We start from the raw sequence: 56,886 nt of genomic DNA, 5'->3' as shown, positions 1-56,886 counted from the left end.
CACCAAAGCCTTGAACCGCCCCATCAAAACGTCTGCACCCAGCCTTGTAAGCCGCGTCTACCTTTTCATGCCATTTTGTTGGGGTAGTATGCAAATGCGCACCAAACTCTATTTGAGGGTATTGAGGTATGAGATTGGAAAAAAGATAATCGATATTTTCCGGAGTGGAAGACCCTACAGTATCTGACAAAGACAATATGGACACGCCCATTTGGGCTAACGTTTGCGTCCACTCCCCCACAATATCCACATCCCAAGGGTCTCCGTACGGGTTTCCAAAACCCATGGAAATATACACCACCACTTCTTTTTCGCTAGCGTTGGCATTGTCCAATATTTCCTTTAGTATATCGATGGATTGGGAAATGGTCTTATGGGTATTTCTCATTTGAAAGTTTTCCGAAATGGAAAATGGATATCCTAAATAATCTATCTCCGGATGTTGGCAAGCGTCTACAGCTCCTCTCACATTGGCCACTATGGACAAAAGTTTACTTTTAGATTTCGAAAGATCCAATTGAGAAAGTACATCTGCGGTATCCGCCATTTGCGGAATAGCTTTTGGAGAGACAAAACTTCCAAAATCAATGGTATCGAATCCGCAGTTCAATAAAGATTGAATATACTTTACCTTTTCCTTTGTAGGAATAAAGGTCTTGATGCCTTGCATGGCATCCCTTGGACATTCAATAATCTTTACTTTCTCTTGCATACCTATCCAAAATTACCACTATTTATCTGATAATAATAAGTACACTGCAATACCCACAAACACAATTATTTGCAACCATTTTAGGTACCGACCTATACCGGGATTTTCCTTGATTCGAGAGGAAATAACGTCGGATAACAAAGCTATACTTCCGAAAATAAGGGAAGAAACCAACACAAATAAAGCTCCTAAAATATAGAACTGTACTACGGTACTAAGCGAATCACTAAATAAAAATCCAGGAAAAAAAGCCAAGAAGAAGATAGTAACCTTTGGATTGAGCACATTCATAATGAACCCTTGTTTAAATAAAGCTCCTAAGCTTTTTCGACTTACACCTTCTTTGGAGATGACCAAACTGGCATCGTTTCTGTATACTTTATAAGCCAAAAAGAACAGATAAATGGCCCCTAGCAACTTAATACCAAAAAAAAGTACATCGCTTTGCTTGATGATAGCAGATACCCCAAAAGCCAGTAGGGTCGTATGAATTATACAACCTGACATTAGCCCCGCCATGGTTGCCAATCCATACTTTCTGCCATTGACCAAACTTTGCATAAGCACATAAATGTTATCCGGGCCGGGTGAGATAGCAAGGGCTGCGGTGGCAGCCATAAAAGCATAGAGCGTTTCGTAATTCATGGGTTAAACTTAACCATTAAATCGAAATTCCAAATTGAGGTCTTTTTCATATCTTACCCCAAAATTACATACCATGAAATCAATTCAACTAACTTTCTTATTTGTTTTAATCAGCTCCGGCCTTTTTGCAACGGAGTATTCAAAAACCAACAATCCAAATTTTCATATGGAAAAAGACAGCCTTTTACGCCATGTAGTTATGTTCAAATTTAAAGAGGGAACTTCGCAGGCAGATATCGATAAAGTTCAAGAAGCATTTAGCGCATTACCGAGTAAAATACCTCAAATTGCCTCTTACGAATGGGGAACCAACAACAGTCCAGAAGGGCACGATAAGGGATTTACCCACTGTTTCTTTCTTACTTTTAAAAGCGAGGCAGACCGCGCTATTTATTTACCACACCCGGACCATAAAGCATTTGGCGGTATTTTAGGTCCATATTTAGAAGACGTTATGGTCCTTGATTATTGGACTAAGGAATAAATATACCTTACAAAAAATATTCTCTGGCCCGCTTCTATTCACTTAGTTTCGGGCCAGAATTGCTTTATTGATACTCTTTATTAGACCGGGACCTTCATAAATAAAGCCGGTATAGAGTTGAACCAAGTCTGCCCCAGCCTCCAACTTTTCTAGAGCATCTTGGGCACTATGAATACCTCCTACCCCAATTATGGGAAATGCTTTATTGCTTTTTTCTGCCAAAAAGCGAATCACTTCCGTACTTCTGGAAGTTAAGGGTTTACCGCTCAATCCCCCTGTTTCTTTTACTAAGTTTTCATCGGATTTTAGATGATCGCGGCTAATCGTGGTGTTCGTAGCGATGACCCCGTCTATATGGGTGTCTTTGACAATTTGAATGATATCCAACAATTGATCATCGGTTAAATCGGGTGCTATTTTCAGCAGAATGGGTTTTTCCTTTATGGAAAGTTTTTTGGCTTTAGAACTATTTTCTTCTTTCAACCTGTTCAACAATGCCGTTAGAGGCTCTTTATCTTGCAGTTCCCTTAATCCTGGAGTATTAGGTGAACTTACATTTACCACAAAATAATCTACATAATCAAAAAGCGCATTAAAACAAATAAGGTAATCATTTACAGCCTCATTATTGGGGGTAATTTTATTTTTACCTATGTTTCCCCCAATCAATACATTACGATTCTTTTTTAAGCGTTCAACGGCATCTTCTACCCCAGAGTTATTAAAACCCATTCGGTTGATAATGGCCCGGTCTTCTTTTAACCTGAACAGTCTTTTTTTAGGATTTCCAGGTTGCCCCTTGGGTGTTAGGGTTCCTATTTCGATAAATCCAAACCCAAAATTGGACAGTTCCTTAAACAGTTTGGCATCCTTATCAAAACCTGCCGCCAAACCCACTGGATTTTTAAATTTTAGTCCGAAGACTTCCTTTTCCAATCGAGGGTCTTGAAAATCATAAAGAGATTTGAATAGAGAAGAAAATCCTAATTTACTTAAGTTGCGCACCATTGAAAAAGTGAAGTGGTGTGCCTTTTCTGCGTCCATTTTAAATAACAAAGGACGAATAAAAGATGTATACATGAAACGTGTTGTGGTTTGCGCAAAAATACAAACTAATTCACGTTCTTATTCGATTTTTGGCCGAAGATTAAAACTCAATCCAACAGATGAGAATTATATCATCATTCCGGACTTTCTACTTCTGCATCATATTCCATTGGAATGGCCTTTATAGGACGTCTAAAAGCAGCGTTGCACAACTCAAGATATCGCTCGTACTGTTTGGCATTGAACGTTTCCAAGAATTTTTGTTCCACATCAAGGGAAACCGAAATTAATTGCCCTTGTAATTGCTTATACTTATCTCCCATAACAATCAAATCCTCTTCTTTGCTTTGCGGATGCTCCTTAAACAACAAATCAATTTGATCTTGGATAATCTTTGTCTGCACTTCCAGCTCACCTTTCAAGCTCTCCATTGTTGTCAATTGGCTATCGCTCAATTGAAAGGTTTCTTCGATCATTTTAGTATCCTTACCTCCAATACCTAAAAAACAATCTTGTGCAGCACCCACTAAAGAAATTGAAAAACATATCAATAGCACGTAAAAAGATTTATTGAACATTCTAAAAATTTAAAAAAGTTAAAATATTGCAGCTTTCTAAAAACAACAAAACCATAAATGCAACACCGGTACTGAGACCGATCAAACCTTCCCAGTAAAAAGTTCGTTGCCCCCAGAGGGTGCGTCTTTTAGGACCGAACTCCTTCTTATAACGACCGATTGTGAGTTTGCGTACACTAATTAGGCTTGCCAAAAAAATACACGTCACTAGGGCTATCTTCCAATAGTTTTCCATCGCTTACGGTATTAGTAGTTAAAAATAGGGTTTTAGAACTTTATATAAAATAAAAACCCCGCTCATGTGAGCGGGGTTTAAAGAATTACTTAGTATCTGTTATTTAAGCGCCAAATTCACCCTAGCGAATAAAAAGCGGCCACCGATACCAAATTGTTGGGCCCTACGCGACCAATCAAAACGGCCACCGCTTCGGTTACCAAAGCTCTCCTCGGCCCTGTCCGGATAAATATCAAAAAGGTTGTTGGCCCCAATGGTAAGCGTAAGGGCATCTGATGCTTTATAACCAATGGAAAGGTCCGTTACTAATTTGGTACCAAAAACCTGCTGGTTGGCCACTACCGTTGTAGCTTCGGTTACCTCTCCAAAATATACGTTTCTTAAGAACATAATCCAGCGGTCTGAGGTAAGGCTATTGGAAAGGTTCACTTTAGTTCTTGGTACGGCCTCCTCTAAGTATACCCTACTATCTTCAGGAAAATAGGTATCAACCTGCCCAGCATTCCGTAGTACTTCGGACGCATTGATATCCCCTATTTGGTTGGTTCTCGAAAAAGTACCTGCCAAATCGGACTTTAACCTGAAGTTGTCGCCAATATTGGTTTTATGGGTAATCACCACGTCCAAGCCCCTAGACTCGGTATTAATAGCGTTCGCAAAGAAGGAAGCAGCAGTAGCGTTGGCCTGCCTAAGCAAATTATCCAACTCAGTTCCTGTTCCCGGGCCTTGAAATTGACCTGTGTACACCACCCGATCATTGATTTCCACATAATAACCGTCCACAGTAAAGGTAAGATTGGCATCCGGTATGTTAGCCGTAAAACCCAAACTTACGCTACTGGAGGTTTCCTCTTTAAGTTCTGGAATACCCAATAGTTTTGCCGCTCTGCTATTATTCGCAAAAGTTCCCACTTCTTGGGGGTTTCCATTTTGGTCAAAAATCGTTGACGTAGAATTAAAATTGATCTGGTGCAAGGACGGAGCTCTAAAGCCGGTATTGGCGGCTCCCCTAATATTCAGGTTATCGGATATTTTATAGCGTGTTGCCAATTTAAAATTGATGGTAGACCCAAAATCGCTATAGTTTTCAAAACGTGTAGCGAAGCTCGCCAACCATTTTTCGGAAAAATCGGCCTCCACATCAAAATACCCGGCGATACTACTTCTACCCCTTGATAGCTCATTGGAAGGACTAAAACCGGGAAATACCTGTGATCCTCCCGGGCGTGCATTTCCAAAAAAGTCTTGTGAAGGTTGTTGTGAAGCCAATGTTATACGCTGACCATCCGCAGTATATTGGGAATAGGAGGCTTCTTCACCAGCAACAATATCATAGTTTTCAACCCTATACTCTGCACCAAACGCCACGTTCAATCCGGACATGACATCTTCAAAAAACCGATTTACATCTAAATTAGAGGTGTTCTGAGCAAAGGAGAATCCACCTGCATCAAAGAATGTAGGCGAAGCATTTTGCAAAGAGGCGTTGAATGTATTACCAATAGTATAAAGAAAGGAGTTCTTACCATAGGTATTACTTAAATCTACATTCCACTCGTTTATTTTACCCTTGATACCTACGGACAAAGATCTATCCTTAATGGTAGAATTGATTTCTGGTAGAAACCCATTGATGTAAGCCGGAGTATACGTTCTACTTTGGTTCGGCAATCGATAAAAACCGGCAGAATTTCCAGTTCTAGAACTAATTCCCGCAAAGGAATATACTTCAGTTCCGTTATCGTCCAAAGGCAACGCAAAATTGGCAAAAAGACGACCACCTCTTAAGGCCGATTGCCCTACCCTCATATTATAATCGCTACGCTGCTGATTTCTTGCCGCCAGTTCCGAAGTGGTGGCATCCTGAGATAAAATGGGCTGCAATTCTTCTTTGGTAGTTGCTCCGTTCAAAGCTATTCCCGCTTGGTTGGCGTATTGGATCACATCCGTTACATCATCATCCAATAACGCAGATAAATCATAACCATCATTATTTGCAAAACGTTCCACGACATTGTATTGATTGAACACCTCACCTTCCCATTCTTTCATTCTGCTATAATCCTCACGCACATCAAAATCACCTGAAAGATTAATATATCCTCCATTTTCACCAAGAGGAAGACCGTAACTAGCGGCAACGTTGGTAGATTCTCCGTCTACGCCACCTGTTTGGTCATTGGCATTTTTAGAGAAATTGGCCCCCGTGGTAACCGTGGCATTTAATTCATTCACAGATTTATTTAGAACAATATTGATGACTCCAGCAATGGCATCAGAACCATATTGGGCCGCAGCACCGTCTCTTAAGACCTCGATTCTCTGAATGGCGGAAGCGGGTATGGCATTTAAATCCGTTCCTACGCTACCCCTACCAAAAGTACCGTTCACATTGATCAAAGAAGAAGTATGCCTTCTTTTACCGTTAATCAGAACCAAAACCTGATCCGGACCTAAGCCCCGTAAGGAGGCAGGGTCAATATGGTCTGTACCATCAGAAATCGTTTGGGTGTTTGAAGTGAACGATGGGGCCACATAATTTAAAATCTGATTTAAATTCACCTGAGGAGCCACATTGTTCAGTTCCGCCATGTCTATGACATCAACGGGAACCGTGCTTTCTGTAGCTGTCCTATTGGGGTTACGCGAACCTACTATCACTACCTCGGACAATGCTACCCCTGAGGATAATTGTATTCTCATCGCACCGCTGGTAGCTGTTACCTCTTTCGTTTCAAAACCTATGTAAGAAACCACTAAATTGTCTCCAGGCTCAGCATTAATAGAAAAATTACCATCAAAATCGGTTGTTGAACCAGTTGTAGTACCTTTGACAACAACGGAGGCTCCAGGAAGGGGAACCGAATCATCATCAATCACTGTACCCGTTATTTGGGCATTGGCCAAACCAATAACCCCAAAAACGAGAATCAAAACGTTAAAAAATTGCTGTTTCATATAGTTGTTTTTAAGTTATGTTAACAGCAAGTTAGGTAAAAAGAGCATAAAAATGTAAGAAACCACCTCTTTTGAGTTACAAATTTTAACTTTTTAATAGATTTTTAGATAAAAAATTACACTTAATACAATAATTAACAATGCAGCATATTATCAATCGATTTTTAAACTATGTGAAAATTGATACTCAAAGCGATCCTACCTCGCAAACCACTCCCAGTACTGAAAAGCAATGGTATTTAGCCGATTTACTCGTTGATGAATTGAAGGAGATTGGAATGCAAGATGTCTCTATAGACGACAATGCCTATATCATGGCCACTTTACCAAGTAATATAGAAAATGACGTGCCAACAGTAGGATTCATTTCTCATTTTGATACTTCGCCAGATTTTTCAGGTAAGGATGTAAATCCGCAAATCATAGAAAACTATGATGGAAAGGACATTGTTTTAAACGCTAGGGAAAACATAATTCTCTCTCCTGATTATTTCGAGGATTTACAACAGTACAAAGGCCAAACGTTAATCACTACCGATGGAACCACGCTATTAGGTGCGGATGACAAGGCCGGCATTGCCGAAATTGTTACGGCTATGGAATACCTTATCAACCATCCGGAAATAAAACATGGTGATATAAGAATTGGTTTTACACCAGACGAGGAAATTGGCCGAGGCGCTCACCTATTTGATGTGGACAAATTTAATGCAGACTGGGCCTATACCATGGACGGTTCTCAGGTTGGGGAACTAGAATATGAAAATTTTAATGCTGCCAGTGCCAAAATAACGATAAAGGGTAAAAGTGTACACCCCGGTTATGCCAAAAATAAAATGGTAAACGCCATAAGTATTGCCAATGAGTTCTTGAGTATTCTGCCTCCTGAAGAAACTCCGCAAAATACAAGTGACAGAGAGGGATTCTTTCATGTTCATCATATAAAAGGCGAAATTGAACATGCAGAATTTGAGATGATCATTAGGGACCATGATAAGGACCTCTTTGAAAAAAGAAAACAATTAATAAAGGATATAAGTGCTCAACTGAACAGCGATTACGGCGATTGTATACAAACCGAAATCAAGGACCAGTATTTTAATATGCGGGAAAAAATTGAGCCAGTTTCATTTATTGTTGACATTGCCAAAGCAGCTATGGAATCTGTTGGCGTACAACCTATCATTAAGCCCATAAGAGGTGGCACAGATGGATCGCAATTGAGCTATAAAGGTTTGCCCTGCCCAAATATTTTTGCTGGAGGACATAATTTTCATGGAAAGTATGAATACGTTCCTGTACAAAGTATGTTGAAAGCTGTACAGGTAATTGTTAAAATTTGTGAGATTGTGGGTACTGCCAAGCCCAAAAATGCCTAACTTATAAGGAAAACAATTAAAGATGGACCGGCAAGAAAAGGTGTTCAAATACTACGAAGAGGAACATCAATTTAGGACTGGGATTGGAGTGCTTCGTGATTTGGCCCTAAAAACTGGTTTGGAAGAGACCTATAAATGGAATTTCCCTACCTACACCATAAACGGTAAAAACGTTTTGGCCATTTGCAAGTTCAAACAGCACTTTGGCATATGGTTTTTTAACGGAGTATTTTTAAGCGATCATACCAAGGTTTTAGAAAATGCTCAAGAAGGAAAAACCCAGGCTATGCGCCATTGGAAGTTTAAATCCGAAGAGGATTTAGACCCAAAAATGATTACTTCCTATATGTTGGAAGCCATTGAAAACCAGAGAAAGGGTATTGAACTAAAACCCTCCAAAAGAAGTGTTTCAGAGAACGTTGAAATTCCTGAGCTTCTAAATAAAGCTTTGACGGAAACCGATGGCGCCCAAAAAGCTTTCGAGGGCCTGTCAAATTATAAAAAAAAGGAATACGTTGAAAATATTGTTATGGCAAAACGGGACAGTACCAAGCTGTCCCGTTTGACCAAAATTTTACCGCTAATTTTACAAGGCAAGGGTCTGCATGACGCCTACCGATAATACCGCAAAAAAAGTTATAGCATAGGCAATTTCCAACCGTTTTGGTAGTTCGCTTTTAAATATTGATTGGCCTCAGTTTGTTTAAAGCCCGCTTTGGCATCATCCCAATAAATTCTATTCCCAGATTTATAGGCCACGTTACCCATATGCGAGACCAAAGCAACGTCATATCCTACTTTTATGGGAGCGTTTAGCAGTGATGTATCCCTACTCTTCACAGCATCAATGAAATTGGCCGTATGGAGGTCCAACCCACTTTTATCGCCTTTATCCTTTTTAATGGCATCCATTTTGGGAATACCTTTTTTACCCCATCCTTGAAACTCTTCTTCAGGAATGACCTCCCAACCATTTCTATCCACTACCAAGGTTCCATTGTTCCCTATAAAGGCAATACCATGGTTTCTGCCATAATTTCCTCCATCTATTCCAGTGGCGTGCTCCCATAGAATGGAAAATCCATCATATTCAAATACGGTCTGTAGGGTATCTGGAGTTTCGGAAGCGTCGTTTGGATATGCAAATTTACCACCTAATGCCATAACGGATTTGGGTCTACCGGCCTTCATGCCATACAATGCATAATCAATTAAATGCACGCCCCAATCGGTCATGAGTCCGCCCGCATAATCCCAAAACCATCTAAAATTAAAATGGAATCGGTTCATATTGAACGGCATTTGAGGCGCAGGGCCCAACCACATTTTATAATCTACCCCTTCTGGAACGCTGGTGTTTTCCAAAACGGGAACAGGTTTCATCCAACCTTGATAGGCCCATGTCTTGGCCAAACGAATTTCTCCCAATTTTCCGGAGTGAACAAAATCTATAGCATCTACAAAATGAGGCTGACTACGTTGCCACTGACCTACTTGAACGATGCGGTCACTAGCCCCAACATAGTTCAACATAATATCTGCCTCTTCTACGGAATTGGCTATTGGTTTTTCGCAATACACATCCTTACCGGCCTTTAAAGAATCAATTAATTGGAGACAATGCCAATGATCGGGAGTTCCTATAATTACGATATCAACATCCTTATCTTCTAACAGTAGCCTGTAATCCTTATACCATTTTGGTTTTTTAACCCCAGCCTTTTCCAAATCTGCCGTTCTTTTCTTTAAAACGGACTCATCTACATCACAGAGAGCGGCAACATTGATCTCATTAAGCTTTAGCATAGATGACAGGTTGCTAAAACCCATACCGTTGCAACCTATGAGCCCTACGTTGATTTGGTCGTTTGGGCTTACCCTTTTTCTCATGCTTGCCAAAAGTTCCATAGGAAACAGAAACGCAGCGCCCGTTCCCATAAATGCCAAGGACCCTTTCCTTAAAAATTGTCTTCTAGTACCGTTCATTCTCTTAAATAGTTTAAGTTGATGTTTGAAGATACTAATTTACCGGTAAAACAGGGTCATAAAAAAACGCCCTCAATTTCTTGAGGGCGTTTTATCTTTTATAATCAAAGGGTTACTTTTTTTCTGTCGCATTTAACTTTTTGCTCATTTCCATAGAAATGGCAGAACGGTCAAATTTTAACTTCCCGGCCATGGTCTCAAGAATACAGGAAAAATCCTTGTCGTTCAATTCCATAATTTTTCCGTGAAGTCCACTTTTAGTAACTACTCTGTCTCCGCGCTTTAATTCTGCGGTAAATTTCTTTTCATCCTTCTGACGTTTAAGTTGTGGACGGATCATAAAAAAATATGCCACCACAAAAATCAAAATCATTGGAAGAAATTGGCCTAAATCGCCCATAGTCTATGCTTTAAATTGGTTATTTTGAGGTTGGTCCTACAGGAGCGGCTCCCTTAGGATTTACAAAAGCCTTTATACGTAACAATTCTGAACCCTTTTCCGTATTTGCGTTCACGGTAATGGTCTTAGTTACCTGATTTTGTCCAGAACCATTAAATTTAACTACCAATTCCCCAGTATCTCCAGGAGCAATAGGGTCTTTTGGCGGATCAGGAACTGTACACCCGCAAGAACTTGTTGCATTGGTAATAATCAATGGTGCATTACCGGTGTTGGTAAACTTGAATACGGTCTCCTGTGGAGTTCCCTGCTCTATGGTTCCGAAATCATGCTCCTCCTTTTCAAAGGACATAACAGGAAGTTGCTTGCCAGCCTCATCTCTTTGAGCAGCTTCGGCTACATTATCAGACTTTACTTTACTGGATGCATTTTCCTTACATGAAACGAATGCAAAAATGGAAAATACACTTAACGCTAAAAGTGCTTTTTTCATGGTTATGATTTTATTTTCGTGCAAAATTAGTGAATTAATTTATATACCACGGGTGGGACAGATGTTAAGAATCCCTAATAAAACAAATACGTGTGTTGTAATGATTACATCAATCCCCTGCCAATTTTATTAAGTTTTCCTGTGGATTTATATTCTTTTACCAGTTTATCCAAAATACCATTGATAAAAATACTACTCTTGGGTGTACTGTATTCCTTTGCAATTTCCAATGCTTCGTTAATGGTTACCTTTTCAGGTATGGAAGGAAAGTTCAATAACTCACAAATGGCCATTTTTAAAAGAATGGCATCAATATCGGCAATACGATCCTTGTCCCAATTGGGTGTTTTGCCTTCAATTTCCTTATTCCATTCGGCCTCCTTCAACAAAGTTTTGGTCAAAAGCTTTTTGGCGAATTTCATATCGTCCTCGTCCTTTAAAAGACGTGGCAGAAAAAAACTTTCCGGATGGCTCTCTTTCGCCTTTTTGAGAAGTTTAAGTACAAAGGTGTTGACAATAGGAAAATCATCTACCCAGGTAAGTTTGTCATCCTCAAAATAATCGTAAATCTTTTCGTTGGGAGCAATGGTGTCCTTAAAAAGAAGCACCAAAAAATCCTTATCCTCAGCAAAACTTTGAGAACCGGATTGCATGTAGGCAGCGTAAGCCTCACTTTCGATCATTTCCTTATAGATGATTCTAACGTATTCCTCATTGAGATACCAGTTGTTAAGCTTGCGCTTTTTCAGTTCCTCTTTTAAGGCTTCGTTCCTGACTATCTTAAGCAAAAGACCGTTCTTTACAAATTTTTCCTGATCTGGATATTGGTCTTCATTGGACGCCAAATACTTTTTAGAAGAAAGTTTCAATTGCTCGCTAGCACGCTGATGTAGTTCAATGAGCAGACTCAATTCCAATAAATATAAGGTGTACATGCTATCGATACTATAGCGAAGGAATTTTTCCTGCTTTTCCAGGGAATCATCTTTGGACTGGGTAAGGGCATAAATGCATTGCATAACCTTAACCCTAATGTGTCTACGTGTTAGCATGTTCAAGAACTTTTAACTGTGGTGTTGGTAGTGGTTTTCACGGGCACAAAAGTAATAATAAATGCAGTGTGGATACCTAAATAAAAGTTCAAAAAATTGAAAAGATTCTAATTCTTACACGTTCTAAAACTCAAAATAAAACACTTCTCAAGGATTACTGTTGTCAGTATTAAACTATTCTCAGTTATTTTCAAAAATTGTTATGTAGAATACCTTATATATTTTATAACATTTGCTTTTAACACAAAAAGCTATCTTTGACGAGTTCTACAATACGCTAAACAACTAGCTTACCCAATTAGATGAAGGAACTAAAACACCTCAACAAATATTTTAAAAAATACTGGAAAAAACTTCTTCTAGGTCTTTTCATAACCATCGTGGCCAGAATTCTTCAGTTGGTCATGCCTTCTTATGTGAAGGAATCCATAGAAGTTATTGAAGATTTTACCGCCTCTGAAATTACGGAAACCGTAGCGCGCGGGTTTCTATTTGAGTACATCCTAATAATTGTAGGGGCCGCTCTACTATCAGGGGTTTTCACCTTTTTAATGAGACAGACCATTATCAATGTATCCAGATATATTGAGTTCGATTTAAAAAATGAGGTTTTTGACCATTACCAGCTTTTGAGTCTTAACTTTTATAAAAAGAACCGTACTGGAGATTTAATGAACAGGATTAGTGAAGACGTTAGTCAGGTAAGAATGTATGCGGGGCCGGCATTAATGTACGGTATAAACACTGCCACCTTATTTATCTGCATCATACCCATTATGTTTATGACGGCACCAAAATTGGCCGCCTATACGCTCATTCCATTACCCATTTTATCTGTTCTGATCTATAAAATAAGTAAAGTAATACATCAAAGGAGTACGGTAGTACAAGAATACCTTTCCACCCTTTCAACCTTTACCCAAGAAGTATTTTCCGGTATTTCTGTTATAAAGGCGTATGCCCTAGAACCACAGATAAACAAAGACCTTTCCGTTTTGGCGGTAGAAGGAAAGGACAAAAGCATGGACCTGGCCAGAGTAAATGCTTGGTTTTTTCCATTAATGGTACTGCTTATTGGTGTAAGTAACATTTTGGTGATTTACATTGGCGGAAGACAAATACTTAACGGGGAAATTGATTCCGTGGGAGTTATTGCCGAGTTTATTATTTATGTGAATATGCTTACTTGGCCGGTAGCGATTATTGGTTGGCTTACTTCCATCATCCAAAGGGCCGAAGCCTCTCAAAAAAGAATCAACGAGTTTTTACAGGAACGACCCGAAATTAGGAACGATATTCTCGAAGAAACCAAAATTGAGGGTAAAATTGAATTTAGAAATGTGAGCTTCACCTATGAGGATACGGAAATTACAGCTCTAAAGAATATTTCTTTTACTATAAACGATGGTGAAACCGTAGCAATTTTAGGAAAAACAGGCTCTGGGAAATCTACCATTTTGGACCTGATTGCCAGATTATACGATGTTTCCGGCGGGGAAATTTTAATAGATAATGTACCCATCAAAAAACTGAATGTAGAAAGCCTTAGAACATCTGTTGGGGCTGTACCACAGGATGCCTTTTTGTTCTCAGATTCCATAGAGAACAATATTAAATTTGGCAAGTACAATGCTTCGGAAGCTGAAGTAGTACAAGCAGCCAAGAATGCCGCCGTTCATGATAATATTGAAGGGTTTTCAAAAGGATATAAAACTGTTCTCGGAGAGCGAGGAATCACGCTTAGCGGTGGTCAAAAACAACGTGTTTCCATTGCCCGCGCCCTTTTAAAAGATCCAGAAATTTATTTGTTCGATGACTGCCTTTCTGCCGTAGACACGGAAACCGAGGAAGAAATTCTCAACAATCTCAAAAAGGCATCCAAGAACAAAACTACCCTAATTGTGAGCCATAGGGTATCTTCTGCCAAAAATGCGGACAAGGTATTAGTTTTAGAGGACGGCAGGCTTTTACAAGAAGGCTCACATGAAGAGTTAAATTCCCAAAACGGATACTACAAAGAACTGTACGCCACACAACTCTCTGAGAAAGAAAATTAGAAAATTTTGGCGTATTCACATTTTTTTCACATTTTTGGTTGATTAACTATTAACTAGACACCATTTCGAGATGAGCGAAAAAGATGCAATGGATCAAGAGGAGATTTATTCTAAAGTTTTAAGAGCGGGTAGAAGAACCTATTTCTTTGATGTAAGAAGTACTAAGGCCGGAGATTATTATCTAACAATCACGGAGAGCAAAAAATTCACTCATGATGATGGATCTTTCCACTACAAAAAACATAAAATTTACCTTTACAAGGAAGACTTCTCCGCGTTTAGGGAAAATGTAGAGGAAATGATGGATTACATTATCTCAGAAAAAGGTTCTGAAGTTATTTCTGAACGCCATCAAAAGGACTTCAAAAAGGAAGAAGAAGAACCTAGTATGAACGGTCACGTAAAAACTTCTGATAGCTTTACGGATGTAAGCTTTGATGACATTTAAATTACTAACTCTAAACATATAAAGGCGGCCCTTATTAAGGGTCGTTTTTTATTTTATACTAATTTCACATAATCCGGATTCCTTAGGTTCAATGCTTTTTAGGTACATTTATAAGCAAATGAGACCTTTATGAAATCCCTTATCTCTCTTTTACTAGTTTTATCCTGCTATTCCATCCAATCACAACAAAATGTTGACCTTTCCTATTATTTGCCCGATAGCATTACCTACAATCCAAAAATTCCCACGCCAAAACAAATAATTGGCCATGAAGTTGGGCAATGGCATGTTACCCATGATAAGTTAGAACAGTATATGCGCGCTTTGGCGAAGTCCAGTGAGCGCATACTTTTAGAAGAACGCGGTAAAACATTTGAAGGACGGCCGTTGTTACTATTGACCGTTACTTCTCCCACAAATCATGGACAACTGGAGGGTATACGACAGGAACATTTAAAATTATCGGATAGCAACCGAAATTCCATATCTGTCGATGGAATGCCCGTGGTGGTCTATCAAGGGTTTTCCATACATGGTAACGAACCAAGCGGATCCAATGCTGCATTGGCCTATGCCTATTATTTGGCTGCCGCCGAAGGGCCAGAAATTGAGGATATCCTGCAAAACAGCGTCATTCTTTTAGACCCCTGTTTTAACCCTGATGGCCTACAACGATTTGCCCACTGGGCCAATTCCAATAAAAACCTACAACCCAACCCAGATTCCAATGACAGAGAGTTTCATGAAGCTTGGCCGGGTGGCCGAACGAACCATTACTGGTTTGATATGAACCGCGATTGGCTTCCCGTTCAATTACCGGAAAGCAGGGCCCGTATTGAAACCTACCACCGTTGGATGCCCAATATTTTAACGGATCATCATGAAATGGGCACCAATTCTACCTTTTTCTTTCAACCCGGAGAACCTACAAGGGTTCACCCTTTAACACCTAAGGAAAATCAATCCCTAACGGCTGAAATTGGAAATTTTCACGCAAGGGCTTTGGAAAAAATAGGTTCCCTCTACTATTCTGAAGAAAATTATGATGACTATTATTACGGAAAGGGATCGACCTTTCCGGACATCAATGGAGGAATCGGAATCCTTTTTGAACAAGGAAGCTCCCGCGGACATTTACAGGAATCTGAAAATGGACTTCTCACCTTTCCTTTCACCATCAGAAATCAAATGACCACCGCGATATCTACGATTGAAGCCGCTACGGAACTTCGTCCTAAAATTTTAAAGTACCAACAGCAGTTTTTTAAAGAAGTAGGTCTTGAATCGGTCATTGGGCGTTCTAGGGCCATCGTGTTTGGTGATAGCAAGGATGCAGCTAAAACCCGACACTTGGCAGAAATTCTTCATCGGCATAAAATAAAATTCCATCATCTTAGAAACGATTTTAGGTACAATGGAATGGATTTTAAAAAGGGCGCGAGTTTTATGGTTCCATACAGCCAAAAGAACCACAGGCTCATAAAAGCCATGTTTGAAAAACGAACTTCATTTACAGACAGTATTTTCTATGACATTTCTGCATGGACCTTCCCTCTGGCCTTTAATATGGATTATGCTGACATACGTTCGCTTCAAAATATGGGCGAAGAGATAACGGAGCTTCATGAACCTAAAGGTAAGATGAAGGGCAATGGAGATTACGCCTATCTTTTTGAATGGAACGAATATTACACTCCCAAAGCTCTAAATCAAATCCTTAAAAAAGGGATTAGAGCCAAGGTGGCCAAGAAAAAATTTAGTCTGGAAAATAAGAATTATGGTTACGGAACTATTATGGTCCCAATACAAAACCAAAACCTTCCCGCGGAAAGTGTAAGGCAAATTTTGTCCCAAACAGCACAAGATTGTGGGATTGAAATAACCGCTGTGTCAACCGGACTCACCCAAGGAATTGATCTTGGCAGCAATGATTTTGAACCAGTTAAAAAGCAGCGTGTAGGCATCCTAACCGGTAATGGGGTACGCTCCTATGATGCCGGAGAAATTTGGCATTTATTCGATACGCGGTACCAGATGAAATTAAGCAAACTAGATGTAGCATATTTGAGCCGTATAGATTTGAATAGATATACGGATATTATCGTTCCAAGCATAGCTAGTAATACCTTAGGAAACAGCAACATCAAAAAGCTAAAGGATTGGGTACAGGATGGCGGTACTTTAATTACCTATCGCTCTGCCGTTGAGTTCTTTGCATCAAAAAAATTTATAGACCTGCAGTTTAAAAAAGACACCCTAATTGCCAAAAATGTTTCCTTTGAACAAAAACAAAATTTCACAGGAGCACAAGTAACTGGTGGCGCCATATTTGAAGCTCAATTGGACCTTTCACATCCTATTGCCTTCGGTTATAAAAATAAAACCTTACCACTCTTTAGAAATACCAATATTTATATTGTACCGGACAAGAATAGCTACAACAATCCTATAAAATATACAGAAGACCCATTACTTAGTGGTTATATTTCTGAGGAGAATTTGGAGCTGATTAAAAACAGTGTACCCTTTCAGGTACAACATTTGGGTAGAGGTCGTGTAATTGCATTTACGGATAATACCAATTTTAGGGCTTTCTGGTACGGTACCAATAAATTGCTGATGAACGCCATATTTTTTGGCAACCTAATGTAATCTTAAGACCCCCCTTTCACATAAGCCCAATTAAAAAGTACATGTAAGGACACCAAAATAATCGCTACACCAAACCCAAAAACCGCAGTAAATAGGGATAAAAATAGTACATAACAGAAGGGATAGACTACCAAAGCGTATGCAAACCTCAGAGTTGATAGAAATTCAGGCTCCCAAACTTTGGGTTTCACCCAAAATCTCCACGGTACTAATGCGGCTATATTAAAAAGATGAAAAACCAATCGAAAAGTAACAGGTGCGGCAATCTTTCCAGATTCTTTATTTATCTTGGTTTCTGATGATCTAATGAATTTATTGCTCTCTGTGGGGTTCAAAAAGTTGACGTTGTTGCTTTCCATTTTGTCTATAATGTTCTCGTAATTAAGCTCATCCTCAACATGGGTAGTCAACTGCTTCAACTGCTCTTTTACTCGCTTCTTGGCATTTTGCACAGATGTAAAAACATCATTTGGGTCATACAATTGCGAACTCACAATGGGTTTTCCATAATACACAGCTACTTTATCCGGAAAACCAGTGCTTTTTAGGTAATTTAGACCAACAGGTATTATCAAAATTTCATTTGAAGGGCTATACTTTAAAGAATGGAAAACAATGCGTGTAAACCCTTTACTTAGGTTGCGCACCCTTCGCCTTAGATTGTGGTTAGCTTCAGGGAAAAGAACAATGGCCTCTTCATTTTCAAAAAGTTCCGTACACTTTTTAAAGACTGCCTCATTGTTCTTTAATTGGTTTCTCCCATCCCGCATTCGGTAAATTGGAATCATTTGTAGAAAAGCAAAAAATCTCCTTAATACTTGTTTATTAAAAACATCGGACCGAGTTAAAAAGTACGGTTTTCGATGGCAATCGGTAACAATCAAAAGAACGTCCATCAAGGCCTTTTGGTGATTTGGCAAAAAAAGAACCGCTCCTGTTTTAGGAACATTTTCTAATCCGTGAACTTCTATCCTACCAAAATACAAGTGCAGGGCAGCTTTCATGTAAATTTTCAAGAGCCAGTATAAGAAGTTTTTCAAACCAGTTTTTCTGTATTAATAGGCCTGTAATTCCAAAATGCAGCCAACAGCAATCCAGAAATTAAATGCCAAATACCCCAAAATGCGGCCAGAATAGCCATACCACCAAGTCCATCAAAGAATGAAAAAATAAGAAGCAAGCCCAGTCCTGAATTCTGTATCCCCGTTTCAACAGTTATGGAGCGCACGTCCTTGGAAGGCAACTTAAATAATTTAGCTATTGAAAAACCTGTAGAAAATGCCACAAGATTGTGTAATACCACCAACCAGAATACATAAAGTACGTACTCCATAAAAATCTCTTTATTATTGTAGAGAGCCATAAAAATCAGTAGTACAAAGAACAATAAGGAAACCATTTTTAACACCTTTCCAATTCTTAGTGCCATGTTTGGTCTTAAATGGTTGATCAACAACCCTAGGAATAACGGCAACCCCAACAACAAGGCTACCAACTGCACCATTTTCCATGGGGAAATGGCAACATTCTTAAGTATGGTATCAGTAGGAGCGTACATCCCCGCCCACAACTGAAGGTTCAATGGCGTCATTATCACTGCTAGCAAAGTTGCCATGGCCGTTAGACTAATGGACAGGGCCGTATTGCCGCCGGCTAAATGGGTAATAAAGTTAGATACATTACCACCGGGACATGCAGCAACCATAAACATTCCCATAGCTATGCTTGGTAATGGTTCTATAAAATATACCAACAAAAACGTAACAAAGGGTAGTACCAAAAATTGACTAACCACTCCTACAACAATCGATTTTGGATGATTGGCAACCCTTTTAAAATCTGACATTGATATTTCTAAAGCAATACCAAACATGACAAAGGCCAACGCAATGTTGAGTATCCATTGAGAACGGGCATCAAAGTTGAGAAGAACGTTATCTATTAGGTTTTCATTCAAAGAATCAAGATATTTTAAGGCCGTTGGTTACCTTCCCGGTAGGTTGAAGTAAGGTTACTTCCTTTTCATTCACTGCTCCCAAGATAAGACATTCACTCATAAAATTGGCAATCTGTTTTTTGGGGAAATTGACCACAGCTATCACCTGTAATCCTACCAAATCCTCTTTTTTATATTTTAAGGTGATTTGTGCCGATGTCTTTTTTACTCCTATCGCCTCCCCAAAATCAATATGGACCTGATAGGCAGGTTTTCTTGCTTCAGGAAAGTCATTTACCTCTATAACCGTACCTACGCGCATGTCAATTTTTGCAAAATCACTCCATGAAATGTGTTCCTCCATCATAAAATAGTAAAGAAATTAAAATAGCCGTCAATATAGCAAAGGTTGGGCAATTAAGTTTTTAACTTTGTGGATAAATACGTGAGAAAATGGCCAGAACACCAAGTAATATGCTCCCTTTGGGCACCTCAGCACCCAAATTTAGTCTATTGGATACCGTAAGTAATCAACAACTACACCTTGACGATTTAAAAGGCGAAAAAGGAACGGTTATCATGTTTATTTGTAATCACTGTCCTTTTGTAAAGCATGTTAATGAAGCAATCGCGCAATTAGGTAAGACCTATCAAAAACAAGGTATTTCTTTTGTAGCTATATCAAGCAACGATGTTGAAAACTACCCTCAAGATGCGCCGCACCTCATGAAATTAACCGCTGAGGAAGAAGGCTACACCTATCCCTATTTATACGATGAAGACCAAACAGCAGCCAAAGCATACGATGCGGCCTGTACTCCAGATTTCTACCTTTTTGATGACAATTTAAAGCTAGTCTATAGAGGTCAACTGGATGATTCCAGACCTGGAAACGGGGTGCCGGTTACAGGAAAAGATTTGGAAGATGCTATACAAGCTGTTTTAAACAATAAATTGGTTTCCGAAATGCAAAAGCCGAGTATTGGATGTAACATCAAATGGAAAAAGGATTGATCTAGACCCAACCTCTTCTTTTGAGTAAATTTTCTATCTGCGTATAATGGTGTTGGCCGTGCCAAGCATATCTTCCCACATTTTCATCCAAACTGGTTTCTACATGGCCCTCCGGATGAATGAATTTTCTTTTCAACGATTCTCGTGATAACCCTTTTAGCAAGTAGACCAACTTTGCGTGAACGGCACTTAAATGAGTAAGGGAAAGTTCTATGGGAGCCGTTTTTGCATCAAAAAGTTTGGACCATTCTTTTTCATCATAGGCCTTGATGACCGGACTGTTTTCCGTAAGCGCCCATTTAAACCTCAAATAACTGTTATGGTGGCTATCGGCAATATGGTGCACAGTCTGCCTAACTGTCCATCCTTCAGGTCTATACGGCGCTTCAAGTTGGGGTTCAGACAATCCTTCAACAAGAATTCTCAGCTTATTGGGGATTTCTTCCAAAATGCCTATCCACTCGTTTAAATTTTCATCAGTGATTACTTCCGGTACCTCAAATGTTCCTATGGGGTATTTCAGTTTATATAGTTCATGTTCTTCCATAAACTAAAAGTAACAAACTTTAATACATTTTTAACCATAAAAGCATGCCTGAAGACCTTTAATCTACTAATTTTATAGGAATTTAATTTTAACCCAGTAAATACTATATAAATGGCAACAATAAGATTGGGCGACAAGGCCCCGGACTTTACCGCAGATAGCTCTGTAGGTACGATAAATTTTTATGATTATTTAGGCGATGGTTGGGGAATTTTGTTTTCTCACCCTGCGGACTTTACCCCTGTTTGTACTACGGAATTAGGTACGGCAGCTAAATTTAAGGATGAGTTCGATAAACGAAACGTAAAGATGTTGGCCCTTAGCGTAGACGGAGCCAGCTCCCATAACGAATGGATCAAGGATATTAATGAAGTACAGAATACAACCGTTAACTTTCCCATTATTGCCGATGAGAACAAGAAAGTATCTGACCTTTATGATATGATTCACCCTAATGCCGATAATAATTTAACGGTACGTTCTGTTTTTATCATTGCTCCGGATAAAACGGTGAAACTCATCATCACTTATCCGGCCTCCACCGGCCGAAATTTCTATGAATTGCTAAGGGTTATCGATTCCTTACAATTGACAGCATACCATAAGGTAGCTACCCCTGCCAACTGGAAACAGGGAGAAAGTGTGGTAGTGAGCCCAGCAATTTCTACTGAGGACGCCAAAGAGATGTTCAAAAAAGGAGTAGAGGAAGTAAAGCCATACTTACGTATGACTCCAGACCCTACCGCTTAACCCGAATATATTTAAGCAAAAAACCTCATAACAATGTTATGAGGTTTTTTATTTGATAATTCAGAAAACGCAACAAGCTAGTCTTGCTGACCCAAAATATTTGTACACTTAAGATCTTTCTTCATAACTTGTAATTAGATAAGTCGGGAATGAAAACTCTTAAAACATTTCTTTTTACTACTTCTACCATGTCCTTACTTATGGGATGTGTAAATCTGGGCCACGTTACCAATTTTTCCAAGAATTCAATAGAGGCCCTGCAAACCTACGGAAACCTATCTCAAAGTTTCACCACTATATGCACTCAAGACTGTGAACTTAAACATATTTCCAATTTCAATGTTTATAAGACAGATTGCGAATGTGAGGGTAATGTAAAAGCCGATAGTATCACCACTGCCATTTATACGGCTACGGTAGAATACCTTCATGGTTTAATGGCCGTTAGTGACAAAACCATTACAAAATTTCAAACAGCAGAACTCACCAATGCATTGGCGACAGGTAATTACGGTCCAATTAAATTAAATGCAGAAGATGTAACGTCCTATTCAAAGCTAAGCTCATTAATTTTAAAAGCCTATAGCGGAATCCGTTCAAGAAAAAAAATTAAGGCATATGTAACAGAGGGACATGAGCCTTTTCAGCATTTGTTACACTTCTTGGAATTCAATCTATCTCAAAATCTTAACGGAAAACTGGAAGTACAAAAAAACGGTATCCAAAATTTTTATTTCGATTTGGTTCAGGACACCAACCTTTCTTCCTACGAACGCACCAAGTTTGCCGAGGATTACTTTGAAAAAAAGGCAACAATAGAAAAATATCAAAATGAATTGAGGCTATTTGGCGATTTGATAAATGAGGTAAAAGAAGGTCACAGCTTGCTTTTGAAAAATCTAGATCAGTTAACTGAAGATGAAGTTAAGGGCAGTTTGGGCAAAACGGCCCAGAAGCTGGCATTGGGAGCAAGAATTATTTCTCAGTTTAATTGAGTATCATGGCAAATTTAACATCTGAACAAGTAAAGGAATTGGCAGACAATATTTTGAAAATGACCAATGATCTTGGGGATTTTAGATACCGTAATTTTTCAAAATTAACCCCTCAAGAAAACACACGGTTAAAGGAACTACACAACAACTTATTAGAGCATACTACCGAGCTTTATACAAAATCAGCTGTTTTAGTATTGGACGATGCCGTAGAAAGCCTAGATAAGATTAAAATAATAACTGAAAAAACCCAAGAACTTTATTCTAATCTGGATAATATTCAAACAGGAATCAACTGGGCCACCAAAATACTAGGAATGGCATCTGCCATCTTAAGTTTGAATACGGAATCTATTGCAGCATCCATAAAAAGCATCATCAGTTAAGAGGTTTGGTTACCATATTTTTCAGGATATCCATTAAAATTTGACAACCTCCAAATATAACTAACGAAAAATCACTCATTTAAATTTAATAACAGTACATTTGCGCTTTAATTAATTTAATTTTTTATTATGAGTAAAGGAACAGTTAAGTTCTTCAATGATTCAAAGGGTTACGGCTTTATCACTGAAGAAGGTTCAAGCGAAGATCACTTTGTACACATTTCAGGACTTATTGACGAAATACGCGAAGGTGATGTTGTAGAATTTGAGCTACAACAAGGTAGAAAAGGACTGAACGCGGTGAATGTGAAAGTAGTTGACTAAGACGACGCATTAACTCTTTTTATACAGTATCCACCCCAACAATTTGTTGGGGTTTTTTTATTCATTATCAACACATTAGTCATATTTTTCATACATTTGTTCGCGTTTTAACGCAACCCCACTCCAATTTGTGCATCTAGTAAGCGGATAGCAAAATTTCCCCATCACCTAAATAATGAATTATGACTACTTTTTTTGGTATTCTATTTCTATTGCTTATTGTAAACGTTGTATTGTTTTTAGTAAGCTCAGATAGGGCAAAGAAATCCCAGCGATAACTTATCTAAGGGGCCCGTACATTCTTAATTAAATTTTATAATGCCTTTTTGGCACTGGAAAATCTATGTTTTCATCCAGGATTATTTTGGTAGAAATAAAAAGATTGACCGCATAAAAAAGCCCCGAAAAAATCGGGGCTTTTTATATTTCAACCAGATACTATATTAATTCACATCCATTAATTCTACATCAAAAAGCAAGGTTGCATTTGGAGGAATAACACCACCTGCACCTGCACTACCATATGCTAAATCTGAAGGGATTACAAAGCGAGCCTTGTCCCCCACTTGTAAAAGACCAATACCTTCATCCCACCCCGGAATAACTTGACCAACACCAATTTGAAAGTCTATGGGTTGTTTCCTTTTATAAGAGGAATCAAAAACTTGTCCGTTCATTAAGCTTCCTTCATAATGAACCGATACCTTACTTCCCTTTTCGGCTTTTGCACCGTCACCTTTTTGAATTATTTTATAACGCAGTCCGCTAGCAGTGCTTTCAAAACCGGCCGCTACCTTTTCAAGTTCCGCTTCCTGCTTTGCTTTTTCTTCTGCAATTCTTTGTTCCCTGGAATTCTGAAAAGATTTAAAGGCATCTACTGCATCCCAATTTTCTGCCTCGTCCCCTACCCTTACAATCTCCAAAGTCTCAATTGAATCTCCTTGGGCAATGGCATCCACAACCTCCTGACCACTTTCTACATGACCAAAAACGGTGTGTTTACCGTCTAACCATGGAGTTGGTACGTGCGTAATGAAAAACTGACTTCCATTAGTTCCTGGTCCAGCATTGGCCATAGAGAGAACTCCCGGTTCTGAATGCTTAAGCTCTGGATGAAATTCATCATCAAATTTGTAACCAGCGTCGCCAGTTCCGGTACCAAGAGGACAACCTCCCTGAATCATAAAATCTGGAATTACCCTGTGAAACGTAATTCCATCATAATAGGGCTCACCCGCTGCCTTAACTTTATTTTCTTGCTTTCCTTCCGCCAAAGCAACAAAATTGCCAACGGTACCCGGAGTTTTATCGTGGGTTAATTTTACAAGTATCTCTCCTTTTGAAGTATTGAATTTTGCGTAGATTCCTTCTTGCATTTTTATGCTTATTTAATTGAGCGGCAAAGGTAAGGATTTAAGCCGATTTCCCCGTAATAGAGAAATTGGTTTGCCCTAACCTTTAATCTTGTTATTAGGGATAATACCGTATTTATCAAAAAGATAGATCAAACTGGCCATACTGGCCGCACCAAGTTCCAATTCCCGTTTGTTAACATGTTCAAACGTATCTGTTTCTGCATGATGATGGTCAAAATACCTTTGTGAGTCTGGCCGTAGACCGGCCAATACCATATCTTGATTCTTAAGAGGACCAATATCCGCACCGCTATATCCCTTAACGAACATATGAATAAGATAGGGTTCAAATAATTTTTTCCACTCCTGAACCCGTTCTAAGTTAGCCTCAGTGCAATCAAAAGAAAAACCTCTGGGTGTAAAGCCTCCCGCATCGCTCTCCAAGGCAAAAATGTGTTTCTCTTTTTTATTTTGGGCCACTTCCGCGTATTTATTGCCTCCCCTTAATCCATTTTCTTCGTTCATAAAAAGAACCACCCTAATAGTTCTCTTTGGCTTATACCCTGTCTTTTTCAAAAGTCTCAGTACGTCCATACTTTGCACGCAGCCTGCACCATCATCATGGGATCCATCGCCTAAATCCCAAGAATCCAGATGACCACCAACTACCATAATTTCATTAGGAAATTGGCTACCGGTTATTTCTCCTATTACATTATAGGATTCCACATCATCAAACTGTTTGCAGTTTTGTCTAAGGTAAAACCTGGTCTTTGGATTTAGTTTTATGGTGGTACTCAACAGTTCAGCACCATTGGTACTAATGGCCGCGGCAGGGATTCTATCGGCCACCGGAGTATCACCATAACTCATAGATCCCGTGTGAGGATGGTCATCCAATTTAAGGCTCATTGAGCGTACAAGGACACCTACGGCACCGTATTTGGCTGCTTCGGCCGCCCCGGAATATCGCTGGTCCACACAACCTGAATAGGATTCGAAAGTACTTATTACAGTCGGGTCCATAGGCCTATTATAGAACACGATTTTTCCCTCTATTTTCTCCTTTCCCAAGCGTTTTAAATCCTCTATTCCATTTACCTCAACCAATTCTGCCTTAAGACCGCCCACTGGGGTTGCCACAGAACCGCCCAAGGCACATACAGATACATTGGTAGACTGGCCTGGTGCTGTTTCAAAATAAGCGAACTCAGGGGTTCCGCGTACCCATTTGGGTACCATAACCGGCTGAAGCCAGACCTTATCCAATCCTAACGACTCCAGTTCTGCCTTGGTATAATCAACGGCTTGTTGTGCCTGTACCGAACCTGATAATCTACCTCCAATTTGGTTGCTCAAATGATTTAACCAGTCATAGGCTTTCCCTTCGGTTAAAGCCGTTTTATAAATCTTATCCATTTGTTGGGCATCTTCTTGGGAATTCACAGTCCCTGCCAAACATAATATCATTAAAAAAAAGAGTTTTCTCATCCGTTTTCGTTTTCCAGCTGTTGTTTGTAGGCTTCTAAATTAACCTTAATTTTTTCGTCCAACTCGGGTTCCTGAATATCTTTATACTTTTTTAACTCTTGCAATAGGATACTGGCCACACTAACACGGGCTGCTTTTTTATTGTCCGACGGAATTATATACCAAGGGGCATGTGCCTTAGAAGTTCTATTAATGGCTTCTTCATAACAAGACTGATACTGGTCCCATAGCTTACGTTCTTCCAAATCACCCGGCGAAAACTTCCAATTCTTTCTTTTTAGTGCGAGTCGCCTCAACAATCGCTGTCTTTGTTCTTCTTTGGATATATGAAGAAAAAATTTGAAAACTAGGGTACCATTTTCTGCTATATGCCTTTCAAAATCATTTATTTGATCAAATCTTTTGTTCCAAAATTCTTCATCAATATCTGCTACCGAATGAATTCCGGGTAGGTGCTCTCCCAAGATGTACTCGGGATGTACACGGGTAACCAAAACATTTTCATAATGAGTTCTATTAAAAACCCCAAATTTTCCCCTTGCCGGTAAGGCAATATAGTGTCTCCATAAATAATCGTGTTTTCTTTCGAGTTCCGTAGGTACCTTAAAACTATGAACAACTACGCCCCTAGCATTAAAGTCTTTAAAGACTTCACGAATCAGGCTATCCTTACCCGCCGTATCTATCCCTTGAAGACAAACCAGAACGCTGTACTTTCCATGTGCATAAAGGGTATCTTGGAAGTCTCCTAACGCTTCCCTTACATTTTCCAACTCTCTTTTAAGTTGTTTATCCGATGAATTAAAATCTTCATAAGTAGGTATTTGAGACAATTGAATGGCCTCAGTCACTTTGTACGTGGTAATTTTTGATGTATCCATAGTTGGAATATAAAATAAAACATCGTTGAAAGGGTAAAAATGTTAAAGAAATTGGTCGTTAATCACAAAAAAAGGCAGGTTAATCCAAAAAAGTATAATCAAAAGGCGTTCCATCGAAAAAAGTAGGTCTTAAGAAACAGTTGACCTTAACTTTGCAAACGTAGAATGTCCCAAATTTTACAACCTTTTTTATTGACTATGAAGCAGTTGAGAATAGCATTAATACTTTGCTCCGTTGGTATACTATCTTCGTTTACCACAGGTCAATCCTGTAAATATGCCAACTCCAATATTGGATATGTAAAATCCGAAATTGAAGCAGCTTTAGGAATGACAGATCTTCAATTGTCGCGATTTCATACCTTCAAGGCTATCAATGCCATAGAGAAAACCAAGAACGATTTGGAAGAATGTGGCTGCGAATATGCTATTGATAATATTACGGAGGGTTCTGACCATCTTAAACTAGCAACCAAAACCACAACCATTGCCAGTACCAATATTCTTTTGAACAAGGCCCTAAAGGAAACGATAGCCACATTGGAATCATTGAACGAACACGATAGCCATGGTAGCAATTACGGTAACGACGTACTTAGCTTAAATACCGTAAAACTAAATAATGAATCCAAAAACACCTACGAACCTCCTTCCGAAATATTACTTCGAAAAAAGGTAGATTCTTCGTTAGTGAATTATAGAAAGTCGCTGGAAAACATGGTAAAAACTGTCAATTGCACGGAAGCCAGGGCATTTGCAACTAGAGTATATGAACATTGTGAGCAGCAATTATTGAAACCCAACCTTTCCGAAGGCAAAAAATACTACAACCTTAAAACCAAGGAAATAACTAAAAAGGCATTGGATCAACTAAGTGAGTGCGGCAAATAAATTAACTATTTGCTTGCAAAAAGTTTTACGTCTTCCTCGCTTACTTCTTTTCCTCCCAATATTATTAGTCGCTCTACAACGTTCCTTAACTCTCTAATATTCCCGGTCCAATCGTAACTTTTTAACAGCTTAACGGCCTTATCAGAAAATGTTTTTAGGCCCATTCCTTGCTCTTGGGAGATTTTTTTCGAAAAATGATTGATCAATAATGGTATATCTTCCCTTCTATCATTTAATGCAGGAACCTTAATCAAGATTACGGCAAGCCTATGATATAAATCTTCTCGAAAACGGTTTTCTTCAATTTCCTTTTTCAAATCTTTGTTGGTAGCGGCTACCACTCGTACATCAACCTTTATATCCTTATCCGTACCTACTCTAGAAATCTTATTCTCCTGTAGTGCCCGCAATACCTTTGCCTGTGCAGAGAGGCTCATATCCCCAATTTCATCTAAAAAAATAGTACCCTTATTGGCAGCCTCGAATTTTCCTGCACGATCTTTGACCGCAGATGTAAAAGCGCCCTTTACATGGCCAAAAAGCTCACTTTCTATCAATTCCGATGGAATGGCCGCACAGTTCACTTCGATAAAAGGCGCGGAACTCCTAGCACTTTTTTGATGCAACCAATGAGCGACCAGTTCTTTTCCGGTTCCATTGGATCCCGTTATTAAAACTCTGGCATCTGTAGGTGCCACTTTTTCGATGATGTCCTTAATAGCCGAGATCTCTTTACTTTCACCTATCATTTCATAATTCTTGCCTACTTTCTTCTTAAGAATCTTATTTTCGGTTACCAACACCTTTCTATCCAAGGCATTGCGCACCGTGGTAAGCAACCTATTTAAATCCGGCGGTTTGGAAATATAGTCAAATGCTCCCATTCGCATGGTGTTCACGGCCGTATCCAGATCACCATGACCGGAAATCATAATAAAAGGGATTTCTGGCTTAATTTTCCGGGCAGCTTCCAACACCTCTACCCCATCCATTTTGGGCATTTTTATATCACAAAGGACCAAGTCGTATTCATTGTTCTTAATGGCCTCCATACCTTTTAAACCGTCTTCTGCTTCTTCTAATTGATAAGAATCATTCTCCTCGGAAAGTATTTTGACCAATACCCTGCGAATAGCAGCTTCATCTTCAATCAGTAATATTTTTGACATAAGGAATTACTTCAATTGTTAATCTTTTGGTAAGATACAAGTACCAGTCAAGACTTGGAAAGTTTTAACTACTTTTTAATCGTTTGATCACACATTACAATGGCAACCAGTCTAGAGTCCTATCCTAAAACCAGTTCTAAGATAAAAGCTGGGATCGTCATTGAGCGTAAAAATATCATTTCTCTCTTCGTCCCTTAGCACCCCATCTTGGAAAACCGTATGCCCCACATAACCATACAAAAATGTACTTTTTGCCATTTTATACTGATAACCCAAGGTAAATAGGGCTGCAGAGGAAGATACAGAAGAGGCGGTTACGGTATTGGGCAGCACAATGTTACTTTGTAAATTCACGTAATACCCGTCAAATATAAACTCTGTCTGAAATTGATGTCTTTCGTTTAAATGGTATTTAAACCCAGACTTAGGAATGCCCACAACATAGCTCCAATTAGGTCTAAACCGCTTTTCATAGTATATAATTGGTAATGGGATTCGTAAGGCTACAGTTGAATTGTAAGCAATTCCCATGACCAATTTCATGGGTTTAGGTACATTTTTCTCCTCCTTTAAAAAACCTACCGTAGCATTTATGGAAAAATCTCCATTTTCTAACGGTTTGCTCAAAGTGGAAGCCAATCTGGGGGTGATTACCCCAATAAATCGCCATTGGGGTTTAAATTTCCAAACATAGGCCATATTCAAGTCCAGAACATGAAATTGCTTTAGCCCGGCACTACTGAAGGGAAGCTCTCTTTGCAAGTCGTATGCCAACCGGTTATACTCGCTACCAAAAACCAGGTTATTGGAATCTGCAACGGTAATAGGAAAGTTGACCAAAAATTTGAGACGTGATAAGCTGGCGTCAGATTTATTCCTTGGCATCAACATGTACTCTGCCCTTATCACATCTGGGGTCTGCGCTTGGCCAAAATATCCTATTGCCAAAAAAATAGCAATGAGCCAATTAAATAATTTATGATTCATTAGAGTTCTTGGCAGTGCCAATTGAAGTATGACGAAAAGGTAAGTCTTGAAAAATATGAATATCTCTTTGAGGGAAGGGAATGGTTATCTTATGCTCCCTAAATTTAGCATCGATTTTATATCGCATTTCACTTTTGATTCTTGGATCAGAAAAACTATCGGAAATAAAAAAATTAACCGAAAAAAGTAAGGCAGAATCACCAAAATCATCAAACAATACAAAAGGTTTAGGATTTTTCATTATCCCTTCTTGACCTTCTGCAATTTCCAATAAGATTTTGGTAACCACATCTATATCACTACCATAAGCCACCCCCACTATCACTTTTTCTCGCGTAGTTTTATGATTTTGGGTATAGTTATAAATAATTTCACTGATGAAATGATGATTTGGAATGATGATCACCTTATCATCTCTGGTAATAGCCCTAGTAGTACGCAATTTTATCTCAAAAACTTTACCCACTTTACCATTTACCTCAATGATATCGCCTACGTGCAAAGATTTGTCCAGAATAATGAAAATACCGCCGATCACATCTTGGAAAAGTTCTTGTAAGGCCAAACCTAAACCAACGAACAATGCGGCAGATGCCGTAAGCAATAGTGTAATGTCTATACCGGCCGCACTCATGGTAATTATGATAACCACAATATAAATTACATAGCGTATAAACTTAAAGACACTAATGAACTTTAACCGATCATCGTTTGCCATGCGTCTAGTGAGTAGAGACCTCAACCACCGCAATAGAAAATTGGTAACAAGCAAGGCCACGCTGAGCATAATAAGCAGACCAATGGTAATTTCTATGCGCTGGTCTCCAGAACCATAACCGATACCAATCTGCAAAAACTCCTTTATTGCCCCCCAAATATCTTCTTCAATAACCTCAACCACCTTGTTGGGTTCTTCTTGAAATGCACTAATCATATTTAAGCCACTTGAAAAGTTCTTTGTATGTTGGTTTTTTACCATACATAAGAATACCCACCCTATAAATTTTGGCGGCCAACCATACAATACCTATAAAGGTACCGAATAATAAGAGGATTGAGGTCACTAATTCCCAAACAGGCACCCCGCCTTCTCCAATACCACCAGGCAACCGCATCAACATCACAATAGGCGAAGTCAATGGAAACAGGGAAAAACCTACCGCAATAGGTCCGTGTGGATTGCTAAAAACCGAAAAGAACCCTACATATATAGCTAACATTAAAGGCAAGATAATGGGAAAAATAAATTGCTGCGTATCCGTTTCATTATCTACCGCCGCTCCAATAGCGGCATAGATGGAGCTATATATTAAATACCCCAATAGAAAATAAACCAAAAAAAAGAAAATGAGCATCACCCAAGGAATACGAAACAATTCTTGAGCATAGAGTTGCACGGTTTGATCAGCCGTAGGTATGGTAGGTGCCATATTTGCCCCCATACCCGTTTGTAGATGGGCACTGGTGTTCAATGCGGATGGATCGATATCAAAAACGGCAAATGCCACCAATAATAATACCGATGCCGAAACCAACCAAATACCAAATTGGGTAATTCCAGCCAATGAGGTTCCTATTATCTTACCCAACATTAATTGAAAAGGCTTTACCGATGAAATGATTACTTCTATTATCCTACTAGTCTTTTCCTCAATCACGCTACGCATTACAAAACCTCCATAGATAATGATGAACATCATGATTAGGTAACCAAAACCACCCCCAATAAAAGCTTTAATTTCATTGATACCCTTGACATTGGTCTGCCCGTCAAAAGTGGCGGTACGAATATCAAACTGAGTATCAACCTTTTCAAACTCAGATGCGGTAAGTCCCAACTCTAAAAGTCTTGACTGCCTCAATCTTTCCTGAAAAACAGCATCTATTTTTTCGGTGATATCCGTGCTTGGGGCATCTTCCGTATAAAAGAACGAGCGATCGCAAACCTTTTCTATATGAATTTCATCCGGAATGTAAAGTAGCCCGTAGAACCCTAAACTAGCAACTGAATCCTTTGCCGTTTCCAAAGACACATCATCAAAGTTGACATACGAAGTGGAGGTCGTTGCAACAAACTCATTTGAAAAAAAATTACTCTCGTTTAAAATGGCAATTACCTTGTGATCGTTGTCATTTACTTTTGTGAGGTAAGCGATAAGAACAACCATTCCCACCATAAGGATTGGACTTAAAAAGGTCATGATTACAAAGGACTTGTTTCTCACCTTGGCCAAATATTCCCTTTTGATAATAAGCAATAGTTTACGCATTCAATTCTTTGCTTTGTACGGTTCTAATAAAAATTTCACTGGTTGAAGGAATGGTCTCTACAAAACGGTTCACATTTGCCTTATTGGATAGATATGCCAGTACTTCTCCAGATTTTTCATCGGGGAGTTGCAGGGTAAAGTCCAACTGGTTTTCCAAAGAATCGTAGGAGGAATTGGACACCTTAAATTTTTCAGTAATTTCAGAAAGGATCAATTCTGCGTTAGCGGTTTGTAGGCCTACTCTATAAATATTATTCTTATAAGCCCTTTTAATCTCGGATAATTTACCGTCCAATACTTTCTTAGACCTATGTATCAAGGCAATATGCTCACAAAGTTCCTCAACGGATTCCATGCGATGCGTGGAAAATATGATGGAAGTACCCTGCTCTTTTAATTTTAAAATTTCATCTTTAATGATGTTGGCATTAATGGGGTCAAACCCACTAAAAGGTTCATCAAATATTAAAAGTTTAGGTTCGTGAAGCACTGTTACTATGAACTGGATTTTCTGGGCCATGCCTTTGGATAGCTCTTGAATTTTTTTGTTCCACCAATCTCCTATTTCCAAACGTTCAAACCAAAACTTCAACCGTTTTTTGGCTTCGGCCTTATCCAAGCCCTTGAGTTGGGCTAAATAAAGAGCCTGCTCTCCTACCTTCATACTCTTGTAGAGTCCCCTTTCTTCTGGAAGGTACCCAATTTGTGCCACGTGATGGTTTTGCAAAGCCTCCCCATCAAAATAAACCTCACCTTTATCCGGATAGGTAATCTGATTTATTATCCTAATAAGAGTGGTCTTACCGGCACCGTTGGGACCAAGAAGTCCATAAATACTATTCTTGGGTATATTCAATGATACCTCATCAAGCGCAGTGTGTTCGCCGTATTTTTTGGTGACTTCCTTAGCGACCAAAATATCGTTCATGCAAGCAATTTTGTCAAAGATATATAAAAGAGTTGTCAGTTAAACTTGAGGAAGAAGCTTAGTTTAAAAGACCTTTCAATCACCTAGCAATCACCCTAAAAACAAAACCCACCCTTAAATGCATTTAAGGATGGGAAAAAAATTGCTATGAAAAAGAAAATTTTATATTGGTTTCCCAATATGAATCAAATATACGTTTTTTATTTAAATCCCAAACTTTTTGGGTTAAGAGAACATATCCTTCACTTTTTCGAAGAAAGATTTATCAGATTTCTCAGGTTTTGGATCAAAATTTTCATTGCCCTGCATACGCTCAAAGAACTCCTTTTGTTCTTTGTTAAGTTCTTTAGGGGTCCATACGTTCACATGGACCAATAAATCTCCGCTACCATAACCATTGATACTGGATATTCCTTTTCCCCTCAATCTTAAAATCTTTCCGGATTGAATGCCAGGCTCTAGCTTTATGCGCACTTTGCCTCCAACGGCATCAATTTCCTTTGAGGTACCCAATACGGCCTCGGAAAAACTGATATAAAGATCATAGTGCAAATTATCCCCTTCCCGTTTAAGAGTCGAGTGCTCTTCTGTTTCAATAGCTACCAACAAATCTCCAGCAACACCATTTCCAGGAGCATCATTTCCCTTCCCGGGCACCTTTAATTGCATACCTTCCTCAACACCGGCAGGTATTTTTATAGATACGGTTTCCTCTTGAACCTTAAGACCTTGAGCATCTGCATCACTAGGTTTTTTATCTATAACCTGACCGCTACCTCCACAGGTACTACAGGTAGTTGCGGTTTGCATTCTACCCAAAATGGTATTGGTAACCTTGGTAACTTGGCCTCTACCACCGCACGTACCACAGGTGGTATAGCTTACCCCTTCTGCCTGTACTTTTCTGCGAACTTTAACCTTTTTCTCAACCCCGTTGGCCACTTCTTCAAGGCTAAGTTTCACCCTTATTCTAAGGTTACTGCCTTTTACCCTTCTTTGGCCTCCACCGCCAAAACCGCCAAAACCACTGAAACCTCCGCCACCGCCAAAGGCGCTTCCGAAGATATCACCAAATTGACTAAAGATATCGTCCATATTCATACTGCCACCGCCAAAACCGCCGGCGCCATCAAAGGCAGCATGACCAAATTGGTCATATCTAGCTTTCTTATCCGGGTTGCTTAGTACCTCATAGGCTTCTGCGGATTTTTTGAACATTTCTTCCGCTTTAGAATCCCCTGGGTTTTTGTCCGGGTGATATTTTAAGGCCATCTTTCGGTAAGCCTTCTTTATCTCCGCCGCACTGGCACTTTGACCAACCCCTAATACTTCGTAATAATCTTCCTTCATACTTCAATTTAGTTTCCAACAACTACTTTTGGATGACGAATAATACGCTCCCCGAGCTTATATCCTTTCTCCACTACGTCTACAATCTTGCCTTTTAGCTTTTTGTCCGGAGCTGGGATTTGGGTAATGGCATCGTGAACCTCGGCATCAAAAGTATCTCCTTGTCCGGCCTCAACTTCTTCAAGGCCCTTGGATTTCAGGGTTTCACGAAACTTGACCCTTATAAGCTCCACACCTTTGAACATTTCCTTGTCATCAGACTTCGCCAACTCCTTCAAGGCACGATCAAAATCATCTAAAACCGGTAACATGGAAACCATGATTTCCTGCCCCGCCGTTTTGAACATTTCCATTCGTTCTTTAGATGTTCTTTTCTTAAAATTTTCAAACTCTGCAAACAAACGCAAGAACTTATCTTTCTCCTTAGCCAAATCTTCCCTTAGTTGTTCCTCTACACTAAGCTCCCCATCTACGGCACCTTCGGCATCTATTGACTCTTCATTGGCAGCATTCTTTTGCTCCTCTTCTAAAGCCTCTTCAAAATCTTCGGTTATATCTTTATCGCTCATTTTTTACTTCGCTTTTAATTTCACGGTAACGAGGAGGCAAAAGTACTGCCATTTCTTTAAAAATGTCAAAATGTCATTAAAAAATAAGATGACTGCATAGCCTATAGAACATAAAAAAATCCGCCATTAAGCGGATTGTTCAAAAAAGCTCTTAAAACCTCTACGAGGAATATTCTTTTTTCAACCCCATTTCCGAAGTTTTACTTGAAGATTTAACTCCGTAAATTTCTTGGAGTGCAGGACAGACATTGGTATACTTAAAAGAAAAACCTGTTTCCTCAATTTTCTTGCTACTCACCCTCTGACTGCTAAAAAGTAGGTAACTCATTTCACCTAGGACCAACTTCATTACAAACTCTGGTATATTAGGCAAAAACAATGGTTTTTTTAGAACATCCGCTATTTTTTTAACCAATTTTTCATTGCTCACAGGATTAGGGGCCACGCCATTGAAAACTCCCGAAAGTGTATTGTCTACGGCAAAAAGAAACATTCTTGCCAAATCTTGGATATGAATCCACGATTGCCACTGCTCACCACTACCAAAGGCAGAGCCCACATAATTATCGATTGGTTTGGTCATCTGAGGCAAAGCACCGCCTTCTTTGGCCATAACCAACCCAATTCTAATTTTTGCAACCGGAAAAGGAAAACCTTGAAATTGATCAGCCTCTTGTTCCCACCTTTCTACAACTTCACCCAAAAAACTATTATCCACCGCTTGTTCCTCCTCAGTGTAATAATTACCCACGGAACTAGGATAAATTCCGATAGCGGAAGCTGAAACAAAGGATTTTATATATTCAGAACCAAATTCCAGCAGACCTTTGTGTAACGTTTGAAGGGATTGAACCCTGCTGGAAAGTATTATTTTCTTGTATTTAGGTGTCCATCTTTTAGCTATTGAAGCGCCTGCTAAATTGATGATGGCACTTACCCCTTTAAAGCAATTTAAATCTATTTCGCCTTTGTCCGGATTCCAATAAAAACCTTGATATTCCGTTTTGGAAACCAATTTATCCTTACTTGTGGTAAGATAATTCACATGTATATTTTGTGCATGGCACTGCCTCACAATTTCACTCCCCACAAGACCTGTTGCACCTGTAATCAAAATTCTCATACTCAAATATAAAGCTTTGATTTGGGTGTTGAATTGTCTTTAATTCCGATTTAACACAAATGCAAAAGCATCTGTTAAATTATTTGTTTAACAAACTGAAAATTAACTTTTTATATGGAAAATATACTATTTTTTGGCCCGAAGCATTTCGCGCTTCCCTGGAGGTCCAGGTAGCTTTTCTACGCTAAAACCTACAGCTTGCATAGCCCTTCTCACACTCCCTTTGGCGGCATAGGTTACCAATACACCCCCTTCCTTAAGCGCGGCGTACATTAGGGAAAAAATAGCTTCGGTCCATAACTCGGGTTGCACCCGAGCACCAAAAGCATCAAAATAAATAAGGTCGAATTCATTCCGATTTCGTATTTCAGAAAAGTCCATCCTTCTTTTTACCAAGCTAAAATTGGGATGTATCTTATGTATTTCTTCCCAAGGTACCTCGTGCATTTTTTGAAAAACGGCGTGTTCACTTTTAGCATTCAAGGTTGTAGAATAATCCAGAAGTGCAAGCTCATCATCGTTTACGGGAAACTTTTCAACACCGCAATAGTTAATTGTAAGTTGCCTGGACGAGGACTCAAGCAAGGTAATAAATGCATTAAGACCAGTACCAAACCCAATCTCCAAAATACCAATCTCCGTATCCCGAAAAAGGTCTAACCCTTGTTTTATAAAAACATGATAAGCTTCCTGTACGGCACCGTGCTTGGAATGGTATTGCTCATCCCAATCCAAAATTTGAATGGTTTTGGACCCATCGCCCGTAGTAATAATTTTTCGCTCCAAAGTAATAGGCACTTACTGTTTTACAGGCACTAGCACGCCATCTGCCTCAAAACCGTAAGATTTTAAGGGCGATGTAATTTGTGCTATTTCATCTGCAGATTTACCGGCATCCTTCGCGTAGTGCTTTTGGTCTTCCACGCTCATGGACTCTACAAAAGCAAAACCATTAATCACCACTTCCTTTCCAGTAATATCGTTTGGCATAAAAAAACCGTAATCCTTAAACCTAACCATAGCTTCTTTACCTTCCGGCAACTGGACTTTCATCCAACATCCCTTTACTTTGCAAACATCTGTTACCGTTCCCTTAAATTTAATCTCCAAGGTATCTGCGACAACCATTTCCTCATATTTGGAGGCCAAAAATTGTACATTTTCTATTGAATCGGAGCTTATCTCTTCGCCAAAGGATTTGAAAGTTGTTTCTTCATTGACCTTTGAACTCTCAATTGTCTTTTTTTCTTGCCCTTTACATGCTACAATCAGCATAAAAAACACAAGTAAAGTGTTAAATCTTTTCATATCCATCAAAAATTTAAATGCCTTTACAAAACTGCTAATTTTTCCAGCAATTATAAAGGTTTGATGAATTTAAAATTGGTATTTTTATTCCTTAAAATTTGATATTATGAGTACAACCATGCAAAAAATCAGCATTGAGAAGGTAGCCAAGTCAAAAATTGACCAAATAGATTTTGATAATCTTGCATTTGGAAGCGTCTTTACCGATCATATGCTCGTCTGTGATTATAAGAATGGAGCATGGGAAGCACCCAAAGTAATGCCTTACCAAGCTATTAGCTTGGAACCATCCGCAAAAATTTTCCACTATGGACAATCTATATTCGAAGGTATGAAGGCCTATAAAGATACGGACGATAAAGTTTGGTTGTTTAGACCATTGGACAACCATAAGCGTTTGAATATTTCCGCCAAGCGTATGGCCATACCGGAGGTACCCGAAGCGTATTTTATGGAAGGTCTTAAGGCATTGGTCAATTTAGACAAAGACTGGATTCCACAAAAAGATGGAAGTTCTTTATATATACGTCCTTTTATTTTTGCCTCAGGAAAAGGGTTTCATGCTTCACCAGCCAATGAATATAAGTTTATTATATGCCTGGCTCCTTCCGGTTCCTATTTTTCCGGCAAAGTAAAAGTATTGATTGAAGAAACTTATTCTCGTTCTGCCAACGGAGGTGTTGGTTATGCCAAGGCCGGAGGTAATTATGCCGGACAGTTCTATCCTACCCAATTGGCAGCCGAAAAAGGATACAGCCAGGTAATTTGGACCGATGACAACAATCACGAATTTATTGAGGAAGCGGGTGCCATGAACATTTTTGTAAGAATCAATGATACCTTGATTACCGGCCCTACAAGCGATCGTATTTTGGATGGCATTACCCGAAAAAGTATTTTACAGATTGCAGAGGACGAAGGAATCGCCACGGAGGTTAGAAAAATAACGGTTTCCGAGGTGGTAGAAGCAGCTAAAAATGGAAGTCTTAAAGAAATGTTCGGTGCCGGAACTGCCGCTGTTATTTCCCCTATCTCCACTTTTGGGTTCAGGGACGTGGATTATGATTTACCGGAATTGACCGAAAGCTTTGCTACAAGGCTCAAAAAACGGATTACGGATATTCAGTTCAACAGAGCTGAAGACCCTTTTGGTTGGAGAATGGGCATTTAGTCCAATCCAAAAATTGGTTTTAGGAAAACAAAAGCCCGTTCAAAAAAAATTTGAACGGGCTTTTTTATTCCTTCCTGTATAATAGGTACTTAATCTTCTAAAATCTTTAGAATATTTGGTTTAAAGTAATTGGGGCCTTTCAACACTTTACCATCTTCCCTGTAAATGGGTTTGCCATCCGCTCCCAATTTGCTCATGTTGCTCCGTTGAATTTCATTGAAGACTTCTTCAATTTTATATTGCATACCATGTTCTAAAATAGTGCCACATAAAATATAAAGCATGTCACCCAGGGCATCGGCCACCTCCACCATATCATTATTATTGGCCGCTTCAAGATATTCCTTATTTTCCTCATCCATAAGATTGTACCTCAATGTGTTCTTGGCTTTGCCCAAATCCGCTTTCATTGTTTGCGAAACACCAAGCCCAAAGGAGGTATGGAACAATTCTACCGCGCTAATTTTACTCTTCATAGGTGATAAATAATTTTAATAAGTAGCAGAAAACCTGCCCTTTTAACGTAATTTTACCTTAAAAGTAACGAATATGTTCAGCACCGGACAAATCATTTTTGCCGTCCTCTTCGCCATAGTTTTTGCATTAGTAATCATTTCAACCTACAAGAAAGACAAAAAGCTCCATGCCAAAAATTATGGAGGTGTCAAATGGATCGCCATTGCTTTTGCTATTTTCATAGGAATACTGTTCTTTCTCAAGTTTTACCTAAAAAATTAACAGTTAAATTCTGCATTTGTGAAAAATTAAACTTACAACATCTTTTCGCAAATTTTCTTTCGTATAACATAACAAAACGAAATATTGTTCGTTAGTAAACAAAGGGGCAAACAAAATGATGACATTTTTCACCATATTATTGATTCTAGTTGGAGCAAATGCCATTTTTATGGTCTTCAGTTTAAGTGGCGTTTCCGCAAAGGAAAATAAAGGGAATAATGATTCGGTAGATGCTAAAACTGCCGTCTATCCATTACAATCCAGTTCAAAACTAAAAAAAGCTGTTTAACACCATTTTCTCTTCTGTGTTAGCAGAGTTATAGGACTGGCCCCGGCTTACGGGCCTATCCTTCAAAATTTTATTTACCATTAATTTTTAGAGTTTATCTGTTCGTAAATTCAAAGCATTTCTTACTTTGCATTTATGAAACAGTTATTAGTTGTTTTTCTAGGAGGTGGTATGGGCAGTCTTTTGCGCTATGCCTTTTCCAAAACACTTAATGGTTATTTCACACATTTCTTTTTAGGTACATTTTTGGCCAATATTTTAGGATGCCTTTTAATTGGGTTTATATTAGGTATGTCTGCTAAAGGAAATGTTCTTACTGAAAATCAAACACTACTTCTGGCAACCGGGTTTTGCGGAGGCTTCACTACTTTTTCCTCTTTTGCCTTTGAAAAACACTCCCTTCTTACCAATGGAGATATCCTTCATTTTTTACTCTACACCTTTTCCAGCATCATTATAGGTATCTGTGCTATAGCTTTGGGTCTTTGGGCTTCTAAATTGTTATAATCATAACAATTCATTAACATTCGCGATTTATTTAACGAAAATTCAATAAACCTAGGGTAACTCTACCTATTTTTTAGGGTTTACCCCAGAACATCCTACATTTTTCCTTTTTCTACGGATTTTTTAAAATCACAACGAATCATATTTCAATAATTTGGACTTTTAAATTATACACCCCCAAATTTTTGGGGGGTATAATTATTATAATTACAAAAATGACATGTCACACCCCCATTTTTTTATGGTGTTAATGTTTTTAACATATATTTGGTTCGAATTCAATAATCAAATTATGAAACAAATCGAGGCAGTTATCAGGAAATCCAAGTTTGATGAAGTCAAGAAAGCTCTTCATGAAATCGAGGTCAACTTCTTCACTTACTGGGATGTAACAGGAGTTGGAAATGAAAAACAAGGGCATGTCTACAGAGGCATCTCTTATAGTACCAGTGACATACAACGTAGATATTTATCCATTGTGGTGTCCGATGAATTTTTAGAAAGGACCGTAAATAAACTTCTAGAGGTCGCCTACACAGGTAATGTAGGAGATGGTAAGATCTTCGTTTCAGAGGTAATTGATGCTTACCGTATTAGAACTAAAGAATCTGGACAGGCCGGAATCAACTAATTACCAACCCACTAAAACTTTAAGAAATGGACGCAGGATTATTTACAGCAAATAACGTATGGATGATGTTGGCTACCGCATTGGTATTCTTCATGCATACAGGTTTCGCCTTTTTGGAAATTGGCTTGACAAGACAAAAAAATACGATCAATATTCTTTTTAAGAATATATTCATTATTACTGTTGGACTTTTACTTTACTACGCATGGGGCTTTAATATGATGTACCCTGGTTTTGAAGAAGGTTCTTCAGGAATTTTCGGCTTCGCCGGATGGGGTATCGCAGCTCCAGAAGGTGGTATGACACCTGATTACGCAGACGGAGGTTACACATGGTGGACAGATTTCCTTTTTCAAGGAATGTTCGCAGCCACAGCAGCTACTATTGTATCCGGTGCTGTAGCCGAACGTATCAAAATTGGTTCCTTCATGATTTTCACCGTAGTTTACGTAGGTCTTGTTTACCCTATAGTAGGCGCTTGGAAATGGGGTGGTGGATTCTTGGATTCTTGGGGATTCTATGATTTCGCCGGATCTACTTTGGTTCACTCCGTAGGTGGATGGGCCGCATTGGTAGCTATCTTCTTATTAGGTTCTAGAATCGGAAAGTTTGATGAAGACGGAAAACCTAAAGCCATTCCAGGTCATAACATTCCATTGGCTACCGCCGGTGTATTGATTCTTTGGTTAGGATGGTTTGGATTCAACGGTGGCTCTGTACTTTCTGCAGATCCAGAATTAACCTCCTTAGTATTGGTTACAACTAGTTTGGCTGCCGCAGCCGGTGGTGTAGGTGCCTTCATCCTTTCTACTATAATGTACAAAAACATGGACCTTACTATGTTCTTGAACGGTATTCTTGGTGGATTGGTAGGTATCACTGCCGGTGCAGACCTAATGTCTCCAAACGAAGCGGTAATCATTGGTTTCTTGGCAGGTTTGATTATTGTATTAGGTGTTGCCTTTATTGATAAACTTAAATTGGACGATCCCGTTGGTGCCGTTACCGTTCACTTGATCACAGGTATCTGGGGTACTTTGGCCGTTGGTCTTTTTGGAGACAAAGCGGGTGCAGGTCAGTTCATGACCCAATTATACGGTGTACTTATAGTAGGTGTTTTCTGTGTAGTATGTTCTTTCATCATTCTTGGAGCGCTTAAAGCCATCATGGGCCTTAGGGTTTCTAAAGAAGAAGAAGTTGAAGGACTTGATCTTCATGAGCACGGAATGGATGCCTACCCAGATTTCACTAACGACTAACTCATATAATGTAGAACGGAGCGTTCTGCCAAACGCTCCGTTCAAAAATTACTCTCAACAAATAAGACCCTTATAAATGATTACCCGGGTCTAAAAACTCAAAATCTTCCCAAACACAGGGAAAACTAAAATTGAAACATATGAAAGCAATTATCAATACAAAGTTCTTAAAAAATCTTTTCTTGTTCGCAGTTCTTTTTTCTTCTGCAACAGTAGTTATAGCACAAGAGGACGAGGAAGAAGGCTCTAAATTTTCCTTTAGCGGGTCTATAGATGCCTATTATAGAGCAAATTTAAATGCTCCAAACGGAGCGGATGCCCAAGCTCCTGGTTCATCTTTTGCCAACCTTCCGGGCTTTGCCTTGGGTATGGCCAATGTAATTGGTGCCTATGAAGGCGAAAAAGTAGGTTTTGTGGCGGATTTGGTTTTTGGCCCTAGAGGTACCGATGCCATCTTTGCATCGCCAATGTACTCCGCTACCGGGAACATTGTTAACCAATTATATGCATATTGGAACGTTTCCGATGCTGTAACCCTTACTTTTGGTAACTTCAACACGTTCTTGGGTTACGAGGTAATCTCCCCTGTATCCAACTTTAACTACAGTACTTCTTACCTTTTCTCATACGGACCTTTCTCGCATACTGGTTTAAAAGCTGACTTTGCACTATCTGATGATTTCAGCTTAATGTTGGCTGTAATGAACCCAACTGACTTAACTGAATTTAACCCAACCGGTCAATATGCTTGGGGTGCTCAATTGGGTTATAGCGGACAATATTTGAACCTTTTGATAGACAACGGCTCTTATGAAGTAGATTTCACGGGTGGTTTTGATCTTTCGGATACTTTCTTCCTTGGATTGAACGCCGCTTATTTTGACGGTGATGAAGAAGACGGTGTTGGTAGTTTTGCAGGTGTGGCAGTTTATCCACAGTTGGCTACTTCAGATAACTTCTCCATTGGACTTAGAGGTGAATATTTTGCCGAAACTGATTTCTTTGGTGCCGTTGGTGGTACAGATGCAGATGGCGATGCCAGTGTATTTGCTTTGACCCTAACTGGTAGCGCTACTATTGGAGATTTAATGATCAAACCAGAATTGAGATTGGATAGTGCTTCCGAAGAAGTATTTATAGATTCTGATGGCGTACCTATGGGAGGTTTGACTTCCTTTGTATTGGCTGCCATCTATTCTTTCTAAGCTGAATTATATTGATTGAGTGTTTATAGTTTTAAGTTGTACAAAAATCCCATCCAATTTCTCGGATGGGATTTTTAATTTGATGCGGGTTTGAAATCCTTGACCCCTGCCTCTACCCTTACAGCCAAATCATTTACACTAGGCACAATGGGGCACGAAAATTTTTTGTTATAGGCACAATAAGGATTGTAAGCCCGGTTAAAATCGATTATAATCGAATCGGAATTGGATATTCTTAAATCAATGTACCTTCCTCCAGCGTACGTTTCTTTTCCATTGGTAAGGTCTGTAAAAGGCAAAAAGAGATAATCTTCATAACCTTCCTCAAGCATCAGTTCCTCATTTTGATAGATTTCTAATTGCCATTTTTGCCCATTAAGTTCAAAATGGGCAATACCGTATACCACTTCCTTGGTTTCCCTATCTGTTGTGGTAGGCATCATAAAGGGCAAAGCATCTGGGGTTCTTACAAATTTCGCCTTAACCACATAATTGGTATCCGCAGGAAAAAAGTCCAAACTTTCAAAGTCCTTTCTATACCTATCCGGTAAAGGGGATTCTTCTGGATTCTTAAACTCCTCATTCAATTCCTCTTGAAACTCCAAAATTTGCTTTAGACCGTTGGAAGCAACCAATTCGGATTTTTGCTCTTGCTCATCATGGTATTTTTTCTCGGGTTTACAAGAAAAAATGATTAGGATAGAAAACAATAAAATATACTTCATGTAGAGGGCTTTATATTTGAATTCAAAAATACGACATATAGCATTTCTAAACCACAGCCTGCCCAGCATCCATACAAACGAAGGATTCCTAAACCTATGATTTAAGGACTCAAACAGAGTTTACCAAGACGTTAGGAAACAAGAGAAAAAAAATGTGATGTACCCCGACCGAAATGAGAATAGAGAACTCACTAAAACTAATCAGGAAGCACTTCATAACGAGCATTCTTCAGGTATTTTTCTACTGTTTCATTAAATTCCGGGGTGATTCTTAAAAGCGCTGTATGCTCCAAGGAATACAATTTATTTTGGTCCTTATACCCCGTTTTCAACAATTCTTCCAAATAAAAAAGAGCCGCCCCAAAATCATCTAATTTTGAGCTTAGGGATATGACATTCAAGTAAGCATCCTCATTATTAGGTTCTAGAATGGTTTGTAGCATGTAAAGAAAATTGAGCCCTTCCCAATCTTTAGTCTCCTCATCTGCCAACATTTCCAGATTATCTTCTAATAAGGCATTTACGTAACCATCCAGTCTATTTCCCATTTGCTGGGTCAATATATCCGGGTTCTTTTTAAACTTTGCCAATTCTTCCATTTGATACTTCCACCAGCCCAAATTATTGTAATTATAGGTTAGTAAATCTTCTTCCATATAATACGCATAGTCTTCTTTAGAGAATTGCTCCTTTAAAAAAAGATTATTTTGAGTCCTGTTCTGAGTTTTAAATCTACTTGTTTTCCGTATTACCTTACCACTGTCCTTTATGGAATCAGTTGACCGAAATGGGCGATAAATTTCCATCATTTCATCCAAATAATGATTTGCCTGTAAAGGTTTGTTCGCACTTAGCAATCTACTTACCCTCGCCAAATCGTCCCTATAATTAGTTGCTACAAACATAGAGTCCATATCCATTTTACCTTTTGCCATGGCCCCTAAATCCAGAATCTTCATTGCCTTGGAAATAAAGTCTGATGATGGCCATTCATGACCTCCATCAAAAATTAGAAGCTGATTGGGCACTCGCAGCCGGTTCAAAGTACTTTCCATTGCCAATATATCAGGATAATTATAATCTGAAGTTCCTACAATACCCACTAAATGGAAAGGGTTTTTACTGGTCAAAACTTCGGTATTGGCAATAGTGGCACCACAGGAAACAACACCATTTACTGGTTGTAGAAAAGTTGGAACGATGGTGGCGAATTTGGCTCCTTTTGAGAAACCACCTGCATAAATCCTATTCTTATGAACAGGAAAAATGGAAACCACTGCATTAATTAAGCGTCTAGTTATTAAAATATTCTTGGAAAGCGAAAGGGTATCGCTTAAATTGTTGGAAGCCGCCAATAAAAAGCCCAGTTCTTCCGCAGATTGTTTGAACATACTCAAGGCCTGCTTTCCCTTTCCGTCCATATCAAAAACAAAGATTACTGGCCAAACCTTGTCAGTTTCAAAATTGGTAGGTAAGTAGAGTGAAAATGTCTCCGAAACGGTATCCCTAACAGCAAGGGAGTCTAAAATGGCTCCTTTTTTTAGTACAATTTGTTGGGCACTTCCAACAAAACCGAAGATGAGGGCCCAAACGAGTAATAGTTTTTTCATATTCTTTTGATTCATCAAAAATCTAGCCAAATTCCTAAGAATAATATTTCCATTGTCCAGAAATCATTCTCCAATCTTTCCTATTTCTACCCCTTCTGAGTAGGCCACCTTTATGTTGTGACTATGAAAGGCGTTTTTAATCGCTTTATGTGCATTGAAGGTCACTTCCCAAAAATTATCCGGTTTTACATAGGGTCTAACAGTGAGTTGAACATTGTGTGAATCAAAATTTAGAATACCTACTTCGGGTTTTGGCTCGTCCAAAATATGTTGAACATCCTTTAGGGCCGTACACAAAATGCGTTCTACCTTTGGAAAACTCTCTTCATATGGCATAGTCACTTCCAGCTCTAGACGAATCATACCCTTCTCCGTAAAGTTGGTTACCACAGATTCTGTAATCATGGAATTTGGTATAATTAATATTTTGTTTCCCGGCGTAAGTACATCAGTACTGAATATGCCAATTTCCGTCACCCTACCAAACTTATCGTCTACCTGTATCCAGTCCCCGACCTTAAAAGGTTTTAACGTCAAAATAAGAATTCCGGACGCAAAATTTCCCAAACTTCCTTGCAAGGCCATACCTATGGCAAAGGCCGCAGCCGCCAGAATCGCAAACAACCCTGTTAAATCCGCACCAAGAACGGTGGCAATAATAAAAAGGACCGCTCCCTTGAGTACGGCACCTACTGTAGAGGCCAAAAACGGACGTAAGGTTTCAGAGAAACCGGTTTTCTCCAACCCTTTTTTAAGTAGTTCCACCAGTTTTTGGACCAGTTTAAAACCTACCCAGAAAATGATGACTGCCAATAAAATCCTAGGAAGGTAAAAAACAACCTTGTCTGTTGCCAACTGTAGATATTCGTCTATTTTATTCCAATCCATAAACTAAAAATAACAATAAGCAGTTTTTAGGAGATAAGAAAAACCTCATTTTTTTAAGCTGTTTTGACTATTGCTTTTTCATGGGAGCATTGGAGACCACATTTGAAAGGATAATGTGGGTTCTTGTTTCCCCATATTGAATGAGTTTATCAATAAACTTTTCTAAATGAAATTGATCTTTTAGAACCACTTCCATCACAATATTTTCGTTTCCGGTAATCCGGTAACAGTTTACCACCTCATTAAATGTCTTTACCAACTCTAAAAAGGGTTTCAATTTTCCCATAAACGCCCTTAAAGTAATGATGGCCCTTAATTGGTGCCCGGTCATTGCATGAGAAACTTTGGTACGGTATCCTTCAATAATCCCAAGGTCTTCCATTTTTTTTACACGTTCGGCCACCGCGGGTGGTGTCAACCCCACCATGCGGCCAATATTGGCGAAACTTTCGCGTGCATTATCTTGTAGACACTGAAGGATTTTCCAGTTTAAATCATCGATATTTATATTCGAAACCATAAATAAAAATTAATTTATTTTCTAAAGCTAATTAACAATTTAGCCAATGAAACTAAAGGCAAATATACCAAACCGGCAGTAATTTTATAGTAATCAATTGCTAGAAAAGAAAATGTCCTACGATAAATTGGGTACGTTGCCCGTATACATAAAGGCACTGGAACTCTGCAAGATAAGCAGGGAAATTGCCTCTTTTGTTACTTTCAACAAAGATTTGCTCAAGCTGTATCAATCCAATAGCTTGCGGGATATTATTGCAGATTCCATTCTTACGGATTCCAATCTCATTCATCAAAAAATTGCCCTTGCAGAAACAAAAGGATGCCACTCAGAAAAGGTAAGAAGCGCAGCTTTCATCAATGTTATGATCAGGAACATTATATCTTACTGCAACGGACTGGAAATGGACGGAGTTAAGGAAAAAGAATACCTTAATTTACTTAGACAAGAAGTTATTTCCTTTAGAAAATCTTTTAGAGCTTGGAGAAAGTCTTTTAGGGACAACGACAATTCCTAACAAAAATGTACACTTGCCCTCAAAGTTGTTGTTTTCAACATTATTTTCCGAAATTATAATCCGAAAATCCTATTTTTAGTCTTTAAAAGAATTTTTTTGAAGACTACAATTTTAATAAACTGTCCTGATCAATCCGGAATTATCAATGCCGTTACGGGATACATACATAAGGCAGGAGGAAATGTCATTTATCTGGACCAGCACGTAGATAAGGAAGCCAATGTTTTCTTCATGCGATTAGAAAGTGAATTTGACGCTTACAGCTTCTTCCAAGACGATTTCTCTAAAGGCTTCCAAACAGAACTAGCCGATAAATATGAGATGCAGTGGAGTATTCATCAAGCTGTTCCAAAACCAAGGATGGCGTTATTTGTATCAAAGTATAACCATTGTCTTTATGACCTTTTAAGTAGATTTCATTCAGAGGAACTGGAAGTTGATATTCCCTTTATCATTAGCAACCATTCAGATCTTAAGTATATTGCCGATCAATTTAGCATACCCTACCATCATATCCCCGTTACCAAGGATTCAAAGGAAAAGGCCGAGAATCTACAATTACAGCTGCTTAAAGAAGAAAAAGTAGATTTTATTGTATTGGCTAGGTATATGCAAATTGTTAGCCCAAAAATTATTGATGTTTACACCAATAAGATCATCAATATTCACCACTCTTTTCTTCCGGCCTTTGCTGGGGCCAAACCGTATCACGCAGCATTTAAAAGGGGAGTTAAAATTATTGGTGCTACCAGCCATTATGTAACTGAAGAACTTGATGCAGGCCCAATCATTGAACAGGATGTGACTGCAGTTTCACATTCCCACAGCATAAAGGATTTTATTGCCAAAGGACGGGATTTGGAAAAAATTGTACTTTCAAGAGCCGTAAAATTGCACGTGCAGCGCAAAACCATGGTATACAACAATAAAACCGTAATCTTTTCATAAAATTCTCGACAGCTATATTATTTTGGATTTGCACCCGTTTACTTTGTAAATAAAACCTCATTTAAAGTAAACCTAGCAACAAATTATTTAGCTATGATCAAGAAGATATTCATCTGTTTTTTGGGCATAAGCCTTTTTTCTTGTAATGAACTTCAACAGGTTGTCAATCAACTACCCCAAGGGGAAACACCTTTAGGCACCGCACAAATTGCTCAAGGGCTTCGCGAAGCCTTGGATAAAGGCATAGACAAGCAGGTAAGTAAGCTTACCCAAGAAAACGGCTTTTTTAAGAATGAACTCGTAAAAATTGTTTTACCTGAAGAGCTACAAAAAGTAGATAAAACCCTTCGTGATATAGGCCTTGATAATTTAGCTGATGAAGGTTTAAAGATTTTAAACAGGGCGGCGGAGGATGCCGTAGGAGAAGCCACTCCTATTTTTGTAAACGCAGTAAAGGGAATTACTTTCAATGATGCCAAGAGTATCCTCCTAGGGTCAGATGATGCTGCTACCCAATATTTAACTAGTGCTACGAAAACAGAATTGTATGCCAAATTCAATCCTGTCATCAAAAAGTCATTTGAAAAGGTAGGTGCAGACCAAATTTGGTCCAACCTCATATCCAGATATAATAGCATTCCACTAACTAAAAAGGTAAATCCAGATTTAACAGATTATGTTACCAATGAGGCATTAACGGGGGTTTACACAATGATTGCAGTGGAAGAAAAAGAAATAAGAAATAATGTTTCGGCAAGAACATCGGACCTTTTACAAAGGGTCTTCAAACTACAGGATTAGGAATCTTGAAACTTTTCCGCAATAAATTATAATATATTGATATGTAACCCGTTAGAATTATATAAATCTAGTAGTTTGATTTATTTCGAGTTTGAAAATTTTTTGAGTTAGTTAGTTTTAAAACCGGTGTTATCACCGGTTTTTTTATATAGAAAATATACTAAAAGTTTAATAATTGAAATCCCTTATGTATGAAATCACAAATTGATTAAACATACTTGGCTGTTCCACATTCACTACGTGCCCACAATTTTCAATGGTAAGCAAACTTGCAGTTGATTGTCTATGAACCATCTTTTTCACGGAAGGCAAAAACAGGTAATCCTCCCCTCCCATTACGTACAAAGTAGGGATTTTAATGTCAGCACCGCGAAACATTCGTAAAAGAGTACTTATTTGTGACCCCATTTTATACCATCTCAAAAACTCCTTTTGATATAGTTTTTTGGCCTCCCTCACAAAAAGCAATCTTGATTCTTTGTGATTGCTATCCGGCATAATCACGAAAGTAAACATGCGATACAACCAAATATAAGGTACCAGGGATTTAAACATGTTACCAAAGACCATTAACAACCTAAACCTCATGTCCAATCTAATTATGGCTCCACCCATAACCATACTTACCACCCTTTTAGGGTGCTTCTCGGCCAAATTTCTAATGAGTACAGTACCCAAAGAGATACCAATAAAATGGGACCGTTCAATCTTTAAATAATCAATAACTTCAATTATATCATCTGTAACATAATCAAAGGTATACTTATCGTCAAAAGCGTCTTTTAATGCAGGTTTGGATTTACCATGACCCCTTAAATCAAGTAATAGAACGTTAAACTGTTTCCTAAATTCCCGTACTTGTTTAAACCAAATAGAGGAACTGCCACCTGCACCATGTACAAAGGTGACCCAAACAGAAGAATCTGAATGTAAATATGTAGTGTAATTAAGCAACAGCGTTCTCGTTGTATTTCCCATTTGGGAACCTTGCAATGTATTAAAAACTTTGATAACAAGGCGTTTAGCTTATCAATTTTTATGAACAGAGAATATTTAAAGGAATCCAATTATACTTTTCCTGTATTTAGCCTACATATTATTGTAGAATTGAGAAAGTAAATCGACTTTAAAATTTGAAGAATTATGAGGTTTTCAACAAAACGAACTAATTATGATCATGTACACATTAGAAGTGTGTTAAATTTTAGTCAATTAAACTAAATTTTTAATCCAGATGACGATTTGCAAAGTCCAAAGCTAAAATTCCACCGTATATTTGAGAGAATCTGATTGAATTATGGAAAATCAATATTGTAAAGTAGGACAGGTAACTCCCATTGAGGCTAACAGAAACGTTATTAATTTATTGGAGTACCAATATCAAAACTTCATGGAGAAGGCTAGTAATTTGGAATACACCGATGCCAAGCTAATAGAGTTTTTTGAGCAAAAGGCTCAGAAAATTCAGAAGTTGTTGGAAAATATGGTAAAATAGCATCAATTGCTATCCAAGCAACTCAGCCATCTGGTTTTGTAGTTTTTCCGCTTCTATTTTTGCGGCCGTGGCGAAATTTGCACTATTCGAAGCGTAGATAATTCCTCGAGAAGAATTGACAAGTAGGCCCACGTCTTTGGTCAACCCATAACGGCAAACCTCTTCCAAACTACCACCTTGCGCACCCACACCAGGAACCAAAAGAAAATTATCCGGTATTATCTCCCTTATTGCCGAAAGATATTCGGCCTTAGTTGCGCCAACTACATACATTAGGTTTTTGGAGTTCTCGTACGTCTTAGAGGTTTTCAGTACTTGCTTGTACAATTCCGTACCATCAATAAGTTGAGTTTGATAATCAAAAGCCCCTGCATTTGAAGTAAGCGCCAAAAGTATGGTATGCTTTCCTTGAAACGCTAAAAAGGGCTCTACGGAATCCTTACCCATATAAGGTGCAATGGTAATACTATCAAAATTCAGCTCTTCAAAAAAAGCCTTGGCATATCTGGTAGAGGTATTACCAATATCCCCTCTTTTGGCATCTGCTATAGTGAAAATTTCAGAATGGTTTTTGTTTAGATAATCAATGGTTCGCTCCAATGACTTCCAACCTTTTATACCATAAGCTTCATAGAAGGCGATATTAGGCTTATATGCTACGCAAAGTTGATGGGTAGCATCTATTATTGCCTTGTTGAACTCAAAAATTGGGTCTTCTTCCCCTAACAAGTGTGATGGGATTTTTTCTAGATCGGTATCCAATCCTATACAAAGGAAAGACCTCTTCTTTCTAATCTGTTCTACAAGCTGTTGGGTAGTCAAAACCTATTTTTTTTTGAATTGCTGAAGTAAAATTGAATGTTAAAAAGTCTCAGATGCCTCCCTTAACTTTTCGGTATTTTCTACCAAACTAAGCTCGTCTATTATTTTTTGGATATCTCCGTCAATAATATTCTGTAGGTCATATAGGGTTAAACCAATTCGATGATCGGTAACCCTTCCTTGAGGATAGTTATATGTCCTAATTTTTGCAGAACGGTCACCACTACTCACTTGCGAGTTCCTTTTAGCGGCATCTTCCTCCTGTTTTTTGGCCAATTCAAGGTCATATAAACGGGAACGCAAAACCCTAAAGGCTTTTTCTTTGTTCTTATGCTGCGACTTTTGGTCTTGGCATTGTGCTACCAACCCGGTAGGGACGTGGGTTAAGCGTACAGCAGAATAGGTAGTGTTCACGGATTGACCACCCGGCCCAGATGAACAGAAATAATCAATTCGGACATCCTTCGGATCTATTTGAACATCAAAATCCTCTGCCTCAGGAAGTACCATTACAGTTGCAGCACTAGTGTGTACCCTGCCTTGGGTTTCCGTCTGCGGAACACGTTGCACACGGTGTACACCAGCTTCAAATTTTAGGGTACCATATACATCTTGCCCGGTAACTTCAAACTGAATTTCCTTGTACCCACCACTCGTACCTTCACTTAGATCTATAACATTGGTTTTCCAACCTTTGGATTCACAATATTTGGTATACATCCTAAAGAGGTCCCCTGCAAAAATACTGGCCTCATCACCTCCGGTACCAGCCCTGATTTCCACAACTACATCTTTTGCATCTTCTGGGTCCTTAGGTATTAAAAGAAACTTAATTTCCTCTTCCAATTGTGGAAGTTTGCTCTTGGCCTCCTCCAACTGCATCTTGGCCATTTCCAACATTTCTGCATCGCTGCCATCAGAAATAATTTCTTCGGCTTCCTCAATATTGCTGGTAATGGCAACGTATTCATCTCGCTTGGCCACCAGCTCCTTAAGGTCTGAGTATTCCTTGGTGAGTTCTACATAGCGTTTTTGATCCGCAATAATATCAGGCTGTATTATTAGGTCCGACACCTCATCAAAACGCTGCTTAACAATATTTAATTTATCTATCATATGCTTGCCACAGTTGGACTGCGAATTTACGATAAATTTGCGCAAATTTTAGCAGCATATTTACGAACCAAGATTATTTGAAACTTTGAGAAAAAACTCATCAGTAGCTCATAGAGAGATAATCGCACGGCTCTATTTTAAGGAGTCTTTTCCAAAAGAATACCGCTACTTTGGTAAACCCTGTTCTCACTATCGATCAAAACCACTTCAATACCACCAAGCTGACTAATCAGCTCCAAGCCTTCATCCTTGCCTAAAATATAGATAGCGGTAGCCAAGGCATCACTCATTTCTGCTGTTTTAGCAAAAACAGTAACACTGTTTACCCCTGAAGTAGGATATCCGGACCTTGGGTCAATTATGTGGCTATATTTAACACCTTCATGTACAAAGTGTTTCTCGTAGTTTCCGGAGGTGGCTACGGAGGATTCCACCACCGGTAGCCAAGAAAAAATTCTTTCGGCACTTAAGGGGTTGGCTATTCCTATCAACCATTTTTCCCCGTTCGCCTTGGTTCCCCAAGTAGTAAGGTCTCCGGCAGCGTTAATAATACCACCCACCACCTGCTTGGACACCAATAACTCCTTAGCCTTATCCGCGGCATATCCTTTGCCAATAGCACCAAAAGAAATTCTCATTCCCTTTTTAGCGAGAAATACGGTCTGTTGTCTGGCGTCTAATAGAATATGTTGGTAACCAACATTTGAAATGGAATTCTTGACCAAGTCCGGGGAGGGCATTTCTTTCATGGTGCCATCAAACTTCCAGATGTTGTCCAAAGAAGCATAGGTAATATCAAAAGCACCCTCCGTTAATTGCGATACCTGCACAGCTCTTTCTATCAATGAAAATAATTCCTGACTTACTTTTACGGGTTTTATACCTGCATTTTGATTGATGAAAGAAGTTTCGGAATCAGGATTCCATGAAGAAATAAGCGCCTCGACCCTTTCTATTTCCGCAGCGGCCTCATCAATATTGATCAACCCAACATCTTCACTTGAAGCCACTACCGTAATATCAAACCTACTCCCCATAAGCTCCATTGCCTTATGAACCGTAACCAATTTATTGCTTTGAGCCCCTAGGGATAAGGTTAGAAAAAGTAATATGAATGATAACCAAGTTTTCATTAATGCAATTTCTTAATATCGGAAATATATTCTTGAGGTGATACATTTTTGTACCCGAGTTCCCCAAGTGAATTACCCTCATTATCTATAAGAACTACCAACGGGAAAAAGCCTCTGGGATTAAATCTTTCTGCCAGTTCTTCATTCTTCTGCTCAATTTCCTTAGTTAGTCTGTTTACTTTCTTCCTGGGAAAGTCAGCTTTATATAAAACCAAATTATTGTTGGAGTAGTCTATAAATTCCTGTGATTGCCATATTTGACGGTCGAGTTTAATACAGGGTGCACACCAATCCGATCCTGCAAAAACCAACATTAGGGGCACACTTTTTTTAGTAGCCAATTCAAAGCTTTTTTCAAAAGTAGGTTGCCATTCTTGCGAAAAGACAAGAGTGGAAACCAAAAAAGTGAAAATGGTAAAAATGCGATTCATGATTTACCTAATAGTCAAAATCATGCCAAATTATTCAAAGACGCGAAGAGTGCTTCCCTCCAATGCAGTTTGAAAAATCTTCAAGGGTTTAGGTGTACTACTATCAACTTGGTTTATAGGAGACCCATCTTGCTCAAATTGGGAACCATGCACATCGCAGTAAAAAATACCGCCATTTTGAGAAACAAAACGTACCTCATCATAACCTTGATGGCTACATACCTGACTCGCAGCAACATATTCCCCCTCTAAATTACGAGCAACTACAACCTTATCTTTAAGGACATATCCTCCGCTATTGGCCAAAGCCGCATTTTCAGAAGCTTGTAAATCTAAAATGAAGTCTACCCCTTCCGGAACCTCCAAGTTACCTTCCTCCGGTTGAGTTTCCCCTCCTTCATCACTGGAACACCCCTGAACGCAGGGAAAAATAACCGCAAAAGCCGCAGCCGAACCGATGCTCCTTAGAAACTGTTTTCTTTCCATACAAAACAATGCTTTATACAAGGAAAACGGGAATATGGCGGTAATCGTATGCTCTAGTAAACAAACTGGCCGTAGGGACTGGAAATGGTCAATTGCTTTTTATCCCCTGCTTCTACTCTTCCAACTACCTGAGCCTCTACCCCAAAACTTTTAGAAATACCTATAATATTTTCAGCATTTTCAGGACTTGTGTAAATTTCAAGACGATGACCGCAATTAAAAACTTGATACATCTCCTTCCAATCCGTTTTGGATTGTTCCTGAATCATTTTAAACAAAGGCGGAACCTCAAATAGGTTATCCTTTATCACATGAAGACCATCTCCCAAGAAATGAAGAATTTTCGTCTGTGCTCCCCCGCTACAGTGTACCATTCCATGAATTTCATTGGAACCAAATTGCTGAAGTACTTTTTTTACGATGGGTGCATATGTACGTGTAGGTGAAAGCACCAGCTTACCCGCGTCCAGTTCCACACCGTCAACGGCATCCGTTAATTGCACACCTCCGGAATACACCAATTCTTCGGGAACCGAGGCATCATAACTTTCCGGGTATTTTTTGGCCAGATATTTGGAGAAAACATCGTGTCTGGCAGAGGTAAGACCGTTACTACCCATACCTCCATTGTATTCCGTTTCATAATCTGCCCTACCAAAAGAGGCCAATCCAACAATAACATCTCCTTCCCTGATATTGGCATTATCAATCACATCACTACGCTTCATCCTAGCGGTAACGGTAGAATCTACAATAATTGTCCGTACCAAATCTCCAACATCGGCCGTTTCCCCGCCTGTGGAATGTATGGTCATTCCATGATTTTTTAAATCATCTATCAACTCTTCGGTTCCATTGATAATAGCGGAAATTACCTCCCCAGGAATCAAATTTTTATTTCGCCCTACAGTAGATGAAAGCATAATATTATCCGTAGCACCCACACAGATCAAATCATCTATGTTCATGACCAAGGCATCTTGCGCTATGCCTTTCCAAACGGATACATCACCAGTCTCTTTCCAGTACATATAAGCAAGAGAAGATTTAGTTCCTGCACCATCAGCATGCATAACCAAACAATAATCCTCATCGTTCGTTAAATAGTCGGGCACTATTTTGCAAAAAGCTTTAGGAAAAAGGCCTTTGTCTATATTTTTTATGGCGTTATGCACATCTTCTTTGGAAGCCGAGACACCTCTCTGGCTATATCTTTCACTTGCGGACGAACTCATTTTCAACTTTTGGTTTGCGGCAAAAATAAGGTATTCACTTCATAAACCTTAAATAACCCTTAAAGTTTAGTTCTAAACCGAATTTTCATTAAAATCTAAATACCTACTTAATGAAGAGGAGCTCTCGGTATTTTGTTAAAGGCCATAATTGATCATCTACCAATTGCTCCAAGTTATCACAATGCCCGCGTATTTCTAAAAAATACGGGAAGACACTATCACAGTAAGTGGATGCTTTTTTATGGGTATCCGCTTGTTTATCGGCACGCGTAATGGCGGCTCTCATAGCATCGGTTTTTTTCTTTAGCTCGGCCATATTCTCACCAATATTTTCGATAATACTTGCGGTGGTATCGGAAAGTCCTTTATGGGCCGCACCATAGATTTCCTTTAAACCCAAAACATTCTTGATAAGCCTACTTTGATATTCAACTGCCGTGGGAATGACCTGGTTATAAACCATATCTATGAGCACCCTTCCTTCTATTTGCACGTGCATTATATAAGCTTCCAATTCTACCTCCTGTCTAGCTTTAATTTCAGTTTCACTTAAAACCCCAGTTGCTTGAAACAGGCTAATGCTATCAGCTGAAGTAAGCACCTTTAATGCATCTGGCGTATTTTTATTGTTGCTGAGCTTTCTTCTTTTAGCCTCCTTTTCCCAATCCATGCTATAGCCATCTCCATCAAAACGAATACGTTTGGAAGTTTTAATATATTCCCTAAGAACATTAAAAACGGCCTCGTCTTTTTTTAGACTTTTCTTATCGATAAGAGCATCTACTTCCTTTTTAAAATCACGGAGTTGCTTGGCTACAATCGTATTCAAAATAGTCATGGGCTTGGCACAATTGGTCTTGGAACCCACACCTCGCATTTCAAATTTATTTCCGGTGAACGCAAAGGGAGATGTTCTGTTACGATCCGTATTATCCAGTAAAATCTCTGGAATTTTCCCT

At 38.9% G+C, this 56,886-nt stretch carries 61 protein-coding genes (2 of these 61 only partly in view); 22 read left to right on the top strand and 39 right to left on the bottom strand.

Annotation, left to right across the window (positions count from 1 at the left end):
* Positions 1 to 712, bottom strand: partial view of a hydroxymethylglutaryl-CoA lyase gene (locus BIZ36_RS07245; RefSeq protein WP_187457208.1) — the 5' portion only. It extends 155 nt beyond the left edge of the window; 712 of the gene's 867 nt are visible here — the first part of the coding sequence; it begins with the start codon at positions 710 to 712; the stop codon falls past the left edge of the window.
* A gap of 18 nt (positions 713 to 730) precedes the next feature.
* Entirely contained in the window at positions 731 to 1,357 is a 627-nt protein-coding gene (locus BIZ36_RS07240; protein ID WP_187457207.1) for a LysE family translocator, read from the bottom strand.
* A gap of 166 nt (positions 1,358 to 1,523) precedes the next feature.
* Here BIZ36_RS07240 and BIZ36_RS07235 point away from each other — a divergent pair, with 166 nt between their 5' ends.
* A complete protein-coding gene (locus BIZ36_RS07235) occupies positions 1,524 to 1,841 on the top strand; it encodes a Dabb family protein (protein ID WP_222937299.1) in 318 nt (105 codons plus the stop codon).
* Positions 1,842 to 1,883: 42 nt separating this feature from the next.
* On the opposite strand, the gene BIZ36_RS07230 is transcribed toward BIZ36_RS07235, so the two are convergent.
* The 3 genes from BIZ36_RS07230 to BIZ36_RS07220 all read right to left on the bottom strand — a co-directional run bounded on the left by BIZ36_RS07230 (position 1,884) and on the right by BIZ36_RS07220 (position 6,659).
* A complete protein-coding gene (locus BIZ36_RS07230) occupies positions 1,884 to 2,921 on the bottom strand; it encodes a quinone-dependent dihydroorotate dehydrogenase (RefSeq protein ID WP_187457205.1) in 1,038 nt (345 codons plus the stop codon).
* A 101-nt stretch (positions 2,922 to 3,022) separates the two neighbouring features.
* On the bottom strand, positions 3,023 to 3,466 hold the full coding sequence (locus BIZ36_RS07225) for a hypothetical protein (RefSeq protein WP_187457204.1): 444 nt from the start codon (positions 3,464 to 3,466) through the stop codon (positions 3,023 to 3,025).
* A gap of 334 nt (positions 3,467 to 3,800) precedes the next feature.
* The gene (locus BIZ36_RS07220; protein WP_187457203.1) at positions 3,801 to 6,659 is read right to left on the bottom strand and encodes a TonB-dependent receptor; all 2,859 of its coding nucleotides are present in this window, start codon (positions 6,657 to 6,659) and stop codon (positions 3,801 to 3,803) included.
* A 140-nt stretch (positions 6,660 to 6,799) separates the two neighbouring features.
* Here BIZ36_RS07220 and pepT point away from each other — a divergent pair, with 140 nt between their 5' ends.
* Entirely contained in the window at positions 6,800 to 8,038 is a 1,239-nt protein-coding gene (gene pepT / locus BIZ36_RS07215) for a peptidase T (RefSeq protein WP_187457202.1), read from the top strand.
* A 22-nt stretch (positions 8,039 to 8,060) separates the two neighbouring features.
* The gene (locus tag BIZ36_RS07210; protein ID WP_187457201.1) at positions 8,061 to 8,660 is read left to right on the top strand and encodes a YdeI/OmpD-associated family protein; all 600 of its coding nucleotides are present in this window, start codon (positions 8,061 to 8,063) and stop codon (positions 8,658 to 8,660) included.
* A 14-nt stretch (positions 8,661 to 8,674) separates the two neighbouring features.
* Here BIZ36_RS07210 and BIZ36_RS07205 read toward each other — a convergent pair whose 3' ends face one another.
* From BIZ36_RS07205 to nusB, 4 genes are all read right to left on the bottom strand, one after another.
* Positions 8,675 to 10,024 (bottom strand): Gfo/Idh/MocA family protein, encoded by a 1,350-nt coding sequence (locus tag BIZ36_RS07205; RefSeq protein ID WP_187457200.1) that lies wholly within the window; start codon positions 10,022 to 10,024, stop codon positions 8,675 to 8,677.
* A gap of 112 nt (positions 10,025 to 10,136) precedes the next feature.
* On the bottom strand, positions 10,137 to 10,424 hold the full coding sequence (gene yajC / locus BIZ36_RS07200; protein ID WP_187457199.1) for a preprotein translocase subunit YajC: 288 nt from the start codon (positions 10,422 to 10,424) through the stop codon (positions 10,137 to 10,139).
* A gap of 19 nt (positions 10,425 to 10,443) precedes the next feature.
* The gene (locus BIZ36_RS07195; protein WP_187457198.1) at positions 10,444 to 10,917 is read right to left on the bottom strand and encodes a DUF1573 domain-containing protein; all 474 of its coding nucleotides are present in this window, start codon (positions 10,915 to 10,917) and stop codon (positions 10,444 to 10,446) included.
* Positions 10,918 to 11,021: 104 nt separating this feature from the next.
* Positions 11,022 to 11,969, bottom strand: coding sequence for a transcription antitermination factor NusB (nusB, locus tag BIZ36_RS07190; RefSeq protein ID WP_187457197.1), 948 nt, complete (start codon positions 11,967 to 11,969; stop codon positions 11,022 to 11,024).
* A gap of 302 nt (positions 11,970 to 12,271) precedes the next feature.
* Here nusB and BIZ36_RS07185 point away from each other — a divergent pair, with 302 nt between their 5' ends.
* The 3 genes from BIZ36_RS07185 (at position 12,272) to BIZ36_RS07175 (ending at position 17,126) form a co-directional block, all read left to right on the top strand.
* The gene (locus BIZ36_RS07185; protein ID WP_187457196.1) at positions 12,272 to 14,026 is read left to right on the top strand and encodes an ABC transporter ATP-binding protein; all 1,755 of its coding nucleotides are present in this window, start codon (positions 12,272 to 12,274) and stop codon (positions 14,024 to 14,026) included.
* A gap of 70 nt (positions 14,027 to 14,096) precedes the next feature.
* A complete protein-coding gene (locus BIZ36_RS07180; RefSeq protein WP_187457195.1) occupies positions 14,097 to 14,474 on the top strand; it encodes a PUR family DNA/RNA-binding protein in 378 nt (125 codons plus the stop codon).
* Between the two features lie 129 nt (positions 14,475 to 14,603).
* Complete coding sequence (locus BIZ36_RS07175) at positions 14,604 to 17,126, top strand: M14 family metallopeptidase (RefSeq protein WP_187457194.1); 2,523 nt, start codon at positions 14,604 to 14,606, stop codon at positions 17,124 to 17,126.
* 2 nt (positions 17,127 to 17,128) lie between these two features.
* Here BIZ36_RS07175 and BIZ36_RS07170 read toward each other — a convergent pair whose 3' ends face one another.
* Genes BIZ36_RS07170 through BIZ36_RS07160 form a run of 3 tightly spaced genes read right to left on the bottom strand, consistent with a single transcriptional unit; the run spans position 17,129 to position 19,426 of the window.
* Positions 17,129 to 18,130, bottom strand: coding sequence for a 1-acyl-sn-glycerol-3-phosphate acyltransferase (locus BIZ36_RS07170; RefSeq protein ID WP_187457193.1), 1,002 nt, complete (start codon positions 18,128 to 18,130; stop codon positions 17,129 to 17,131).
* Between the two features lie 32 nt (positions 18,131 to 18,162).
* Positions 18,163 to 19,083, bottom strand: coding sequence for a bile acid:sodium symporter family protein (locus BIZ36_RS07165; protein WP_187457192.1), 921 nt, complete (start codon positions 19,081 to 19,083; stop codon positions 18,163 to 18,165).
* A gap of 4 nt (positions 19,084 to 19,087) precedes the next feature.
* Positions 19,088 to 19,426 (bottom strand): tRNA-binding protein, encoded by a 339-nt coding sequence (locus BIZ36_RS07160; RefSeq protein WP_187457237.1) that lies wholly within the window; start codon positions 19,424 to 19,426, stop codon positions 19,088 to 19,090.
* Positions 19,427 to 19,515: 89 nt separating this feature from the next.
* Between BIZ36_RS07160 and BIZ36_RS07155 the strand changes: the two genes are divergently transcribed.
* A complete protein-coding gene (locus BIZ36_RS07155; RefSeq protein WP_187457191.1) occupies positions 19,516 to 20,076 on the top strand; it encodes a thioredoxin family protein in 561 nt (186 codons plus the stop codon).
* 1 nt (position 20,077) lies between these two features.
* On the opposite strand, the gene BIZ36_RS07150 is transcribed toward BIZ36_RS07155, so the two are convergent.
* A complete protein-coding gene (locus BIZ36_RS07150) occupies positions 20,078 to 20,623 on the bottom strand; it encodes a YfiT family bacillithiol transferase (protein WP_187457190.1) in 546 nt (181 codons plus the stop codon).
* A gap of 111 nt (positions 20,624 to 20,734) precedes the next feature.
* Here BIZ36_RS07150 and BIZ36_RS07145 point away from each other — a divergent pair, with 111 nt between their 5' ends.
* The 4 genes from BIZ36_RS07145 to BIZ36_RS07130 all read left to right on the top strand — a co-directional run bounded on the left by BIZ36_RS07145 (position 20,735) and on the right by BIZ36_RS07130 (position 23,078).
* Positions 20,735 to 21,373: a peroxiredoxin gene (locus BIZ36_RS07145; protein WP_187457189.1), complete on the top strand. Its 639-nt coding sequence runs from the start codon at positions 20,735 to 20,737 to the stop codon at positions 21,371 to 21,373.
* Positions 21,374 to 21,522: 149 nt separating this feature from the next.
* Positions 21,523 to 22,368 (top strand): hypothetical protein, encoded by an 846-nt coding sequence (locus BIZ36_RS07140; protein WP_187457188.1) that lies wholly within the window; start codon positions 21,523 to 21,525, stop codon positions 22,366 to 22,368.
* 5 nt (positions 22,369 to 22,373) lie between these two features.
* Positions 22,374 to 22,754, top strand: a complete 381-nt coding sequence (locus BIZ36_RS07135; RefSeq protein WP_187457187.1) for a hypothetical protein — start codon at positions 22,374 to 22,376, stop codon at positions 22,752 to 22,754.
* 129 nt (positions 22,755 to 22,883) lie between these two features.
* Positions 22,884 to 23,078: a cold-shock protein gene (locus BIZ36_RS07130; RefSeq protein ID WP_187457186.1), complete on the top strand. Its 195-nt coding sequence runs from the start codon at positions 22,884 to 22,886 to the stop codon at positions 23,076 to 23,078.
* A 443-nt stretch (positions 23,079 to 23,521) separates the two neighbouring features.
* On the opposite strand, the gene BIZ36_RS21120 is transcribed toward BIZ36_RS07130, so the two are convergent.
* The 3 genes from BIZ36_RS21120 to BIZ36_RS07115 all read right to left on the bottom strand — a co-directional run bounded on the left by BIZ36_RS21120 (position 23,522) and on the right by BIZ36_RS07115 (position 26,805).
* Entirely contained in the window at positions 23,522 to 24,454 is a 933-nt protein-coding gene (locus BIZ36_RS21120) for a peptidylprolyl isomerase (protein ID WP_187457185.1), read from the bottom strand.
* A 75-nt stretch (positions 24,455 to 24,529) separates the two neighbouring features.
* Positions 24,530 to 25,924 (bottom strand): M20/M25/M40 family metallo-hydrolase, encoded by a 1,395-nt coding sequence (locus BIZ36_RS07120; RefSeq protein WP_187457184.1) that lies wholly within the window; start codon positions 25,922 to 25,924, stop codon positions 24,530 to 24,532.
* Positions 25,921 to 26,805 carry a PPK2 family polyphosphate kinase gene (locus tag BIZ36_RS07115; protein WP_187457183.1) on the bottom strand — a complete coding sequence of 295 codons (885 nt, stop codon included), beginning with the start codon at positions 26,803 to 26,805 and terminating at the stop codon, positions 25,921 to 25,923. The genes BIZ36_RS07120 and BIZ36_RS07115 overlap by 4 nt, the downstream gene beginning before the upstream one ends.
* 165 nt (positions 26,806 to 26,970) lie before the next feature.
* Here BIZ36_RS07115 and BIZ36_RS07110 point away from each other — a divergent pair, with 165 nt between their 5' ends.
* Positions 26,971 to 27,696 (top strand): hypothetical protein, encoded by a 726-nt coding sequence (locus BIZ36_RS07110; RefSeq protein WP_222937292.1) that lies wholly within the window; start codon positions 26,971 to 26,973, stop codon positions 27,694 to 27,696.
* Between the two features lie 5 nt (positions 27,697 to 27,701).
* On the opposite strand, the gene BIZ36_RS07105 is transcribed toward BIZ36_RS07110, so the two are convergent.
* The 10 genes from BIZ36_RS07105 to BIZ36_RS21115 form a co-directional block, all read right to left on the bottom strand.
* Positions 27,702 to 28,865 (bottom strand): sigma-54-dependent transcriptional regulator, encoded by a 1,164-nt coding sequence (locus BIZ36_RS07105; RefSeq protein WP_187457182.1) that lies wholly within the window; start codon positions 28,863 to 28,865, stop codon positions 27,702 to 27,704.
* Positions 28,866 to 28,976: 111 nt separating this feature from the next.
* On the bottom strand, positions 28,977 to 29,852 hold the full coding sequence (locus BIZ36_RS07100) for a DUF6268 family outer membrane beta-barrel protein (RefSeq protein ID WP_187457181.1): 876 nt from the start codon (positions 29,850 to 29,852) through the stop codon (positions 28,977 to 28,979).
* Complete coding sequence (locus BIZ36_RS07095; protein ID WP_222937291.1) at positions 29,842 to 30,786, bottom strand: mechanosensitive ion channel family protein; 945 nt, start codon at positions 30,784 to 30,786, stop codon at positions 29,842 to 29,844. The genes BIZ36_RS07100 and BIZ36_RS07095 overlap by 11 nt, the downstream gene beginning before the upstream one ends.
* On the bottom strand, positions 30,779 to 32,122 hold the full coding sequence (locus tag BIZ36_RS07090) for an ABC transporter permease (RefSeq protein WP_187457179.1): 1,344 nt from the start codon (positions 32,120 to 32,122) through the stop codon (positions 30,779 to 30,781). Before BIZ36_RS07090 ends, BIZ36_RS07095 begins: the two co-directional genes overlap by 8 nt.
* Positions 32,115 to 33,050: an ABC transporter ATP-binding protein gene (locus BIZ36_RS07085; protein ID WP_187457178.1), complete on the bottom strand. Its 936-nt coding sequence runs from the start codon at positions 33,048 to 33,050 to the stop codon at positions 32,115 to 32,117. The genes BIZ36_RS07090 and BIZ36_RS07085 overlap by 8 nt, the downstream gene beginning before the upstream one ends.
* Before the next feature lie 225 nt (positions 33,051 to 33,275).
* Positions 33,276 to 34,400, bottom strand: coding sequence for a molecular chaperone DnaJ (gene dnaJ / locus BIZ36_RS07080; RefSeq protein ID WP_187457177.1), 1,125 nt, complete (start codon positions 34,398 to 34,400; stop codon positions 33,276 to 33,278).
* Positions 34,401 to 34,408: 8 nt separating this feature from the next.
* Complete coding sequence (locus BIZ36_RS07075; RefSeq protein WP_187457176.1) at positions 34,409 to 34,969, bottom strand: nucleotide exchange factor GrpE; 561 nt, start codon at positions 34,967 to 34,969, stop codon at positions 34,409 to 34,411.
* A 160-nt stretch (positions 34,970 to 35,129) separates the two neighbouring features.
* Complete coding sequence (locus BIZ36_RS07070; RefSeq protein ID WP_187457175.1) at positions 35,130 to 36,092, bottom strand: TIGR01777 family oxidoreductase; 963 nt, start codon at positions 36,090 to 36,092, stop codon at positions 35,130 to 35,132.
* Positions 36,093 to 36,218: 126 nt separating this feature from the next.
* Positions 36,219 to 36,878, bottom strand: coding sequence for a tRNA (5-methylaminomethyl-2-thiouridine)(34)-methyltransferase MnmC2 (gene mnmC2 / locus BIZ36_RS07065; RefSeq protein WP_187457174.1), 660 nt, complete (start codon positions 36,876 to 36,878; stop codon positions 36,219 to 36,221).
* 12 nt (positions 36,879 to 36,890) lie between these two features.
* The gene (locus tag BIZ36_RS21115) at positions 36,891 to 37,400 is read right to left on the bottom strand and encodes a DUF4920 domain-containing protein (protein WP_187457173.1); all 510 of its coding nucleotides are present in this window, start codon (positions 37,398 to 37,400) and stop codon (positions 36,891 to 36,893) included.
* A gap of 106 nt (positions 37,401 to 37,506) precedes the next feature.
* Here BIZ36_RS21115 and BIZ36_RS07055 point away from each other — a divergent pair, with 106 nt between their 5' ends.
* On the top strand, positions 37,507 to 38,571 hold the full coding sequence (locus BIZ36_RS07055; RefSeq protein WP_187457172.1) for a branched-chain amino acid aminotransferase: 1,065 nt from the start codon (positions 37,507 to 37,509) through the stop codon (positions 38,569 to 38,571).
* An 89-nt stretch (positions 38,572 to 38,660) separates the two neighbouring features.
* On the opposite strand, the gene BIZ36_RS07050 is transcribed toward BIZ36_RS07055, so the two are convergent.
* A complete protein-coding gene (locus tag BIZ36_RS07050) occupies positions 38,661 to 39,047 on the bottom strand; it encodes a pyrophosphohydrolase domain-containing protein (protein ID WP_187457171.1) in 387 nt (128 codons plus the stop codon).
* Between the two features lie 377 nt (positions 39,048 to 39,424).
* Here BIZ36_RS07050 and BIZ36_RS07045 point away from each other — a divergent pair, with 377 nt between their 5' ends.
* The 5 genes from BIZ36_RS07045 to BIZ36_RS07025 all read left to right on the top strand — a co-directional run bounded on the left by BIZ36_RS07045 (position 39,425) and on the right by BIZ36_RS07025 (position 43,200).
* On the top strand, positions 39,425 to 39,598 hold the full coding sequence (locus BIZ36_RS07045; RefSeq protein ID WP_187457170.1) for a hypothetical protein: 174 nt from the start codon (positions 39,425 to 39,427) through the stop codon (positions 39,596 to 39,598).
* Between the two features lie 135 nt (positions 39,599 to 39,733).
* Entirely contained in the window at positions 39,734 to 40,105 is a 372-nt protein-coding gene (crcB, locus tag BIZ36_RS07040) for a fluoride efflux transporter CrcB (protein WP_187457169.1), read from the top strand.
* 292 nt (positions 40,106 to 40,397) lie between these two features.
* The gene (locus tag BIZ36_RS07035; RefSeq protein ID WP_187457168.1) at positions 40,398 to 40,736 is read left to right on the top strand and encodes a P-II family nitrogen regulator; all 339 of its coding nucleotides are present in this window, start codon (positions 40,398 to 40,400) and stop codon (positions 40,734 to 40,736) included.
* 26 nt (positions 40,737 to 40,762) lie between these two features.
* Positions 40,763 to 41,995: an ammonium transporter gene (locus tag BIZ36_RS07030; protein ID WP_187457167.1), complete on the top strand. Its 1,233-nt coding sequence runs from the start codon at positions 40,763 to 40,765 to the stop codon at positions 41,993 to 41,995.
* Positions 41,996 to 42,135: 140 nt separating this feature from the next.
* On the top strand, positions 42,136 to 43,200 hold the full coding sequence (locus BIZ36_RS07025; protein ID WP_187457166.1) for a porin: 1,065 nt from the start codon (positions 42,136 to 42,138) through the stop codon (positions 43,198 to 43,200).
* A gap of 74 nt (positions 43,201 to 43,274) precedes the next feature.
* On the opposite strand, the gene BIZ36_RS07020 is transcribed toward BIZ36_RS07025, so the two are convergent.
* From BIZ36_RS07020 to BIZ36_RS07005, 4 genes are all read right to left on the bottom strand, one after another.
* The gene (locus BIZ36_RS07020) at positions 43,275 to 43,925 is read right to left on the bottom strand and encodes a DUF1684 domain-containing protein (protein ID WP_187457165.1); all 651 of its coding nucleotides are present in this window, start codon (positions 43,923 to 43,925) and stop codon (positions 43,275 to 43,277) included.
* Between the two features lie 197 nt (positions 43,926 to 44,122).
* Positions 44,123 to 45,535 carry an alpha/beta hydrolase family protein gene (locus BIZ36_RS07015; protein ID WP_187457164.1) on the bottom strand — a complete coding sequence of 471 codons (1,413 nt, stop codon included), beginning with the start codon at positions 45,533 to 45,535 and terminating at the stop codon, positions 44,123 to 44,125.
* Between the two features lie 63 nt (positions 45,536 to 45,598).
* Positions 45,599 to 46,423, bottom strand: a complete 825-nt coding sequence (locus tag BIZ36_RS07010; protein WP_187457163.1) for a mechanosensitive ion channel family protein — start codon at positions 46,421 to 46,423, stop codon at positions 45,599 to 45,601.
* 67 nt (positions 46,424 to 46,490) lie between these two features.
* Positions 46,491 to 46,943, bottom strand: a complete 453-nt coding sequence (locus BIZ36_RS07005) for an Lrp/AsnC family transcriptional regulator (RefSeq protein WP_187457162.1) — start codon at positions 46,941 to 46,943, stop codon at positions 46,491 to 46,493.
* A 112-nt stretch (positions 46,944 to 47,055) separates the two neighbouring features.
* Between BIZ36_RS07005 and BIZ36_RS07000 the strand changes: the two genes are divergently transcribed.
* The 3 genes from BIZ36_RS07000 to BIZ36_RS06990 all read left to right on the top strand — a co-directional run bounded on the left by BIZ36_RS07000 (position 47,056) and on the right by BIZ36_RS06990 (position 49,209).
* Entirely contained in the window at positions 47,056 to 47,460 is a 405-nt protein-coding gene (locus tag BIZ36_RS07000; RefSeq protein WP_187457161.1) for a hypothetical protein, read from the top strand.
* 96 nt (positions 47,461 to 47,556) lie between these two features.
* The gene (purU, locus tag BIZ36_RS06995) at positions 47,557 to 48,408 is read left to right on the top strand and encodes a formyltetrahydrofolate deformylase (RefSeq protein ID WP_187457160.1); all 852 of its coding nucleotides are present in this window, start codon (positions 47,557 to 47,559) and stop codon (positions 48,406 to 48,408) included.
* Between the two features lie 93 nt (positions 48,409 to 48,501).
* Entirely contained in the window at positions 48,502 to 49,209 is a 708-nt protein-coding gene (locus BIZ36_RS06990; protein WP_187457159.1) for a DUF4197 domain-containing protein, read from the top strand.
* Between the two features lie 168 nt (positions 49,210 to 49,377).
* Here BIZ36_RS06990 and BIZ36_RS06985 read toward each other — a convergent pair whose 3' ends face one another.
* Positions 49,378 to 50,187 carry an alpha/beta fold hydrolase gene (locus BIZ36_RS06985; RefSeq protein WP_222937290.1) on the bottom strand — a complete coding sequence of 270 codons (810 nt, stop codon included), beginning with the start codon at positions 50,185 to 50,187 and terminating at the stop codon, positions 49,378 to 49,380.
* Between the two features lie 319 nt (positions 50,188 to 50,506).
* On the opposite strand from BIZ36_RS06985, the gene BIZ36_RS06980 reads away from it, so the two are divergent.
* Positions 50,507 to 50,704: a hypothetical protein gene (locus BIZ36_RS06980; protein WP_187457158.1), complete on the top strand. Its 198-nt coding sequence runs from the start codon at positions 50,507 to 50,509 to the stop codon at positions 50,702 to 50,704.
* Between the two features lie 9 nt (positions 50,705 to 50,713).
* On the opposite strand, the gene pyrF is transcribed toward BIZ36_RS06980, so the two are convergent.
* From pyrF to BIZ36_RS06945, 7 genes are all read right to left on the bottom strand, one after another.
* The gene (pyrF, locus tag BIZ36_RS06975; protein ID WP_187457157.1) at positions 50,714 to 51,526 is read right to left on the bottom strand and encodes an orotidine-5'-phosphate decarboxylase; all 813 of its coding nucleotides are present in this window, start codon (positions 51,524 to 51,526) and stop codon (positions 50,714 to 50,716) included.
* A gap of 39 nt (positions 51,527 to 51,565) precedes the next feature.
* On the bottom strand, positions 51,566 to 52,642 hold the full coding sequence (gene prfA, locus BIZ36_RS06970) for a peptide chain release factor 1 (protein WP_187457156.1): 1,077 nt from the start codon (positions 52,640 to 52,642) through the stop codon (positions 51,566 to 51,568).
* 137 nt (positions 52,643 to 52,779) lie between these two features.
* Entirely contained in the window at positions 52,780 to 53,775 is a 996-nt protein-coding gene (locus tag BIZ36_RS06965) for an FAD:protein FMN transferase (protein ID WP_187457155.1), read from the bottom strand.
* The gene (locus tag BIZ36_RS06960; RefSeq protein WP_187457154.1) at positions 53,775 to 54,206 is read right to left on the bottom strand and encodes a thioredoxin family protein; all 432 of its coding nucleotides are present in this window, start codon (positions 54,204 to 54,206) and stop codon (positions 53,775 to 53,777) included. Before BIZ36_RS06960 ends, BIZ36_RS06965 begins: the two co-directional genes overlap by 1 nt.
* Before the next feature lie 30 nt (positions 54,207 to 54,236).
* Complete coding sequence (locus BIZ36_RS06955; RefSeq protein WP_187457153.1) at positions 54,237 to 54,692, bottom strand: QcrA and Rieske domain-containing protein; 456 nt, start codon at positions 54,690 to 54,692, stop codon at positions 54,237 to 54,239.
* Positions 54,693 to 54,745: 53 nt separating this feature from the next.
* Entirely contained in the window at positions 54,746 to 55,927 is a 1,182-nt protein-coding gene (locus tag BIZ36_RS06950; protein ID WP_187457152.1) for an AIR synthase related protein, read from the bottom strand.
* A gap of 103 nt (positions 55,928 to 56,030) precedes the next feature.
* Positions 56,031 to 56,886 carry the end of a glutamine synthetase III family protein gene (locus BIZ36_RS06945; RefSeq protein ID WP_187457151.1) on the bottom strand. The gene runs 1,331 nt beyond the window's last position, so the window shows 856 of its 2,187 coding nt (coding positions 1,332-2,187); its start codon lies beyond the right edge, outside the window — the gene reads right to left on this strand; it ends in the stop codon at positions 56,031 to 56,033.

Source organism: Cytophaga sp. FL35 (genome assembly GCF_014349235.1).
Classification (GTDB): domain Bacteria; phylum Bacteroidota; class Bacteroidia; order Flavobacteriales; family Flavobacteriaceae; genus Euzebyella.
This window is presented reverse-complemented; position numbering and strand designations above follow the sequence as displayed.

Bases quoted from the DNA above. Each gene is read 5' to 3' on its own strand.
- BIZ36_RS07240 (WP_187457207.1), bottom strand. From the start codon at position 1,357: ATGAATTACGAAACGCTCTATGCTTTTATGGCTGCCACCGCAGCCCTT.
- BIZ36_RS07235 (WP_222937299.1), top strand. From the start codon at position 1,524: ATGGAAAAAGACAGCCTTTTACGCCATGTAGTTATGTTCAAATTTAAA.
- BIZ36_RS07230 (WP_187457205.1), bottom strand. From the start codon at position 2,921: ATGTATACATCTTTTATTCGTCCTTTGTTATTTAAAATGGACGCAGAA.
- BIZ36_RS07225 (WP_187457204.1), bottom strand. From the start codon at position 3,466: ATGTTCAATAAATCTTTTTACGTGCTATTGATATGTTTTTCAATTTCT.
- BIZ36_RS07220 (WP_187457203.1), bottom strand. From the start codon at position 6,659: ATGAAACAGCAATTTTTTAACGTTTTGATTCTCGTTTTTGGGGTTATT.
- pepT (WP_187457202.1), top strand. From the start codon at position 6,800: ATGCAGCATATTATCAATCGATTTTTAAACTATGTGAAAATTGATACT.
- BIZ36_RS07210 (WP_187457201.1), top strand. From the start codon at position 8,061: ATGGACCGGCAAGAAAAGGTGTTCAAATACTACGAAGAGGAACATCAA.
- BIZ36_RS07205 (WP_187457200.1), bottom strand. From the start codon at position 10,024: ATGAACGGTACTAGAAGACAATTTTTAAGGAAAGGGTCCTTGGCATTT.
- yajC (WP_187457199.1), bottom strand. From the start codon at position 10,424: ATGGGCGATTTAGGCCAATTTCTTCCAATGATTTTGATTTTTGTGGTG.
- BIZ36_RS07195 (WP_187457198.1), bottom strand. From the start codon at position 10,917: ATGAAAAAAGCACTTTTAGCGTTAAGTGTATTTTCCATTTTTGCATTC.
- nusB (WP_187457197.1), bottom strand. From the start codon at position 11,969: ATGCTAACACGTAGACACATTAGGGTTAAGGTTATGCAATGCATTTAT.
- BIZ36_RS07185 (WP_187457196.1), top strand. From the start codon at position 12,272: ATGAAGGAACTAAAACACCTCAACAAATATTTTAAAAAATACTGGAAA.
- BIZ36_RS07180 (WP_187457195.1), top strand. From the start codon at position 14,097: ATGAGCGAAAAAGATGCAATGGATCAAGAGGAGATTTATTCTAAAGTT.
- BIZ36_RS07175 (WP_187457194.1), top strand. From the start codon at position 14,604: ATGAAATCCCTTATCTCTCTTTTACTAGTTTTATCCTGCTATTCCATC.
- BIZ36_RS07170 (WP_187457193.1), bottom strand. From the start codon at position 18,130: ATGAAAGCTGCCCTGCACTTGTATTTTGGTAGGATAGAAGTTCACGGA.
- BIZ36_RS07160 (WP_187457237.1), bottom strand. From the start codon at position 19,426: ATGGAGGAACACATTTCATGGAGTGATTTTGCAAAAATTGACATGCGC.
- BIZ36_RS07155 (WP_187457191.1), top strand. From the start codon at position 19,516: ATGGCCAGAACACCAAGTAATATGCTCCCTTTGGGCACCTCAGCACCC.
- BIZ36_RS07150 (WP_187457190.1), bottom strand. From the start codon at position 20,623: ATGGAAGAACATGAACTATATAAACTGAAATACCCCATAGGAACATTT.
- BIZ36_RS07145 (WP_187457189.1), top strand. From the start codon at position 20,735: ATGGCAACAATAAGATTGGGCGACAAGGCCCCGGACTTTACCGCAGAT.
- BIZ36_RS07140 (WP_187457188.1), top strand. From the start codon at position 21,523: ATGAAAACTCTTAAAACATTTCTTTTTACTACTTCTACCATGTCCTTA.
- BIZ36_RS07135 (WP_187457187.1), top strand. From the start codon at position 22,374: ATGGCAAATTTAACATCTGAACAAGTAAAGGAATTGGCAGACAATATT.
- BIZ36_RS07130 (WP_187457186.1), top strand. From the start codon at position 22,884: ATGAGTAAAGGAACAGTTAAGTTCTTCAATGATTCAAAGGGTTACGGC.
- BIZ36_RS21120 (WP_187457185.1), bottom strand. From the start codon at position 24,454: ATGCAAGAAGGAATCTACGCAAAATTCAATACTTCAAAAGGAGAGATA.
- BIZ36_RS07120 (WP_187457184.1), bottom strand. From the start codon at position 25,924: ATGAGAAAACTCTTTTTTTTAATGATATTATGTTTGGCAGGGACTGTG.
- BIZ36_RS07115 (WP_187457183.1), bottom strand. From the start codon at position 26,805: ATGGATACATCAAAAATTACCACGTACAAAGTGACTGAGGCCATTCAA.
- BIZ36_RS07110 (WP_222937292.1), top strand. From the start codon at position 26,971: ATGTCCCAAATTTTACAACCTTTTTTATTGACTATGAAGCAGTTGAGA.
- BIZ36_RS07105 (WP_187457182.1), bottom strand. From the start codon at position 28,865: ATGTCAAAAATATTACTGATTGAAGATGAAGCTGCTATTCGCAGGGTA.
- BIZ36_RS07100 (WP_187457181.1), bottom strand. From the start codon at position 29,852: ATGAATCATAAATTATTTAATTGGCTCATTGCTATTTTTTTGGCAATA.
- BIZ36_RS07095 (WP_222937291.1), bottom strand. From the start codon at position 30,786: ATGATTAGTGCATTTCAAGAAGAACCCAACAAGGTGGTTGAGGTTATT.
- BIZ36_RS07090 (WP_187457179.1), bottom strand. From the start codon at position 32,122: ATGCGTAAACTATTGCTTATTATCAAAAGGGAATATTTGGCCAAGGTG.
- BIZ36_RS07085 (WP_187457178.1), bottom strand. From the start codon at position 33,050: ATGAACGATATTTTGGTCGCTAAGGAAGTCACCAAAAAATACGGCGAA.
- dnaJ (WP_187457177.1), bottom strand. From the start codon at position 34,400: ATGAAGGAAGATTATTACGAAGTATTAGGGGTTGGTCAAAGTGCCAGT.
- BIZ36_RS07075 (WP_187457176.1), bottom strand. From the start codon at position 34,969: ATGAGCGATAAAGATATAACCGAAGATTTTGAAGAGGCTTTAGAAGAG.
- BIZ36_RS07070 (WP_187457175.1), bottom strand. From the start codon at position 36,092: ATGAGAATTTTGATTACAGGTGCAACAGGTCTTGTGGGGAGTGAAATT.
- BIZ36_RS21115 (WP_187457173.1), bottom strand. From the start codon at position 37,400: ATGAAAAGATTTAACACTTTACTTGTGTTTTTTATGCTGATTGTAGCA.
- BIZ36_RS07055 (WP_187457172.1), top strand. From the start codon at position 37,507: ATGAGTACAACCATGCAAAAAATCAGCATTGAGAAGGTAGCCAAGTCA.
- BIZ36_RS07050 (WP_187457171.1), bottom strand. From the start codon at position 39,047: ATGAAGAGTAAAATTAGCGCGGTAGAATTGTTCCATACCTCCTTTGGG.
- BIZ36_RS07045 (WP_187457170.1), top strand. From the start codon at position 39,425: ATGATGACATTTTTCACCATATTATTGATTCTAGTTGGAGCAAATGCC.
- crcB (WP_187457169.1), top strand. From the start codon at position 39,734: ATGAAACAGTTATTAGTTGTTTTTCTAGGAGGTGGTATGGGCAGTCTT.
- BIZ36_RS07035 (WP_187457168.1), top strand. From the start codon at position 40,398: ATGAAACAAATCGAGGCAGTTATCAGGAAATCCAAGTTTGATGAAGTC.
- BIZ36_RS07030 (WP_187457167.1), top strand. From the start codon at position 40,763: ATGGACGCAGGATTATTTACAGCAAATAACGTATGGATGATGTTGGCT.
- BIZ36_RS07025 (WP_187457166.1), top strand. From the start codon at position 42,136: ATGAAAGCAATTATCAATACAAAGTTCTTAAAAAATCTTTTCTTGTTC.
- BIZ36_RS07020 (WP_187457165.1), bottom strand. From the start codon at position 43,925: ATGAAGTATATTTTATTGTTTTCTATCCTAATCATTTTTTCTTGTAAA.
- BIZ36_RS07015 (WP_187457164.1), bottom strand. From the start codon at position 45,535: ATGAAAAAACTATTACTCGTTTGGGCCCTCATCTTCGGTTTTGTTGGA.
- BIZ36_RS07010 (WP_187457163.1), bottom strand. From the start codon at position 46,423: ATGGATTGGAATAAAATAGACGAATATCTACAGTTGGCAACAGACAAG.
- BIZ36_RS07005 (WP_187457162.1), bottom strand. From the start codon at position 46,943: ATGGTTTCGAATATAAATATCGATGATTTAAACTGGAAAATCCTTCAG.
- BIZ36_RS07000 (WP_187457161.1), top strand. From the start codon at position 47,056: ATGTCCTACGATAAATTGGGTACGTTGCCCGTATACATAAAGGCACTG.
- BIZ36_RS06990 (WP_187457159.1), top strand. From the start codon at position 48,502: ATGATCAAGAAGATATTCATCTGTTTTTTGGGCATAAGCCTTTTTTCT.
- BIZ36_RS06985 (WP_222937290.1), bottom strand. From the start codon at position 50,187: ATGGGAAATACAACGAGAACGCTGTTGCTTAATTACACTACATATTTA.
- BIZ36_RS06980 (WP_187457158.1), top strand. From the start codon at position 50,507: ATGGAAAATCAATATTGTAAAGTAGGACAGGTAACTCCCATTGAGGCT.
- prfA (WP_187457156.1), bottom strand. From the start codon at position 52,642: ATGATAGATAAATTAAATATTGTTAAGCAGCGTTTTGATGAGGTGTCG.
- BIZ36_RS06965 (WP_187457155.1), bottom strand. From the start codon at position 53,775: ATGAAAACTTGGTTATCATTCATATTACTTTTTCTAACCTTATCCCTA.
- BIZ36_RS06960 (WP_187457154.1), bottom strand. From the start codon at position 54,206: ATGAATCGCATTTTTACCATTTTCACTTTTTTGGTTTCCACTCTTGTC.
- BIZ36_RS06955 (WP_187457153.1), bottom strand. From the start codon at position 54,692: ATGGAAAGAAAACAGTTTCTAAGGAGCATCGGTTCGGCTGCGGCTTTT.
- BIZ36_RS06950 (WP_187457152.1), bottom strand. From the start codon at position 55,927: ATGAGTTCGTCCGCAAGTGAAAGATATAGCCAGAGAGGTGTCTCGGCT.